This is a genomic window from Mycolicibacterium sp. P4_G11 (genome assembly GCF_056555145.1).
Genome location: NZ_JBFUJW010000008.1, coordinates 226,775 through 272,529, shown reverse-complemented (window position 1 = coordinate 272,529; position 45,755 = coordinate 226,775). Strand labels below are relative to the sequence as shown.

The window sequence follows — 45,755 nt, the reverse complement described above, 5'->3', positions numbered from 1 at the left end:
TCGCACCGGCGACGGGCGCTGGTGGTGCGGCAGCGGGCGGCGCCAGCCAGGCCGCGGGCCGCCCGCCGGTCGGTGGCGGAGGCATGGGCGGCGGCATGGGTGGCGGGGGCGGCCACGGCGGCAACCGCGAGGGCGGCAAGGAGAAGAAGCGCAACGCGAATCTGTCGCCCGACGAGGTCCTGTACACGGAGGACCGCGCCTTCACCGACGGCGTCATCGGGCACCGGCGCCGCACCAAGATCGATGACAAGAAGGACACCAAATGATCGAGATGCATCCCGAGGTCGCTGCGGTTCTCCAGCAGGCCCAGCGCCTGCAGTCGGTCATGGACGAGCAGCTCGCCAAGATGAACACCGAGTCGTTCACCGCGACCGACGAAGCCAAGACCGTCGAGGTCACCCTCAACGGCCACCACTGGCTGACGGATCTGTTCATCGAGGATGGCCTGCTCCGCCTCGGCGCGGATACCGTCGAAGCCCGGATCAACGAGGCCCTCGGCAACGCGACCGCGAAAGCGACCGAGTCCATCGACGCTGATCGAGCCCGGCTCAACGAGCTCGTCGCCGAGATCACGGCCAGCAATCCACCTGCTCAGCCGTGACCTTCAGTGGATGAAGATCGCCACGCTGACAGCGGCGACCGCGACAGTGTCGCTGCTGGCCGCCTGTACGACAGTCACATCCGGCGAGGCGACGAAGGACCCGTCGTTCAAACCGGGTGACGCCATCGTCAGCCTCCTGAACCCGGGCAACTACCCGACGGCACCCAAGCCGGGACCTGCGATGAAGCCGGGAGCCGAGAGCGGACGGATCATCGACGGCGAGCGCATGGGCGAATACGTCGTCGGCCCGTGGGAAGTTGACCCGCAGCTGATTGATATCGACGTCAACGCCACCGGTCTGATGCTTGGGGTGGGTTCAGTTTTCCCCGGACTGGACGATGTGGCGAACAAGCATCAATTCATCTACGGGTTCGGCTCCACCCGAGGCACACCCAGCGACGCCGACCATCAGCGCGCCATCCAGAACACAGTCTTGCGCTTTCCAAATCCCTACGCAGCCGCCGCTGCGGCTGCTGATTTCTACACGCAGGGCCGCACCGCCCACGATCCGTCCGCGAAACTCAACATCCCGGTACCAGGGCATCCTGAGGCGCGAGCGTCCCAACTCACAATGCCGGACGGAACTTTCGCCACCTCGATCATCTCCACGCATGGCCCGTTTGCCTTGATTCAAGGCGGCACGGCACAGGAAAGCGCCGACGTTTCAATGCAATTGGCTCTCAAAGCGCTCGATCTGCAAGCACGCAGGATCGATGACTTCAAGCCGACGGACCCCGGCCAATTTGCCACCATGCAGACCGATCCCGACGGATTGCTCAGACTGACGGTCCCCACCAAGAACCGAGTCAGCAACCAGGGCTTGTGGGGTCCACGCGGGTATCTCCACTTCGATACCGACCCCATCGGCACCTCGGTTGCTCTTACGGAGGCCGGCGTCGGCGCAATTTCAATCCGCGGAACGCACGTCTACCAGTCCCGCGACGCCGCCGCCGCAACGCAATTGGCAGCCAAACTGCTGGCAACTATGACCAGAACCGAACCCGGACCTGTTGTCCAAGGCCTGCCATCGGCTAGATGCGTGACCATCGCCAGTGACAGCGTGAAAGCCAATATCAACACGTGTGTCGCCGCCGTTGGGCGGTGGGCGTTTCAAGGCGCTTCGATACAACCGTTTGACGCCACGCAGAAGATGGCCTCGCAGTATCTGCTGCTGACCGCGAAATAGCGGCACCTGGCTCAACGGGCGTCTACTCGCCTCCAACCACCGCGCCAGGGCGACGGCAGCTGAGGCACTCGGCCGCTCGAATGCGTACAGTTCGCGGAGAGTCACTGCGTAACGCCTAGGGGAGCAGCGCAGTCAGGGGAGACGATGGGGAGCGTCATGAAGATCGTCAAGTTGGCCACAGCGACTGCCGCAGTATCACTGCTGGCGGGCTGCACAACGGTGACGACTGGCGACGCCACCAAAGACCCGACATTCAAGCCAGGCGACGCCATCGTCAGCCTCCTGAACCCGGGCAACTACCCGACGGCGCCCAAACCGGGGCCGGCTCTGAAGCCGGGAGCCGAATCCGGCCGGCTCATCGACGCGGAGCGTCTCGGTGAATTCGTCGTCGGTCCGTGGGAAGTCGACCCGACGCTGACCAGCATCGGGGTGAACGTGACGGGCATCTATCTCGACGCCGACAGTCTGGTCAGCGTCGAGCCCGGCCCAATGAAGCAGATCGCCAAAGATCATCAACTCATAAACGGGTTCGGTTCCGGTCGCGGAACGGTTCGCGGCGCGGACCGAGACAACGAATTGGTGACGCTGGTGCTGCGTTTCCCAACGGCCGACCTGGCCAACGATGCCGCCCGCCAATTTTCAGAGCAGGCCCCTACCGTAGATCGAGCCTCACCCAATCAAAAGGCATCGATTCCCGGTCACCCCGAGGCCTTGGCACACCAGTCCACACTGGCAGGCGGCACATTCACGGTCACCGCCTACGCGCCACACGGACCGTACGTCCTGTACCAATACGCGACGAGTGACGGAAACCTCGACATCGCAACACAACTGATCGCCAAGTCGCTGGGCCTGCAGGCCGGTCGAATTGACGGCTTCCGCCCAACTGATCCAGCGCAGTTCGCCACCATGCAGACCGATCCCGAAAGCCTGCTCAGCCGGACAGTGCCCACCAAGGAACACAGAGCAAACCAGGGCTTGTGGGGGCCCCGGGGCATCGTTCATTTCGACGACGACCCAGTCCAAGCTTCAAGTGCGCTGACGGCAGCCGGCGTGGACGTCGTTTCGGTGCGCGGCACCCACCTCTACCGGGCCAAAGACGCCGCCGCCGCGGCGCAGCTCGCGCAGAAGTTCGCCGAGCCTGACGGCAAGAACCCCACCGAACCGGGTCCCACTGTGCCCGGCCTACCCGCAGCGAAGTGCCAGGCAATCGATGCCGCCGAGGTGAAGGCGCGGGTGTATGCCTGTTCCGCCGCACTGGACCGGTGGGTCTACACCGCTTCGTCGTTGCAGCCGTTTGACGTTACACAACGCATGGCGTCCCAGTATCTGCTGCTGACTGCGAAATAATCGGACGACAATGACCTCGACCTTCAACCCCGGCGACATCGTGGCCGGTTACACCATCGAATCCATCCTCGGTGTCGGCGGCATGGGTGTGGTCTACAAGGCCAAAAACCCACAGCTGCCACGTAGCGATGCCCTGAAGGTCCTCACCACCTCTATCCAGGGTGACGGCCAGTTTCGCGAGCGCTTCCTCCGGGAAGCCAACGTCGCCGCAACACTCGACCACCCAAATATCGTCGCCGTCTACTCGCGCGGCGAAACCGAGGCCGGACAGCTGTGGATCGCCATGCAGTACGTCGCCGGCACCGATGCCGACCAGGAGGTCCGGTCGGGGCGAATGTCTCCAGCGCGCGCCGCGCGGATCATCACCGAGGTCGCCAAGGCGCTCGACTTCGCGCACCGACGCGGCATCATGCACCGCGACGTCAAGCCGGCCAACTTTCTGCTGGCGAATGCAGAGGGTCCAGGCGATGACGAACGCGTCTTCTTGGCGGACTTCGGGATTGCCCGCGCCTTCGATGATGCCGCGCACCTGACCACCGACGGCTCGGTGATGGCGTCCATCGCCTACGCCCCGCCGGAAGCGCTCAGCGGGCAGCAGGTCGATTCCCGCGCCGACGTCTATTCGTTGGCCTGCAGCCTCTTCGTGCTGCTCACGGGCAGGACGCCGTACGGGGGGCTGCCGGGCGGCATCGCTGCGATCGCGGCAGCACATGTGACGGGAGAAATCCCGCGCGTCACCGATCGGGCGCCCAACCTGCCGTGGGCACTGAACGAAGTGATCGCCCGCGGCATGGCGAAAGACCCCAACGCGCGCTACCAAACCGCGCGGGAATTCGCCGCCGCGGCCACTGCCGCCGCCGCCAATAGCGGCCCGGCGCCACAGCCACCCAGTCAACTACCTCACCCAGGGCCACAGTCCTGGCCACCGCGCCACCCCACGCCACCAAGTGGCGTATTGACCTATCCGAGCGGACAGTTCAGCGGTCCCTACCAACCTGGCCCGCCACGCGGCCCGATGCCGCCGCTGATGACACCCAGTCCTCGGACGGCACCGACGAACAGCGGGCGCAAACGTCGATTGGTCATCGGTTCCGCGGTCGCTGCCGTCGTCACCGTCATCGTGGTCGTCGCCTCGATCATGCTGTTCGGCAAACCCGGTGCGCCGGCCTACACGGCGCAGTCGTTCACCCACGCACACGGCAGCACCGAAATCACCAGCGCGCCAACAGCTGTCGCCGCTCTTGGCCCCGGAGATGCCGATGCCGTGCTGTCTCTCGGCCTGCAACCCGTGGCGATCGCCGGCGCGGGCACGACCCTGCCCTCGTGGCTCCAGTCCAAGATCACCGGAAATCCGTCCGTCAAGGACACCGTAGGGTTCATCGATACCAGCGCCATCCAGGCCGCGAAACCCGACGTCATCATTGCCACCGGCGATATCGACGACGCGACATACCAACGCCTCGCTGCCATCGCCCCGACCGTGACTCAGCCGAAGGACACCAGCCGAGCATGGAATTGGCAGACCCAGCTCAAATGGATCGGCAAGATCGTCGGCCGCGACAGCGAAGCCGACAAACTCATCAGCCAGGTGGCTTCCCAGCAGACTGATCTGAAGAATCAGAATCCGAGGGCAGCGGGGAAAAGCGTCCAGCTGATCCACGTGTCCGACGACGGCGTGAGTCAGACGCTGACGCCGTCCAACGCGGCGGACTATCTCAGCTCGCTCGGCCTGAACTACGACGCGAGCCTACGACTTCAACCCAATGACAGTAGTTCAAGCCGGTCGATGCCAGATCAGGCGAAATTGTTCCAGGTCCGCACAGAAGTACTGGTCGTTGTGCGCACCGACAAGGCCGCAGGCAACGGCGGCGCGGCGGGTCTTCCCTACCAGTTGGCTGCCTATCGCGGGTCGATGATCATCGTGGACGACCCCAATACCGTTGCGGCATTTGCCGATCCCGGCGGCTATCTGGCCACCGAGTATCTCGACGCCAATTTCGTTCCGCTGATGAGCATCATCCGCTGATTCACAGGCCGGCGGCGATCTTCGCCACCAGATCGCGCCCCTTGGGCCCCACGTTCGGAGCACAAACCCGCACGTCGATGATCACGTTCCGCCGGGCACCCAACGTATGTTGGCAGGGAACTTGGGTGCCGTCTCCAGCCGTGCCCGACATCGAAACACTGATAACCGAGTCGACCGACTCGACGCTGTCCAACGCATACGTCAGCGGAACCTGAGTGCCTGTAATGGTCGCCTGCTGCTTCTGGCATTGCCGCCATGTCTGGGCGGTCCTGTCCCGAAAGTCCGCCGCGTCCGCATCCGTCGGAAACGCGGCGACCACCTGCACAACTTGAGCATGTTGATCCCCATGAAGGAGCTGTCCCGCGAAGCCTGTTCGGCCGTAGTAACGGATGGTGTCGAGACCGGGCATAACAGCTTCGAGGCACCGCGTTGGATCGACCCTCAGCTTGGTATCCGGCTTTCTGAAGATCGCCTCCGGCGTCATGGCGACGCCCACCAGGTCGCTGATCTCGGACGGAGATCCCAACAACCGCGGTAGCCCAGCATCATCAATGGGCCTGGCGGCAGCTGACGTGGCTGTCGGTGGCACAGTCCCCGTCGACTGCGGGGAGGCCGTCCCCGAGATCTTCTGGTCCGTCAAGGAACATCCGGCCGCCAATACCACTGCCACACCGACAATCAACGGTGCGCGCCAGGCTCCGTGCTGGTTCATCTGTACCTTCCGTCAGCTGACTTTGTCAGTGATCTGCTTGGCCAGCTCCGCTGCCTGAGTGCCGCCGGCCGGACTGCACGTCAACACGTCGACGACCACGTCGTTCTTGCTGGTCAATACGTGCTGGCAGCTGTGTCCCGGCTCGGTGAATACCGCAGTGACCGTGCCCTTGTCAGCGGTGACCGCACCGACTGCCAGCTGCCGCGGCTGGCCATCGGCCGTGAACGTCACGGGCGTATTCGCACAGCCCGACCACGTCGCGGCGGCCGGAACCCCTGCTGCCGCTTGGGGTCCCGGGTAGCCGACGACATACGCCACCATCCAGATGTTCGCATCCGCCGGATTGTGCAACTCCATACCCGACATCCCGGTGAACCCCGGCGCGAAGGTCGTGGCGCTGCCCGCGTCCGCTACACCGGCACACGGTGGGGGAGTGGCTGTCCCGGTTCTCGGGAGCTCGGCGGTGACGATGGTCGCCGTCGCCATCGGCGGCGACTGCATGACGGTGCTCACCGCCTTGCCGTCGGGGAGCAGGTTGGCCAGATCGATGCGGTGCCCCGGAGGCGCCGCAGCCTTGGGTGGCGCTGCAGGTGCCGTCGGCTGCGTCGGCCGGTTCCCGGAGTCCCGGGTCAGGTAGGTCATGCCGACCACAAACCCCGCGGCCAACACCACCGCAACCACGATCGCGACAACTTTGGACGAGCCGGCCTTCGCACCACCGTCACCCGGCAACCGCAGCCGCCGGTACACCACGAACGCCGCCACCGCACCCAGCAGCACCAGCACACCGATATCGAGGGCCCACCACCGTAATTCGTGATGCCACAGCTGGTCGTCGACCGACATCAGTGGGGCAATCTTCAGCAGGTCGACCACGCTCGCCGAGGCCGCAAATCCCCACCGCCCCGGCAGGAACCACGACGCCTGATCCAGGCCAGCGCGTCCCGTCACGGGAATCATGCCACCGGAGAACACGATCGACAGCATGATGACGACGACGAGCATCGGCAGGATCTGCTCGCTGGACCGCGCCACCGACGACAGCAGCAGGCCCAGGATCGCCGAAACAATCGCTGCCACAGTCAAGCTCACATACAGGTCCAGCGTCGGGCTACCCAGCGCCAACGCGCCCTGCGTGGGCGCACCCTTCCCGATCACCACGATCGCCACCACGATCGCCGTCTGAATGGCGGTAAACGCGCTGTAGACAATGACTTTCGCGGCCAGGTACGCAGCAGCCGACAATCCGACCGCTTGCTCTCTGCGGAAGATCGTGCGCTCACCGACCAGGTCGCGGATGGTCAGCGCGGTGCCCATGAACACCGCCGCGATGTTGGCGACAATGAGCAATTGGTTCGGTTCGTTGGGCGAGTGGCCCACAGTCGCTACACCGAAACCGGTGTCTCCCGGCACAATCAGCGACATCGCGCCCAGGATGAACGGCAGCAGCAACAGGAAGCCGGTGTAGATCCGGTCGGCGAAGATCAGCTGCAATTGCCGGCGCGCGACGGTGAGCATCTGACGACCAGTACTGGTGCGGGCCGGAGCACCCAACGGGCCGGCAGGTTCCGGGGGCGCCGGTGGTTGGTTCGCCGCTGGGTTGTTCTGCAGGAACACCACGTGCGCCGCGTCCGGGTTGCCCGAGACCCAGGCGAAGATGTCGGCCCAGTCCTGAGTTCCCATCGCCGACCCGACTGCTTGCGGCGGCCCCGCGTAGACGGTCTTACCGCCGGGCGCCAAGAGCAGCACCTGGTCGCACATGTTGAGGTAGGTGAGGGAGTGCGTCACCACCAGGACTGTGCGCCCGGCGTCGGCCAACCGCCGCAGCATCTGCATGACCTGCCGGTCCAGCGCAGGGTCCAATCCGGAGGTCGGCTCGTCGAGGATCAAAAGTGATGGGCCGGTGAGCAATTCGAGCGCTACGGAGGCCCGTTTGCGCTGCCCGCCCGAGAGTTTGTCCACGCGCTTGTCGCGGTGCTGGGTGAGCTCCAGTTCAGCGAGCACCCGTTCCACCACCGCCTGTCGATCTTCCTTGCTGGTGTCGGGCGGCAACCGGAGTTCGGCGGCGTAGTTCAGGGCTTGGCTCACCGTCAACTGCCGGTGTACGACGTCATCTTGCGGCACCATGCCGATCCGCGACCGCAGGGACGCATAGTGCGCGTGCACGTCATGTCCGTCGAAGGTGACCTGACCGGACGTGGGCTTGGTGACGCCGCCGAGCAGCCTGATCAACGTCGACTTGCCTGCCCCCGACGGCCCGATCACCGCCGTGAGGGTGCCGGGCCGAGCGTCGAACGAGACGTTGGTCAGCAGCTGATGACCATCGATGGCGAGGCCGACCTGACGCACCTCGATACCACCGGTGGCGACCGCCTGACGCGACTGGACCGTGGTTCCGCCGGTGAATACCAAGTCGGTGTTGCCGATTGTGATGACGTCCCCGGGCCGCAAGGTGACGGCCTCGACACGGTGTCCGTTGACGAAAGTGCCATTGCCGGAACCGTTGTCGTACAGCTGGGTTCCGGTCGGGGCAGCCACCAGGTACGCGTGGATCCGGGAGGCCAGGGAATCCTCGACCTTGATGGTCGCGGTCGAGTGCCGCCCGATGGTGACCGCCCCCGCAGGCGGACCCGAAGAGCGTTGCGGGGCGGGCGCTGGTGGGCGCGGGTGCGCCGGTGGCGGCGGGGCGGGCCGTCGCGGCGGGGGCATCTGCTGCGTCGGCCGCGGCGGAAGCGCCTGCGCCGGCGGCGGCCGGAACTTGGCGACGGGGATGACCTGCGTGGCCGTCCGGAAGTGCAGCTGCGGTCCGTCCGGGGCACCGACCGCCAGCACGAGGTCATCACTGATGACGGCCGACGGCACCCGCGTTCGGTTGGCGAAGATTCCGTTGCGGGACTTGTCGATTGCCACCCACTGACCGACGCCGGGGTCTACCCGGATGACCAGATGCAACCGAGACACCAGATGCTTGGCGCCGGGGCCGGCGTCAGGAATTCTGACGTCCGACGCCTCGCCGCGGCCGACGGTGACCTCCTTGCCGGGCGGGAAGGTGAACATGGCGCCGCCGAGCGTCACGATGAGCGGCGGGACGGAGCTCACGAATGCACTCTCCTCACTGGTAGCGCTTGTAGCAGCCCTCGTCGTCGGCGGCCAGGCCCGCCCGGAATGCCGCGATCCGGGTGAATGCTGCCGGCACACCCTGCCCGTCGACCGCCGTGGCGACGTAGCCGTTGGTCAGTAGCCCGGCCACGGCCTTGTCCAGGTCGCCGGCCGTCAACTGCAAGCTCGCGCCACTGGGTAGGTCGTGCGGCTTGGCCATCTGACGCTGGGCCTGCGCGGTCAGGCAGGCCGTGCGCAGCGCGGCCGTCGGGTTGTCGAGCTTCACCCCGCGCTGGTTCTCGAGCGCCATCATGTACCGCGAGACGACGATCGAGAGCGCCGTGTTGTCGCCCTGGATAAGGGTCTTCTCGGCCATGTCCGCTGGCGTGCCGATTTGTTTCAGCGCAGGCAGATTCACCGCAATCGTGTTCGTCGACGGGCAGTACGACGCCGGTGAATCACCCTGGCTGACATCGCATTTCGCCGGCTCGTACGTCAACTTCGGCGGCTGCTTCGGGGAGTAGATCACCCCGAGCAACTCGACCAGGGTGCCGACCGTGTCCTTGTCGATTGGTAGATCGGCGGACCGGTGGTCGTCGTCCGTCGGCTCATCTTCAAGCTCCATCGGCAGCCCCTTGCGGCGCTGCTTGATGTCCTCCAGATCGATGGCCGCGCAGGCCTGCGGCCCGACGGTGAAGCCCTGCTGGAACGCGCTGACGCGGTCCAGCGCCGTGCCGTGGCCGTCGGTCAGCATGTCATCGTCGTGCGGACCCAGTGTTGGATCACGGACGGTGATCAACCCGGCCAGCACATGATTGAGGCCGTCCCCGGTGCTCATCATGAATCGCTTGGAATCGCCGGCCGCGACGTAATGCAGATATGCGCCGGCGAAACAGTCAGCCTGCTGTTCACGGACGATGACCGGTGTACTGCGGGTCACCAATTTCGCCATGTACTGGATGGCGTGGCCGTATTCATGCCCGATCAGGCCCGCCACAGAGACGTCGCCGAAGTATTTGCGACCGGTCGGCACCATGACGCCGCGGTCCCACGCCATGAGCTTCTCGCTGGGGCAGTAGAAGGCATTCACCAGACCGGCGGTGTCCTCGTCGCACGCCGTCGGGCTCCGCCGATCGCGGGCGTCGTAGGACAGGAACTTCTCAATCGGTTTGAACGAACCCTTCAAACCCGAAGCGCTGTAGTCATGTTGCCAGTACTCGGCGATGTCGTTGATCGCCTGCAGTGCCAGTCGATCGACTTCGCTGTTGTTGGTGTTCTGCACCTTGCCGACCGCAGCGGGTGCGTTGTCGCGCAGCCCGCTCGGACCGTCCTTGGCCGGCAGGTCAGCGACGTGGAAGGGGTCGTTGACGGGCGACACCGCCGTGCCGGTGACTGTCGGCGCACAGCCCGCCAGCAGCGTTACTGCGCACACTGCGACCGAACGCCTCAGCGCCGTTCCGTGTTTCACCCGCAATCCGAAATCGTCTGTCATCGTGCCCCCTGTGACGTTCGGTCCAGACTATGGCCTGCCGGCAGCTTCAGAACAGCGAACGGTGCACCCCGAGTTCAGGGTGCACCGTTCATCGGTCGGGCTGTCAGAACTGACCGGTTGCGATCTTCTGAATACCCTTGTGAACCTGAATGCCGATGTAGCCCAGCACAACTGCGATGATGCCGTTGATCACCACGGCCAGCACCAGCATCGCAGTAAGGCTGCCGGATACATACGGACTGCTGCTTACGCCGGCAAGGCCGATGACGCCGATCAACACACCCAGCAAGCTGGCTGCCGCACCCACACCGCAGATCCCGTACGCCACAAACTGCGCTGCCAGCTTCGTACCAAGCGCCAGGAAGCAGTACGCCAAGCCGAGCCAGACCACAGCTGTGACGAGCGATCCGATACCGCCGAACAGACTCAGGAACAACCCGATCAGCACCGCTCCGCCGTAGCCGAGGTAGACGAACTGATTGGAGCCCTGCGGATTGTTGCGCATGTTCTGGAACCACGGTTGCTGGATCAGCTCGCCGCGGACACCGCGCGTCATCAACCGGAAGATGAACGAATCACCCTTGGTGAGCAACGATTTGGCCATGTCGACGGGAGTCGCCTGCGGCCCCACCTGACCGGGGAACTGCGGCCCACCCGGACCGGGGTACCCGCCTGGCTGCGGTGCGCCGAATCCCTGCTGGGCGCCACCCGGGCCGAATCCCGGCGGCGGCACCTGGGCACCGAAACCCGGGGCGCCGTACGTCGGAGCGCCGAACCCCGGCGGAGGCGGCGGTACGGGAGCACCCACCGGATTCCACTGCTGCTCAGGCTGCGGCGGCACCGGCGCGCCGGGCTGACCGAACTGCGGCTGCTGACCGAACTGCGGTTGCGGAGCCGGCGGCTGATAGCCCGGCGGCTGCCACTGCGGCACTGCGGGCGGCGCATCCTGACCGTACGGATTGGGTGCGGCGGGGGGCTGCGGTGGCTGCCACTGCGGGGCCGTGACGGTCGGCGGCACGACCTGAGTCTGGTCACCCGTCTCCGGGGCGGCTGCTGTCGGCGGCTGGAGCGCCGACCGGTCGACGAACTGGGTCTTCTCCTCCAGATCACCCGCCACCGGCTGCTGCGCATTCACCGAGCCGGCCTCGTGATTTTCGGACATATCGTGGTCTCCCTAAAAATTGACTACTCAAGACACCGTACGGGCGCCGACGGGTCTGTCGCGCAGCGGTGTCGTCACACACCTGAGCGACCGAACCGACCTCAGAACCGGATGTTCCGGATGTTGTCGTAGACCCCCGCGATCCACAGCAACAACGGAATCACGGCGGCAATCGCCGCGCCGTCGGTCAGCTCCAGGATTCGCTTCGTCACCGGTGACACCCGTCCGACACCATCCGTCGCACCGACCATGATCAGCGCCACCACCGCGAGGGCGACGTACAACAGGATCACCAGCCAGGCGCCGTCCGGGTCCCACGACACCAACTTGATCATCACGCCTGTAGGGATGGCCACGGTCGCCGCCAACAGGGCCCAGCCACACCACCGTTCGGCGTACAGCCGCGACCGGAACCCGCAGACGACCGTCACCAGCCCCGCAACGATCATCGAGTGCACGAAGAAGTGTCCCTGCACCACGATCGCGATGGCACCGTAGGTCAGCACCGTCACGCCCGCACTCAGGAACCCGATCAACAACTGCCGCGCCAGTGTGCTGCGTTCCGCCAGTCGTGCCGCGGAGTCAGGCACCGAATCGATGATCGCTCGCCACGTCGCCGACTCCTCGTCGATGACATCACTGTGCGCGGCAACAGGATCCAGCAGTTCCTCGTTCGCGATCACTTCGCCCGGCGCCGGGATCGGCGGGAGGGCGATCCGGGCCACCGCCACCGTCAGCTTCGCCGCGTTGGTCACGACGATGAGGCCGAGCGCGATGGCACCGGCGGGAACCCACGACGCCCCGCCATATCCGTAAGCAATGGCGGCACCTGCCACCGCGGCCGCGATGACTGCCAGAAACGCCGCCACCGCAGCACGTTTCCGTGGACCACCGCGGGTGGCCAGCACGACGATCAGGATCACCGCCGCCGCGCCCGCGAGTTGTGGCGCGCCCAGGTCGTTGATGCCGCGCGGCAGCGGCACTGCCAGTGCCGCCGCGCCACCCAATAGCGGCAACGAGGCCACCAGAAGACTCTCAGACAGATCGGCGTTGTCGTAGCGGCCCTTGGCGACGAAACTGCCGGCCAACACCAGCGCACCTAGCAAGCCGAGGGCGACCGGCCACCACCAACCGTGGCCCGACTGCGACCACGACCACAACGACGCTGCAGCGGTGGCGAACGTGGCGACCGGGATGGCCAGTCCGACAAGACGTTTCAATGCGTTGCCGTCGAACTCGGGAGACTCCTCGAGCACCGCCATGGCGTCGATGACGTCCTCGACCAACGGTCGGTACCGCTCGGTCCGGCTCACCGACACCAAGGTCAGCAGGGCCCCGTCGACCACGCCGGCGTCGTCAAGCGACTCGGTGGACTTCAGCGGCGGCGAACCCGGGCGCGCGAACGCCCACACTCCCTGCGCCTTGAAGTCGAACCCGGCCAGGACGTCGGCCGGGGTGTCATCGAGCAGATCAGCAAGGACGTTGACCGTCTCGTCGATGTAGGTCTCGATGGCCGTCGACGCCGGCAGGACCAGGTCGGTCATGCGTCGACCGGTCAGGATGGTGACCCGGGTGGTCGACTGCCGTGTCGGAGTGTCAGCTGCCGCGGGAGGAGCGGCGGTTGCGGGGCCGGCCGATGCGGTCACCGGCGCTCGAGCCTGTCGAAGTCATCGGACAGCGCCGCAGCAAGCTCGGTGATCCGGCGCTGGTAGGTCTTGCCAAGGAGGTCGAACTGGATGTCCGAACCGGCGGCGATGTGCTTGTCCCACGGCAGTACGACGACGCGGCCCGCAGGCACATGCCGCTCGAACTGCTGCACCAGGTCATCGACGTCGATGTTGGTCTTGCCGGGTGTCACGTGATTGATGACCACACACGCCCGGCCCAGCAGATCCTGATACCCGTTCTGCCGCAACCAGTCCATGGTCACCGCGGCCTGGCGGGCACCGTCGATCGAGGCGCTGGCCACGATCACCAGCCCGGACACGGTCGACAGCACTGCACGCGAGGCTTGGTGGAACAACCCGGCGCCGCAGTCGGCGAGCACCAGGTTGTAGTACTGCGAGACGATCTTGACCGCAGCCGCCCAGTCCTCTTCATTGAAGTCCCGGCGCGCGACGCTGTACTCGGCCGACGACAGCACCTCGAGGTTGGAGGCGTTCATGCTGGTGTAGGCACGGATGTCGTTGTAGCGCGCCAGTTCCTTGTCGGACAACAGATCCGAGATCGTCGCGGCAGACTGCCGGCCGGCCCGGTCCGCCAGGTTGCCACCGTCCGGATCGGCATCGACGGCCAGGATCCGGTCGCCGCGGACCTTCGACATGACGGAGCCGAGCGTGACGGTGACGGCCGTCTTGCCGACGCCACCCTTCAGCCCCAGCACGCCGATCTGGTACGAATCGCGGGCATTGCGTCGAATCCGGGCATACAGGTCCAACTCGTACAGCTCGTCGGGCGACAGGCCCAGGTTGATGCGAGTCAGCAGGTAGAGCATATGGCGCCAGCCGCGCTGTGACGGCATCTTCACGCCGGCGCGCACGCCGACGTGCGACAGCGCATCGATGGCGCGGTGGTCGCCGATGGTGGCGGCCGAAGTCTGGTCGGGCATGTGCTGCTCGGTCCACTGCATGTCGGCCTGGGGATCCATGGCGTAATGCTGCGGCGGCGGCTGCATGTGGCGCGGCGGAGGCGGCATCATCATCGGGGCGTGCTGCGGCTGTTCATACTGGGCGCCCGCCATCGGCGCGCCCTGCGGCGAGCGCATCAGGCCGTTCTGCATGAATTGCGGTGGCGTCGGCGGCATTTGAGTGGTCACCTCGGACGGGCGCGGCGGCGGAACCATGCCGGGCGGCTGCTGCGGTTGTCCGGCAACGGGCGGACCCGTCGGCTTATCGGCCCCGGCAGCCGAGGCAGCGGCTGCGGAAGCAGACATCTGCGCGGCGGCAGCAAGGGTCGCATGGTCGACGGTGCGTGTGGCTTCCTCGTTGTCGGCCTGGCCCGAGCTCGAGTTGTTGAAGAGCCGGTCATAGTCGGCGGACATGAGTACCTCTCGATTGTGTGTGGATTACTCCGGGAACGCACATGAGGTGGGCAGAGTCGACCCTACGCCGACCTGCCCACCTCCCGTGCTGCCTCGTGTGGATCGCTCAGCCGAAGCTGCCGGTAACGCCGTGCTCCACGGACTGCATGTCGCCACCGGCCTGGCTGACGGCATGCCCGAGGCTCTGAAGTGCGTTGTTCAGCTCCATAGCGGTGTTGTCCCACCGCTGCTGGACGGCCTGGTAGGCCTCCGAACCCGAGCCGCCCCAGACGGACGCCAGCTTGGCCAGGGAGGCCTTGCCCTCGTCCAGCAGGCCGTGCGTCGTGTTTACGGCGCCGGCCAGATCGCCGGCGCTGCCCTCGATGGCGCCGAAATTCCAGTTCTGTGCACCTGACATTTGTCTTCTCCGCTTCTAGGTCGTCGTACGTGGTGGTTGATGTCTGACTAGATCTGCATCTGGCTCGACAGCGAAGAAGCGCTGTCAGCATCAGCTGCGGTGTACTGCACGCCCGCGGTCTGGATGTTGGCCGAGATGTCAGCCAGCTCCTTGAGCTGCTGGGTCATGGCCTCGTCGAAGCGTGTCAACGCGGCCTGCGCTGCCATACCCGCTTCGGGCGTTGACATGTGCGTCGCCAGCTGGCCCGCCACCGCATCGACGTGGGTCTTGACACCGGTCAGTTCGCCGGCGATGCGATCGAAATTCCCGGCCTCTGAGGCGAGGACTTCGGCATCTGTATTCATGCTCGTCATGCTGGATCACCTTTTCTGTTTCCTGTGTCCTCACCACGGGAATGGCGAGTCCTTGCCGACCCCCCGGGGCCGGAAAGCCTTTGTGTGACGCGACAATTCACCAATCGTCGTCATCGTCGTCGAGGTCCTGTACCAGGACCCCGGGGGCTTTGAGGGCCTCCCTCGTCCCTCCGCCCTTCTCTGCTTTTCCGCCGGGCCCCATTCCGGCCCCGCCGCCACCGGCACTGCTCACCGGTGCTTTACCGGCGCCCGCCGCACCCGCCGCCGCACCCGCATCCAGCGAAGCGGTCGGGGAGCCACCAAGGCTGCCGACCAACGAGGCCATCAACGGCGTCCGCGGTGCCGAACCGCCCATGCCAGGCAATGATGCTGCCCGCACCAGGCCGGCACCCGATGCCGCTCCCGAGCCACCCGCCAGCGGGTGGTTGGAGAACGGGCTCGCACCCATCAGGCCGATCTGCGGCCCGTTGTTCTGACCGAAGCTGCTGCCCAGCTGACTGAAGATCTGCGTCACCTGTTGCATCGGCTGGCTCAACTGCTGCACCGGCTGTGTGATGAGCTGACCGATCTGCTGCGGCAGCTGCGCTGCCTGCGAACCGACCTGCGAGACCACCTGCATCATCATCTGGGAGCCCTGCTGCCCTTTGTCCTGCTGCTCACTCCCGCGCTGCGCCGCCGATTCCGCCTTGGACACCTGATTCTGAGCACGTCCGGCCGCGAAATTGGCCTGCGACGCGGCATTGCCCGCCATCAACGCCGCATCTTCGATTGCTGACTGGGCGGCCACCTGCGCGATGACCATGTTGCGCACCACCGCCTCCGATACCCCCATCGCGGTTTGCGCGATGACCGCCGCCGAGGTGGCCTCGGCGACACCCGGCATCACGATTGGCTTGGCCGGGAGAATCGGTTCGAACAGCGTGTTCATGGTGGTCTCGGCCTGATAAGCCTCCATCACCGAGCCCGCGAGCGCCCACATGCGGCCGTAGTCCGCCTCATTGAAGCCGATGGGCACCGTATTGATGCCCAAGAAGTTCGTGGACTCGAGCACGCCGTGTGTCACGTGGTTCATCTCGATCTCGGGCAGCTGCGGGGTGGTGGTCAGTGCCAAGGTGTACGACTCAGCCTGGGCCAATGCCTGCATCGCCCGCTTCTGCGCCTGGATGGCAGTGGTGTGCAACCACGTCACCATCGGCATGGTTGCCGAAATGGCGCGTTCGCTCGCCATTCCCGACCAGTTCGCACTCAGCTCCGTCAAGCTGGCGGCAAGCTCCACCGCCTGCGCCTCAAGCGAGACTGCCAACGCCTCCCACCCTGCGGCCGCCTGCAGCATCGGCGCAGGTCCTGCGCCGGCCATCAGTCGGCCGGTATTCACCTCCGGCGGAAATGCTCCATAGAACATGACCGGCATGGCGGGGGGTGCCACCATAATTCGTTGTCCTCAGACTCTGGATGGGCTCGACGGGTACGGCGGCTAGATCAGCGTCGCGGCGCTGGCCACGTCGGCGGCGTCGTAGATAGCCGCCGCCTCGACGTACGCCGCGCCGGCGCGCGCCAGCTCTTCCTGGGCGAAGGCGTTGATGCCCATGACCTCGACGCCCTCGACGGCGAAAGCCATGGCGGCCTGCATCGAGACCTCGTCCGCACCGGCCGGAACCAGAGCGCTGGCCTCAGACATGGTGGCGGTGCCGGTGGCAACTCCACGGGCTCCGTTGGCGACGACCTGGGTACCGACGCCGATCGCGCCGGGGTTGTGCTCCAAAGGCTGCATTTCTTTTCTCCTTACCAATTCAAGATCGCGGTATGGAATTGTGCGAACGGCACAGAAACGAATTGAAGATCCCCACGGAACCCCCGTTCCCCCTTTGCCGATCAGCGGGCGTTTAGCGTTGCTGAACGTCTGAAACAGATACTACCGACGGTTTTGGGGGGTCACCTACACTTATTCCGCAGGCGGATCGACATAGGCCGCCTGCATGACCTCCTTGCCGTCCGGCGAGACCAGAAGTGCCTGGCCAGGGGGCCTACGGCGGAGTTTGAACTCGCTCGACGGGAACTCCGATTTCTCACCCGACAGGAACATCGTCGGCGTTCCGGCGCCGTAAGCGGTACCGACGAACTTGTCCATCGTGGACCGATGCGCCTGACTCATCTGACACGTCACGATGATGTGCAGACCAATATCCGCAGCAGCCGGCAATAGCGGGGCGAGCGGCGCCATCGGTGACCCCATGCCACTGGCAGCGACAATCATGTGCCAGTCGTCGACCAACAGCACCACGTCCGGACCGCTCCACCAGGACCGCGAGCGGAGCTGCGACGTCGTCAGGTCGGGCGGCGGCAGCCGCTTCTTCAGGTTCACCGCCAGCGCCTTGATGGACTCCTCCAGTGCCGCGATGTTGCGGTTGATGGCACCCGCTGCCAGCAGGTGCGTCTCGGGCACCGCGTCGAGCAGGCCCGATCGGAAGTCCGCCAGCATGAACCGCACCTGATCGGGGCTGTTGCGCTTGCAGATCGCCTCCGCCACCGCATGCGCAATGGTGGTCTTGCCCGACTTCGGCGCACCGAAGATGAGCTGATGCGGCGTGCTGTGCATGTGGTTGTATGCCACCGACAGGTCGGATTCGCGGACGCCCACCGGCACCGTCCAGCGGGTCCGGTAGTCGTTCTCCGGTCCGGGCGGGTTCGGGTCGAGTTCGTGCAGGTAGATCCGCTCGGGCAGCACACGAACCCGCGGTGCCATATCGGTGTGCAGCGACGAGATGTGGTCTACGGCCGCGGTGATGGCCGGCACAAGGTCGCCCGCGCTGTGCACTCCGTCCATCCTGGGCACGCCGATCATCAGGTGGTGCTTCTCCATCGACACCGCCCGCCCGGGACGGTTCGTCGGAATGTCACGGGTGATGCGGTCGACCTGCGTCTCGTTGACGTCACCGAGCCGGAACTCGACCTTGGTGCCCAGGTAGTCACGGACGCGGGATTTCAGTTCCGTCCAGCGCGGCGTCGAGATGATGACATGCACACCGAACGCGAGGCCCTGACCGGCAAGGTCCTGAACCACCGGTTCCAGGTCCGGGAACTCGCCGATGAATGCCGGCCAGCCGTCGATGATCAGGTAGACGTCACCGAACGGATCCTGCGACGCCGGATGATTCGGATCGTCACGCAACTGCCGGTAACTGGCGATCGAGCCGATGCGGTGCTCTTTGAACGTCAATTCACGTTGCCGCAGAACGGCTTTCATTTCCGCGACAACGCGCATCACCCGGTCGGGTTCGGAACGGGTCGCGACGCCGCCGACGTGCGGCAGGTCCTCGAGGTACATGAGGCCACCGCCGCCGAGGTCGACGCAGTAGAACTGCACCTGCCGGGGAGAGTGGGTCGCGGCCGCCGACAGCACCAACGTCTGCAGGAATGTCGACTTCCCGGTCTGCGGCGCGCCGCCGACCGCGATGTTGCCACCGGCAGCGGAGGTGTCGATGCCCCACACTTCCTGCTTGTGGCGGCGCGGCTCGTCCATGATGCCGAGGCCGAACCGCAATGGGGCCCGCTGATCGCGCTCCACCAGTTCATTGACCGGCACCGGATCCAGCAGCGGCGGCAGCCACATCTTGTACGCGCGACTCTCGCCGGTGGTGAGCTGGTTCAGCACCACCTCGCGCAGGGCGCGCTGTTCGGTGTTCGTCATCGCCCAACCCCCGAGTCAGACATCGGCGCCGCGGTGAACCGACGGATGCGGAAGGTGTTCTGCGCCACCACTCTTGGTGCGTCGTCGTCGTCGATCTCCGCGACCGTCGGCACGTAGGTGCCACCGGTGTAGATGCTCTTGAACTTGATCGGATCTTCCATACCCACCCGGAGGAAGCCGACGCCGCTCTCCTTGTTGGTGATGTACTGCGCCTCGGGCGTGCCGATCACCGCCTTGGATTCGGCGGAACTGGTGGTACGCAATGCGATTCGGTACGTCAGGTTCGGCTCCAGCTTGTCGATGCGGGCACCACCGGTGTTCAGCGACTGCGTCGCCAGCAACAGGTGCACGCGCAGCGACCGGCCCACGCGACAGATGCGGTCGAACAGCGCGATGAAGTCCGGGTGGTTCTGCAGCAACTCCGCGAACTCGTCGACGACCACGAAAAGTGTTGGCAGAGGGGGCAGATCAGCCCCGCGTTCGCGGTACTTCTCGTACTCGGCTACACCCGACAACGCACCGGCCGCCCCGACCTGCATACCCGCCTGCCGCAGGATGCCCTGCCGCCGGTCCAGTTCACCGGTCAGCACCTCGCCCATACGGCTGACGAGTTCGGCTTCCTCTTCCATGTTGGTGACGACGGCCGCGGTGTGCGGCAGGTTCTCCATGCCCAGGAACGTCGAGCCGCCCTTGAAGTCGGTCAGCAGCAGGTTGATCTGGTCCGGGTGATGCGTCGCCACCAGCGAAAGAATCAGGGTACGAAGGAATTCCGATTTACCCGAACCCGTCGTACCGATCAGCATCCCGTGCGGGCCAGCACCGAATTCGGCACCTTCCTTGATGTCGAGGTGCATGATGTCGCCGTTCTTGAGCTGGTGGCCGAACGGAATGCGCAACCGATCCTGATCCAGGTCCGAGTACATCCGCCACCGCCGCGGCGTGACCTCCTCGACCGAGCGAGCGCCCACCAGGTGGTGCCATTCGCTCGACACCTTCTTCTGGACGCGGTTGCCCTTGTCGATGATCGTGCCGGTGATGGACCACCCCGCCAGCTTGCGCGCCAGTCGGCCGGCCGACGTCGGGGTCACCGAGTCGGTCACGGTGGTCACCTCGCGCCACGGCTGGTTCGCCGCCCGATCCTCGCAGGAGCCATCGGGATTGACCTTGATGCGGTACCCGGACTTGTGGTTGCCCTTGGTGATGACGGTGACGCCCGCTCGCCCGTCGACCGGGAACCCGGCCTTGCCGCCGGTCAGGTCGACCACCAGCACATAGGGTCCCGAGGGGGGTGCGTCGGCGCTGTGTGGACCGCGCGCCGTCAGGTCGGCCAGCCCGTCCGCCTTGGTGAACACCAGGCGCTTGGGTCCGGCGTCGTCGGTCTCGGTCTGGCTCTGCACATGCGGCAACCACTTGAGCCAGGCCCAGTCGGGATCGTCGAGGTCGTCCATCAGAACCCGGATCTGCAGCAGGTCCGGCGGATGGAAGACCGCCAGGTGGCAGATCATGGCGGCGAGCAGCCCCCGCGACCCTTCCGGATCACCACCGATGGCGATGGTCGGGTAGCTCTTGAGGATCACCAGCTTCGGGCAGTCGTGCACCAGGCCGTGGGTACGCAGAAACTTGGTCACCCACATGTGGCTGACCGGTTCCAGGTGAGCCTGTGGCGCGGCCATCGGACCCGCGAGGTCCGACCCGATGTTCGGCTTGAGCAGCCGGTCGACCGCCGCCTGCGCGCCGATGCCGATGCGGGCACCCATGAAGAAGTCGGCGTTGTTGCCGCTGACGCTGCGCGACCACTGCCGCTGCGTACCGACGATCGACAACAGATCCTCGGGGTGCGGCGCGTGGTAGCTGAAGAACGTCACCTGGGCGTCCGCCGACGACGTCACGCGGGTCCGCAGACCAGCGAGGTACCGCAGATACTCCTTGCGGTCCTCGTTGATCTCCGGCACCTTCTTGCCGCCGCCACCGCCGCTGGCCATGTAACCGACGGTGCCCATGATCATCATCAACGGCATCATCAGCATGTACGGCGACAGCTGGCGGACGCCGGTGAAGATCATGATCGCGATCATTCCGAGCATGCCGCCACCCATGACGTACGGCATTGCCTTCTGCATGCCGGACGCGGGGATCTCGATGCCCAGGTCGTCGGGCGGGGTCACGTTGATCTCGCCCGGGGTAAGGCGTGGACCCCGCTTCATCGACGGGGTGAACTTCTTGGTCGTCATGACGCACCTCCCGGATGCGGCGCCGCGGCGTCGTTACTGCCGCCACCCGCCCTGCGCGGTTTCGGATCCGACGGCAGGGTGTCATGTTCGAGCAACGCCGCCTCCTTCGACAGGACAGGGCCTTCCATCAGCAGACCGACCACCTGCCACGGCGCCGTGGTGGCGCCGCTGAGACCGAGGGCCTTGGCGGTGTCCTCGTTGGCTATCCCGTACCGGATGCCCTGGGCGTCGACGTAGTACTGGGCTTCGCCGTAGCGCGGGTCGGGGGACTGCAGCCGGATGTACTGGCCACCATCGATGTAGACGGTGGCGTCGCCGCTGATCTGCTTGATGCCGTTACCCATCGAGCTGACGGGGATCGGCAGGTGCCGCCCGACGATCACCGTGGTCTTGGCACCCTGGTCACCGGCTTCGCGCTGCCACGTCCAGCACACCGTCGGATCGTCCTGTGGCAGCAGCATGGTCATGGGCTTCGCCGGCAGCGGTGAGGTGTACGTCTGCTCGGGAATCTTGGCGACCACGCTGGATTCCACCGACGGCGGCGAGATCAGCCCATACGAGTTCGTGGCCCGCAACGCGGCCGCCGTCGTGTCGTTGACCTTCGCGACGCCGTCCGGCAGCACCACGTACTGCTGCTTGCTGTTGTCGGTAATGGTCTGGAACACCGTGCCGTTCACCAGATTCGGCGGCAGGCCGACGGCGTTGGGCGCGCCCGCGGCCGGGATCGGGGCCAGCGCCCAGGGGCCGACGTTCGGCAGCGCGTTGAACAGGCCCGACGAGATGGGCGCCGACTTCGAGCCGACCGGAATCCCCACGGCAGAGGTCAGCGCGCGATCCGCGAGGTCGATCGAATGCCGACCGTCCTTGGTGATCAGCCACGTCTTGTCCTGGTACTTGACCAGCACTCCCTGATCCGGGCGGATCGGCCCGACCCCGCCGCTCAGGACCACCGGTTCGACAAGCACCGAGGTCTCGACGGTCGGGGTGACGCTCTCAGGCTTGGTGACGGTGTCGCACACCGACCAGGTGCCCGACGTGCCGTTCACCGGCGTCGCGTAGGGCGCGCCGGGGATGCCGATCGGCTGGCCCTTCGGCATCTTGGCCAGCTCTGCGGGCTTGACCACCTGCGGCTCACCGGTGTGACCGAGGACCAGCCGAGCCGAGGTCAGGTTGTACACCGGACGGATCTGCTGCGTCCCGGGCATGACGACGTACAGCTGGTTGGTGCTGCGGTCGACCAGCAGCGCGTCGTCGCCTCGCTTGCCCTGCGGTTTGAAGTAGGCCATCATCGCGGCGCCGAGGCAGACGATGACCGCGACGACGATGCCAGCCGACACCGACCTGCTGTAGAACTGCAGCGGGTCGTCGAACATCCTGGTGTCGCGCCGCACGATGGCGTGCTCGACGCGACGGAGCAGGAAGCGCCAGCCGCTGACCTGAACCTTGGTGGTGAGCCGGAAATCTGCCATCGACTATTCGCCGATGTTCAGGCGCCGGTGCACGCCGCTGATCGCGGACGCCATGTCGTCGCCGGTGATCTCGCTGAGCGCGTCGACTCCCAGGCTCTCGATGTCCATAGACCTGGCGAGGCGCATGTCGCGGGCCTGCTCACCGGCCTCCACCAGCTGGCGCGCGTAGCGGCCGTTACCGGCGATGTCGATGGCCGGCTTGCCGTTGAGCTCGTGCTGGCCCAGCGTGGTCGCGGCCTCAAGCACGTGCTTGGCCGCCTCGTCGTTGATCGACGAATCATTGCTCTTGGCAATGACTTTCGCGATCTCGACGATCTCGTCAGGAGAGTAGGACTCGAACTCGATGCGGGTGGCGAACCGGGACCGCAGACCATCGTTGGCCTCCAGCAGCCGGTCGATGTCCGAGCTGTATCCCGCGATGATGACGACCAGGCGGTCCCGATCGTTTTCCATGCGGGCCAGCAGCGTGTCGATGGCCTCGGAGCCGAAAGCGTCGCCGCCCTGCAGCCCGTCCTGGATCAGGGTGTAGGCCTCGTCGATGAACAGCACACCGCCCAGGGCCCGGTCGATGACCTTCGACGTCTTCACCGCCGTGTGCCCCAGGTACTCACCGACGAAGTCCTTGCGGGACGTCTCGACCAGCTTGGGTTCGGTGATGACGCCGAGGCCGGCCAGGATGTTCGCGACCACCCGGGCGATGGTGGTCTTACCGGTTCCCGGCGGCCCGGTGAAGATCATGTGCTTGGACTGCTGTGCGACCTTCATGCCGCGAGCCGCGCGGATTTTCGCCATTTGCGTTGCGGCGCGGTAGGTCTCGATCTGCTCCTTGACCTTGGCCAGCCCGATCTGCCGGTCCAGCTCGGCCTGCGCATCGGCGAGCATCTTGTCTCGCGCCGAGTGGTCGGCCACCACGCTGTTCGGATCCCACTTGTCGGAGCGGGCAGCGATCTTCTCCGTCGTGGTGGTCTGCAGCCGGAAGTTCGGATCACGAAGCGCCTCAGTGACTTTCGGCTCCGGGAAGTTGGCCTGCAGCCACTCCAGCAGACGCCGGGCGCCCTCCTCGTTGCCCTGATCCCGGAACGTCATGGCCAGGTACCAGGCGATCGGCCGGCCGCACGCCGTCCCTGCCGGCGACTCGTTGGCTTCGGTCAGCTTGTCCTTGGCCTCGGTGAACAGTCCGAGGTTGGCCGCCGCGACGCCGCGAGCCACCCCGGCCGCGCCGGCCAGGAAGGCGTCCGGCCAGCTCTCGGACCCCCGGAGCACCTCCATGACGTCGGTCCAGCGCTGGCCACCGGTGTAGATGACGGCCTTGACCCACGCCACCAGATGCTCGGAACCGCCTACCGCGGCACCTTCGACAGCCTCGAGCGCGTCGGCGTAGTTGCCCTCGGCGGCCTCGTTGACCGCGAACGCCAGTGTCAGGGCCAGCGGCGAATTCACGGGATAGGTGATGTCACCGAGCTCGCCGCCGATCCGCACCCGCGCGTTGACCTGCGCCAGCGACACCTCGGCCTGCCCGGCGAGCATGCCGAGGTTGCCGCGCGAGTACCAGGCGCGGAACAGCGTGGTCCGGTCTGCATCGCCGCACCGGATCCGTCCGATCCAGGCGTCGCACGCGGTCTCGTCGACCGAGGTGATCTCGGTGAACAGTTGCATCGAGCGCGCCGGCGCGGTGTCCAGCATGCCGACGGCGTTGTTGAACATGGCGGCGAGTTGGTCACTCATGTGTTTCCCCTGAATATCTGGTGGCAAAGATGTGGGCGCGGGTCGCGGCGGCCTCTTCGGGCGACGGCAGATCGAGACTGCGGGACAGGAAATCCTTGGCCTCGGCGCGGTCGTGGCCCAGTTCCCGAAGCCCCGAGTACATGACGTCGTACTGCGCCGACCGCCCGTCCTGGCGGGCCAGGTCGGCGATCAAGAGAACTTCCTGCGCCAGTTCGACTTCCGTCATGTCGGTGGCGCCGGGGGAGAGCCGGACCCGGTGGATCCGGCCGTCCATGAGGGCCGTGACGGTCACCGTCTGCGGTGGGTTCGCGACGGTGTACCCGAACGGGACCGGCTGGTCGTCGACGGACGACTCACCGTCCTCGGCAGCCAGCGCGCCCGGGCTGACCTCGTCGTCGTCGGCGTACAGGTAGTCGAGTGCACCGCCGAGATCGTCGTCCGAACCGTCGTCCGGATCATCGCCCGACGGTTCGTCATCGAACCCGTCATCATGGTGGGCGGCCAACGTCAGTCCTGGTAGTCGTCGCCGGCGGCGCCGGCGGCGGGTGTGTCGAACCAGGAACGCGACGGCAGGAACTCCAACAGCCCCTGGAGTGCGCGTTCCAGGTTCTCGTCGGTGCCGGCGAGGAAGCTGCCATACAGCTCGCCGCTGACCTTCCGCGGCAGGGACACGATGCGGCCCAGCCGGGAGTCGAGGACACCGGCGGCGACATCGGCCTGGCTGTAGGTGCCGCCAGCATGCCGCTCATTGGCGGTGAGTTCAACCCACGAGTCGGGGTTGCCGATGAGTTCGGAATAGGTCCGCGCCGAGCTCAGGCTGATGCCGAACTGCGTGAGCTGATCGGGCGTGCGGGCGTCGGTGAGCCGGCTGGTCGATGCGGTCAGTGGCTCAACGTTGGCCGGGTTGGCCGAGCCGAGCACGGCATTGACCATGCCGGCCAGGCCCACCTGCGGGGCAACCCGCTGCACAACCAGCAGGTCGCCGTCACGGGCCGCGACCACATGCCGTTCGCCCTTGCGACAGACCACGAACCGCACCATCTTCCCGCCGACGTCGCGGCGCCACCAACGACCCTCGATGGTGCGGTCGGCGCGGCTGAGGGTGTCGACCATCGCGGCCACTTCCGGATGCGGGTTCCCGTAGATGTCGAGGACGCCCTGCGCCGTCAGATCCCGCCGCACCTGTTCCCAGACGATGTCCCGCAGGTCCAGCTGGGGAATGTTCGGGCGGATACCGAGGCTCGTCGGGAAATCCATGAGACCGAGCTTGTCGGCGATGACGAGCATGCCGTCGATGGTGACCTCGACGGCGACGACGTCGTCGATGCCGCCCGAGGCGCTGCTGGCCGCGGTGTACGGGCCGGTCACGTCCACTGCCCCGACAGCGTCAACGACCTGGCATCACGCCCGGTACATGTGTCCACCCGCTGCATCTCGGCTCCACCCCCTGTTCCCGGCGCCAAGCGCCGGGCATCGCTGTCCTCCGTGACCATCTTGGTACGCCACCTCACAGGCGGCAGGCCGATGGCCAAACTCCTACGCGAGTCACGGCATCTGACCTGCACAGGCGGCCCCACACCACCCCCACAGCGCTTCCCCACAACCCGCATCGAGCCTACCAGCGGGTCTGACCACAGGTCCGCACCAATTCGACACCGCCACGGCCTGGTCGGCCGCCACCGTCGCACGCCGAAAGGTCTTGGTGGACAAGCAATTCGACGGCACTCCGCGAACCTCCGTCGAACCGTCGGCCGGACGGCCGACCACGGTATTGGGCCCGGCCATCCCGCTATCGCCACTGACGTGGTCGATACTGGGAGGGCATCTGCGTCTTGGCACCTGCGTCGAGCGAACCGAGGAGAGAAAGCGCGTATTCGGTGACTGACCACTTCGAACCGCAGCACAACCCCCCGGAAAGCGCTTTTGCCGGACATCCGGTGAACACGCCGCCGGCCTGGCCACGCGTGAATCCGGCGGGCGGCAACACCGGCATGCAGCACACCGAACCGCTGCAGCGCAGGACCGGTTACCCGCCGCAGCCCGGCCCCATCCAGCCAGGTCGCCCGCCACAGCAGCCGTGGCCGTACGGCCCGCAGGGTCAGTTCACGGCACCGGGGTCGTACGCCGACGCCATCCGCCGGGACGACCTGCTCCGGGCCCGCAAGCCCGAGCCCGGTCGTGGCTGGCGCAAGACGCTGTTCAAGGCGACGTTCGGGCTGGTCAACCTCGGGCCGTCACCCGATGAGATCCACGAGGCCCAGCAGATCAACCGGATTCGGTCAGCGTTGTCGGGCCACTACAAAGTCGGCGTCATGGGCAAGGGCGGCGTCGGCAAGACGACGATGTCCGCCTCGATCGGGTCGCTGTTCGCCGAGCTCCGGCAGGAGGATCGGGTCGTGGCCGTCGACGCCGACACCGCGTTCGGCAAACTCGGCAGCCGCGTCGATCCCAAGGCCCTGAGTTCGTACTGGGAGTTGGCGTCCGACCAGCATCTCGAGAGTTTCGCCGATATCCGTAACCGCGTGGGCAGCAATGCCGCGGGACTGTTCGTGCTGGCCGGTGAGGCGAGCCCGGCCCGCCGGCGGGTGCTGGACCCCGCGGTTTACCGGGAGGCGGCCTCCCGGCTGGATCGTCACTTCACCATTTCGATCATCGACTGCAGCTCGACGATGGACAGCCCCGTCACCCAGGAGGTGCTCCGGGATCTGGACGCGCTCATCGTCGTGTCATCACCCTGGGTCGACGGAGCCGGCGCGGCCGGGCAGACGCTGGATTGGCTGGCGGCACACGGCCTCAACGGTCTGTTGCAGCGAACAGTGGTGGTGCTCAACGATTCCGACGGCCATGCCGACAAGCGCACGCGCTCGGTGTTGGCCCAGCAGTTCGCCGGGCAGGGTCAGGCCGTCGTCGAGGTGCCGTTCGACGGGCACCTGCGGCCGGGTGGCGTCATCGCCGGCACCCGACAGCTGGCGCCGGCGACGCGGCGTAAGTTCATCGAGATCGCGGCCGCACTCGCGGCGAACTTCCCGACCAGTGACGACCGACACCGCGAGCGTTCCTGATAGCTGCAGCTAGACCAGCTGCAGGAGCAGCTTTTCGACCAACTGCTTGTCCTGCTCCGACACGCTCGCTTCGGCTTCGGCACCGACCACGACGGCCTCGGGCACGCCGGCGGCCAGGGCCGTCTCCTGGATGGTCAGGTTGGCACCGCGCCGTGCGGCGTACAGCCGCTGACCAAGAGTCGCGGTCGGCGCTTTGGCGCCGAGCAGTGTCAGTTCGTCGATCCGGGCGCGCACCAGCCCCAGCGCTTTGATCAGCGGCGGCGATACCGGGCCGAGCCGGGCGGCGCTCGCGGCGACGGCTTCGAGCTGCCGCAGGTCGGACAGAATCTGCGTCACCCACGGCGTGAATTCGGAATCCTCGATGGCCGGCAGCGCGTCGGCTGTGGCACCCAAAGTATTCACCGCGGCGACGACCGCCTGGGCGATCAGCGGAACCTCACCCGCGTTGGTCAGCGGCGGGGCGGGCGCGGCTTGTGGCGCCGCCGCGAACTGCGCCTGCGCCGGGACCGGCTCGCCACTGCGGATCCGTGCGATGGTTCCCGGCGGCCAGTGCAACACCTCTTCGAGGCGCAGGCGCGTTCTCTCGCGCGGCCAGCTGCGGCCTTTTTCGAAGGAGATCAGTGCTCCGGCGTTGATGATGCCGTCGGCCGCCAGACTGCGCTGGCTGATGTCGAGCTCGCGGCGCCGAGCGGCGGCGGCCGCACCGGCGCGCTCCATCCCGGGATCGACGGCGGGCAGGGCGATGTACTCGGTGACGTCATCGGGATCGATGTTCGGCACCCGAGGTCACCTCCATCTCATTGCGGCCCGCGCTCAACAAGAAATCCGGAGCGCTGTCAGCGGTCCGGTACAGCTTAGCCCGTTCCGTCTCGCATAACTATTGCGTTGACGGTCACTGAACCGTATCGGTAGGCCCGCGAGCGCTTCAGTTAGACCGTACACCCTCCCCAAACCACGACTTTCATCAATGTTATTCCGGACCATTCGGATGATTTCTAAGCGTCAATAGCGCACTGACCTGCGAATATACCTAGCGCTACGGTTTAACTGTTGCGTTACTGCAGTCTGGTGCTATAGATTCTTCTCAACCGCGACGGAACAGTCGCAGCGCAACAGCTAAGGAGTACCCCGATGACCGCAATTGCCATGGACGGCCTGCCGCTCGGTGAGTGCACCCGGAGCCCGGAGCAGTGGACGACGATCGCCAGCGAGGAAGCCAAGAGCCTCTGCCGGCAGTGCCCCCGCCGCTGGGCGTGCGCGCGTGACGCCGTCGAACTGCCCCGCGCCGAAGGCCTCTGGGCCGGCATCGTCATTCCCGCCGACGAGGGTCGCGGCCGGACGTTCGCGCTGAAGCAGCTGCGGTCCCTGGCCGAAGCCAATGGCTACCCGGTCCGCCGTCAGCGCCGAATCTTCCTCGAAGTCGCGTAGTACCCCGCTGCCCACGCTGCCGTTTGAGGGGGCGGCAGCGCGGGCATCGGTTCTACGCACGAGGGTTAACGTGACGGGATGAGCGTTACCGACAACACCGGAGCACCCACCACCGTCACCGCCGAAGCCGGACGATTCACCATCGCCGTCGATGGCAGGACTGTCGGGCTGATCGATTACCTCGACCAGGGCGGCCGACGCATCTTCCCGCACACCGAAGTTCAGCCCGAATACGGTGGCCGCGGGCTGGCGACGATCCTCGTCGCCGAGGCATTGGACGCCACGCGAGCCGCAGGGTTACGCATCGTCCCGGAATGCTCGATGGTCAGCGGATACATCGCCAAGCATCCCGAGTACGCGCCGCTGGTCGACCCGGCCTGAGTGGTTTGGGCGCGCTCCGTATCGGAGAGTGATACGGGGCGCGCCGAGATCACTGCTGGCCCAGGTACTGCGCGGTCGAACCGCTGACCGGCATGTCGGGCATGCCGAGCTTGCGGTGATCCCAGCTGCGCATCCGGCTCGGCACGACGCGGACCGCGACGCGGTTGTTCATCATCTGGTCGACGAACGGGCGCATCTCGTCGGTGTAGGGGCCGGTGTAGCGCTCCCACACGCTGATGCCCACGCGCAGACAGGTGTCGACGTCGTCGAGGATCTCGGCGGTGCCGTCGATCGAGACGCCGCGCAGGGTGCCGTAGGTGTCACCGTCCTCGATCATCACGGTGATGGTCGAGTCCCGGCGCAGGTTGAGCGCCTTCTGCGACTTGGCCTTGGTCTCAAACCAGATTTCGCCGTCGAGCACGGCGTACCACATGGCCACCAGGTGCGGCCGGCCGTCGGCCAGGACGGTGGCCATGGTCGCGGTCCGGCTGCGATCGATGAATTCGACGATCTCGTCGTCGGTCATGACGATCTTCTTGCGCTCGTTCTGTCCCACGCTCTTATGCCTATCAGGCGACGGCAGCGAGCTGCCCATCGGACCCAGCTGGCGGCTGCTACTCGGCCCGCAGCGCCGCGATCGCCGGGCCGAACATCGTCGCCTTGATGGCGGCCATGGTCTGAGAATCCTTGCCCGCCACCGGAATCACGAGCTCCACCGCGGCAGGGACCACCGCGTCCTCTGCCGCGGCGGCCTCCACGATGCCGTACTTGGCGGCGTCGTCACCACCGAAGCGCCGGCCGGTGGTCATCGAGGCGATCGCCGCCTGCGGGGTCAGTTTGGCCTGGATCAGGGCGGCCATCCCGGGCGTGAACGGAATCCGGATGTCGACCTCGGGGAAACAGAAGAACCCGCGGTCGGAGCGCATGGTCCGGTAGTCGTGGGCCATCGCCAGCATGGCGCCGGCGCCGAAGGCGTGCCCGTTGACCGCGGCGGCCGTCGGGATCGGCAGGGTCAGCACCCGCGCGAACAGCGCATGCACCCGCCCGACGTACGACTGCATCTGGTCGCCGTGCGCCATCAGCCAGTCGAGATCCAGCCCGTTGGAGTAGAACTTCCCGGCACCGGTGGTGACCAGACCCTGGGCGCCACCCGCGACGAGATCGTCGATGGCGCCGTTGATGTCGTCGAGGAAGCCCAGCGAGAACCGGTTCTCGTCATCGCCGATATTGAGGATGGCGATCTTGTCCTGGTAGCTGACGGTGATGGTCATGGTTGTTTCCTCCTGGTTGGGGTGGGTTCGTCGGCAAGGACCGCGCGTACGGCTGCGGACAGCCGATCACGCGCCCAGCTGTTACTGATTCTGTTGCGGGACAAGATGATTGCCGTCGGCAGATCTACGATGCACACCGTGATGGCATCGACCGCCGCGCCGTCGCGCCGGTCCCACAGGTGCGACGACAGCCGCACCATCAGGTCGATCAGCTGACGGTCGAGGTCTTTGAGTTCGGCCGCCAGCGACGCCGGCAGGTCGGGGCCGAGCAGCTGGTCGCGCTGCACCCGCCACGCCAGTTGAGCCGACTGCCGCCAGCGTTCGTAGAACACCGCGGGGGCCTGCGCGGCCGCGACGACGGCGTCCACCGGGTCGGCAGCCTTGTCGGCCAGCGCCGCATCGACCAATTCCGTTTGGACATCGAAGAATCGGCGTGCCGCACGCAGCCACGTCCGGGCGACTAGCTCCGTCCGCGAGCCGAAGTTGTGATAGATCGCGCCGTTGGAGATCCCGGCCGCAGCCGCGACGGCGCGGGTGGTGACGCCGGCCGGTCCGGCCTCGACGGCCAGCGACTCGGCAGCGTCGAGCACCGCATCGAGGTCGTAGACACGAGGCCGGGGCACCGGCACACCATAACAGAGCGATCGCTCTGTTACTACGCAGCGTGAGCGCGACCCGTTACGGCGGGTAGATCTGCTTGATGGTTCCGTCGGCGTTGACCTGCATGTATCCGGTGCCCGGCGCGGTGGAGTGAATCGCCAGGCCCAGGCCGCCGCCCTCTTCACCCTCGATGATGAGGTACATCTGCGATCCCGGCTCCGCACCCAGCTGCGGGGGCGCGCCGGCCATCGTCGCGGCCACCGCCTGCGCATTGATGGCACCGAGATCCGCCAGTACGTCGAACGAACTGGTGCTGGTGTCCGAGCCCCATTTGTTCCAGCTGCCGCCGCGGTACATGAAGCTCTGGTCGACGTGCTTGTTGGTGGGAGAGACGCGATCCATGATCGCGTAGTCGGGGTAGACCACGAGCTTGAATCCCATGGCGTCCCCGAACTTCGCCTTGATGGTCCCGATCAGGTTTGTCAGACCGTCGGCGGTCTGCAGCTGGCTAGGTCCCGGCGGTGTCGATGCCGCCGTGGAGGCGGGAGTGGACATGCCGCCGGTCGGGTACCCAACGGTGCCGCCGGGGCCCGTGGGCATCGACGGAAACAGTTGCGCGCTGGGATCATTGGTGGCCACCGGCTGATCACTCGAACCGCTGTCGGGCCACATCACGTAGGCGATGCCGGCACCTCCGAGGACGACCACCGTGACCAACGCGGCGACGATCACGACCGCCGAGTTGCGCCACCACGACTGTGCCGGTTGGGCATTCGTCAGCTGGGCCGGTGACCACTGCGCGGATCCGGGCCCCAGGCTCTGGGCCGGGCTCGCATATTGCGTGTGCGCATGCGCCGGGTAGGACTCGGGGCCGGTCGTGGGGTAGGGGACCGACGGAGCGGCCCACGCCGGCGGCGGTGTCTGCTGCGCGGGCTGACCGAACGGAGCGGGCTGCGCCGGTCCGGCCAACGCGGCACGGGCGGCGGCAGCCAGGTCTTTGGTTGTGGCATAACGCAGTTCGGGATCTTTGGCCATGCCGGTGGCGATGACCTGATCCATGTACGCCGAAATACCGGGCCGCATGGTCGACGGCCGCGGCGGATCCGAGTAGAGGTGGCTGGTGATCTGCCGCTCCATGCTGTCGCCCGGAAACGGCGGGGCGCCGGTCAGACATTCGTGCAGCACACAGGTCAGCGCGTAGATGTCGGAGCGGGCATCGGCACGATCACTGGTGAAACGCTCGGGCGCCATGTACGCGACCGTGCCGATGGTGGCGCCGGTGTGGGTCAGCTTGGTCTCGCCGGCGGCGCGGGCGATACCGAAGTCGATGAGGTAGGCGAAATCGTCTGGGGTGACGAGGATGTTGGCGGGTTTGACGTCGCGGTGCACGAGGCCGACACCGTGCGCCGCACCGAGCGCGGCGGCGATCTGCTCGACGATCGAGACTGCCCGGTCAGGCGTCAGTGGGCCGTTGGCCAGCAGCTCCTGGACGGTCTTGCCGTCGATCAGCCGCATCGTCACGTAGAGCCGGTCGTCGATCTCACCGAAATCGTGGATCGGCACGATGTGCGGCTCGTCCAGCCCGGCGGCCGCGTGGGCCTCCCGCCGGAAACGCACCTGGTACTGCTCGTCGTCCGCGAAGGTCGGGGGCAGCACCTTCATCGCCACGACCCGCTTCATGGTGGTGTCGTAGGCCTTCCAGACCTCACCCATGCCGCCGCGGCCGAGCAGCTCAATCAGCCGGTAGCGGCCGAACGGTGTCCCATCCACCGGCTAACCATAAGAGGCAGCCGCGTCCGCTGCCAGAGGTGGGTGATCCGCGGTTACGCGCGCACCCTGCGGCGATAGGTGACCTTGTCGAATTCCCGGCCGTGTTCGTCGACCGCGGTCACGTCCATTTCGCTGAGCAGCTGCCCGGGCCTGACGTCGACGCGGATGAAGGCGTAGTTGCGGAAGCGCACCCGCGACCAGCCGACGGCCTCGGCCTTCTTCTCACCGTCGGACGTCCAGACATAGCTGTTGGGGACGAACGTGTCGGGAGTCTCGTGGCCGCGGTAGCTCTCGGGCTCGCCCGGCTGGAAGCCGTATCGCGGCCGGCCGGCGCAGCCCACGGTGTAGTAGACGGTGCCGTCGGTTTCCGCGTCCACGGTGGAGTTGTCACCGGCGACCTTGGTGGGGCGGTCGGCGCGGATCGGGTCGGTGCGTTCGTAGACGTGGTTGTGTCCCTGCAGCACGAGATCGACCTGGTAGCGGTCGAACAGCTCGCACCAGGCCGCCCGCACGCCGCCGTCGCTGGCGTGGGAGTCGGTGGTCGAGTAGGCGCAGTGGTGGAAGAAGCAGACGATGAAGTCGATGTTGGGGTCGGCCCGGTAGGCGGCCAAGGTGCGCTCGACCCAGGAATTCTGTGTGCCGTCGGAATAGCCTGTGTTGGAACGGATTTCGAAGCTGACGTCGTTGGCGTCCAGCGACAGCACCGCGACGTTGCCGTAGGTGAACGAATAGACCGACGGGCAGGCCGCCGGGCCGTTGTCCGGAAAGTCCATGCGCGCCAGGTGGCCGCCGTATCCGTGGCTCGGATACGAGGCCTCCATATCGTGATTGCCGGTCGCGAACATCCACGGTGTACTCGCCGCGCTGGCCTCGATGGAGCCCAGGTAGACGTCCCAGACGAACGGGTTGTACTTGTCGAAGCCGTGCGCGGGCTTGCCCGAGGCGACGAACGACAGCGGCTTACCGCCGCCGGACGGGTCGGCGTAAGCGATATCCCCAGCCAGCAGGTGAAATTCGGGCTTGGACGCGACGATCTGGTTGAACACGTTGGCGGTGTGCGGAGCGTCGGGCTCGTTGTCCGGCTTGTAGTAGCGATCGTCGTAGTCGCCCGGCTTGAGCCCAGCAGGCTGACGGGGCACGTCATCGGTGCCCTGGTCGCCCATCATGGTGAACCGGAACGGTGCCAACGTCGTTCGCACGCTGGGCATCGCCGTCTTGGCGGACCGCACGTCGCTGACGAAGCCGTCCTCGGTGCGCCACCGGTAGAAGTGCGCGGTGCCGCCGGGCAAGCCGTCAACCGGAACATGGGCGTAGAACTGCTCGGCCGCCAGCACGCCGCGGTCGTTGGTGGGAATCTGGGTGACGAGGTTGCGTACTTCGGCTTCGAAGGTCGCGCCCAGTTGATCGGTGGGTCCGTGGTCGACGAACACCTTGGTACTGCCGGGATTTCGCGACAGCTGCGCGGACAGTCGCAGCTGGTTGGTGGCATCACCGCCGAAGCCGACCCGGCGGTTGGCCACGCTCAGCGGCGCGTCCTGCGCGTAGGCGCGACGCCCGAACGGAGCCAGGCCCAGGGCCGCCACGGCGGCGGCTGCGGCCGACCCACGCAGGAAGTTCCGCCGCGATACCCGGTGCCGGCGCAGGTACTGCTGGTGCCAGTCGTACTGCTCGGCGATGGTCATGGTCCCCGATAAGGCATCGGGGAGGCCCGTGTCCGGGATTTCACCGGCGGCGGTCAGTCGGGTCGGACGCACTCGTCGATCGTGGCTCAGCGCGGAGCGTCTGGCGAGTCCGACACCGGAATCAAGGTCCGAAGTTCAGCCGGGGTTCACGGAATCGCGATCAACGACGCCGGGGCGCCGTACCGCTGCGGCCAGTCCTGCCACGCGACGTCCGTCGGGCCGACGGCCTGCTCCGTCACCGTCCACCGGTCGCCTCGGTGGTTCAACAGGGCCGCGTACGTCCGGGACACAAACCCTTCGGCGGCGCCCTCGGCGAGGGGCGTGCCGCGGAAGTCGAACGGCTGGCCGTCGGCCCCGCGGATGCCGCCGTACACGAATGCCCACGGCTCAGAGCTATTGATGACCTGAACCGCAAGAGTTGCGGGCTTGCCGAGTTCGGTCGCCAACGCCGCGACGGCCGGCGCCACGATGGCCTCGCCGGCCGGTGAGCCGGGGTCGACGCCCGGTTCCGCCCACGCCTGCGCGGTGCCGACCAGGATCGACAACCACATGGTCAGGAGCACCACGACACCGCGTCGGAACATGCGGAGACGGTACCGAGCCCCGGCCAGGAATGACACTTTTTGTGATCTGAAAAGTCTTGGGCTGTCCCGAACTCTTTCTCAGCAACGCCTCAGTTGGCGACGGCACGGTGGACACATCAAGCGTGAACGCGCATGTCTTACCGACGTTTCGAGAAAGTAGTCAACGCCAATGAGACACCCGTCAGAACCCCCGACGCCGGACAACCAGCATCTCTGGTCGCGGCAGTACGCCACTGAGCAGGAGAAACTGGTCCAGTGGAGCAATGACCGCTACCGGCGCCCCTACGCTTCCGACGATCACACCCAGCCACTGCGGACTCCATACGGGGCACCGCACCAGTACCCCGCCGCGCCCGTCCCGCCGGCGCCAGCTAAGCGTTCCCGCTCCGGACTGCTGGCCTTCGGCGTCGCCGCGGTAGCCATCGCGGCCGGTGCCGCCGGCACCATGGCCGCGGTCGATCACTTCGGCAGCGTGGTGCCGACCGCGCAGGTTCCGCTCGCCACCGGAATTCAGAACCGCTCGCTGCCAACCGCTTCCGCTCAGGCGCCGGCGGCCCCGGCCGGCTCCGTCGAGGCGGTGTCCGCCAAGGTGCTGCCCAGCGTCGTGAAACTGCAGGTTCAGACCGGCCAGCAGGGCGGCGAGGGCTCGGGCATCGTCCTCACCGCGGACGGGCTGATCCTGACCAACAACCACGTGGTTGCCGAGGCCAACCAGGCTGCCGCGGAACAGGATTCACTGCCGAGCGGGCTGAGCCCGAATGGCCGGCTGCCCCGCGGCATGACCGCCGGCGGACAGACCAAGGCCACCGTCACCCTGTCCGACGGCCGCACGGTGCCCTTCACCGTGGTGGGCGCCGATCCCGCCGACGACATCGCGGTGGTCAAGGCCCAGGGCGTGTCCGACCTGACCCCGATCAGCATCGGCTCCTCGAAGGACCTGCGCGTCGGGCAGAACGTGGTGGCCGTCGGCTCCCCGCTGGGCCTGCAGGGCACCGTGACCACCGGCATCATCAGCTCGCTGAACCGTCCGGTGAGCACCGGTGACGAGCAGACCGGACAGCAGTCGGTGATGAGTGCCATCCAGACCGATGCCGCGATCAACCCCGGCAACTCCGGTGGTGCGCTGGTCGACATGAACGGCAACCTCATCGGCGTGAACTCGGCGATCGCCTCGCTGGGTGGCGGCCCGGATTCCGGTGGTGCCCAGCCCGGTTCGATCGGCCTCGGCTTCGCCATTCCGGTGGATCAGGCCAAACGCATTGCCGACCAACTGATTTCGACCGGCACCGTGCAGCACGCCTCGCTGGGTGTGAAGCTGGCCGCCAACACCAGCGCCCAGGGCGCGGCAGTGGCCGGTGTCGTCGCCGACGGCCCCGCCGCCGCGGCGGGCCTGGACAAGGGCGCCGTGATCACCAAGGTCGACAACCAGCCGATCGACGGTCCCGAGGCGCTCGTCGCGGCGATCCGGTCCAAGGCACCCGGTGACAACGTCACCGTGACCTACGCCGACCCCTCCGGAGCCGAACGCTCCGTGCAGGTGACCTTGGGGCAGACGGATGCTTAGGCCGGCCTAGCCCGTCCCTGTCCCCGCATCCCTGTGAGGGTTGTGTACGCGGAACCCGAGATACGCGTACACAACCCTCACAGGCGTCTGCCGTCCTACCCTCTCCGTGTCGACACTTCCGGAGGGGCCATGCGCGTCGAATACATCGTGGTGCTGATCGCCGTCATCGTGATCGTGGACATCGCCATTCTCGTTGCGCTGCTGCGCAAACAACGCGCCCGGAAGGCGTCCTCCGGCACCACGACAATCGCAACAGAACTCGGCACCACCGCCGACGTGGCCAAGAAATCCCCGGCACCGGTCCTGGCGAAGGCATTCCTGTCGGTCGGACTGTCATTGGCCATCGCGGCCGGCGTCTGCGCGGCGTTTGTGGCCCAATCGAATTCGTCCGACCGCCACGCGGACGGGACGGTCGTCGAGTTGGTGCCCAGCGGCGGCGGCAGCAGCCCGCGCTACCGGGCACGCGTCGAATTCACCACATCCACAGGCAGCCACATCCGCTTCCTCAGCTCGATCAGCAGCAATCCACCACCGGCCACCGTCGGCGAGCACGTCGACGTCCGCTACCACCCCGATGACCCGCACGACGCCACCATCAACACCTACTGGCAGGTGTGGTTCCTGCCGACCCTGCTCGCCATCATCAGCGCCCCGTTTCTCCTGGTGGGCGCTGGATTCGGGATCGCGAGCCGGGCCGGGCGTAAACGGGGGCCAGAAATCCTCTGATTTGACCGGGCGGTCCAGCAGATTGCCAGGTTCATCCGGGCTGCCGCAGGTCACGCGCGGATGTATCGTCTCCCCAATTCCAAATTTGCTGTGAATCGGGGGAAATGGTCCAGTACTACCTCTCGGGTGCAGTAACGGCCCGGGTCGACGGCACGCCGGCGGCGCTCGGCGGACCGAAGCAGCGGTGCGTACTGGCCGTGCTGCTGGCCCATCACGGCACCGTGGTCAGCATCGACCGCCTGATCGACGCCGTCTGGGGCGACGAGCCACCGCCGAAGGCGCTGGCCTCGGTCCGCTCCTATGTGGCCAACCTCCGTCGGGTCCTCGATCCGGGCGCAGATATCGGACCTGACCAGGCCCCGGACCTCCGCCGGGCCGACAGCCAGAGCCAACGACTCGCCTCGCATCCGCACGGCTACCAATTGAATCTGCTCGCCGGCGACTCCATCGACCTGCTCAGCTTCGAAAGCCTGGTGGCGCAAGGCCGGACGGCACTGGTCCGCCACGCGGCCGGCGCCGCCGTCGAGATGCTTACCGAGGCACTGGGACTCTGGCACGGAGATCCGTTCGGAGAGTTCGCCTATCACGAGTTCGCCGCGCCTGAGGCCATCCGCTTCGCGGCTCTGCGGACCACCGCCATCGAGGCGCGATTCGACGCCGCACTGCAACTCGGTGGCGGCGGGGAACTGGTTCCCGAGGTCGAGGCGGCACTGGCGGAACATCCTCTGCAGGAACGGTTGTGGGGCCATCTGATGCTGGCCCTGCACCGGTCCAACCGCACTGCCGACGCGATCCAGGCGTTCGAGCGGGCCTGCACGACGCTCGACCGCGAGGTAGGCACCCGGCCCGGCGAAGGCCTACAGACCCTCTTCGAGAAAATCCGGGACGGGGCCGCGGAACTGCGGGTCGCACCGCCGCTGCACGCACTCGACCCCGACCCGGCGGCACCGCCGCCATTCGTCGGCCGGGACACCGAACTCGGTGCGGTCAACGCCGCCGTGCGCCGCGCCGAGGGCGGAGCGGGCGGACTGACGCTAGTCACCGGCGACAGTGGCATCGGCAAGACGACGTTGGCGCAGGCGGCCGTCGCCCGCGCCCGTGCGGCGGGCATCGCCGTGGCCTGGGCCGGACACCCGAGCGGGGTGAAGCTGCCCCTGCATTGGACCTGGATCCAGCTGCTGCGCCAGCTGGGCGGCGAGCTCGGACCCGCCGGCCGCAAGGCGGTACTGCGGGAAGCGCCTGGCGTGGTGAATGCCCTGGTGCCCGAATGGCACGGCGACGACGCCCTCAGCACCGATAGTCGTTTCGCGCCAACGGGATTCGCCTTGGTCGAGAGAATCGTGTCGGCGCTGCGCGAGCTGTCGGCGATTGCCCCGCTGGTGCTCGTCATCGACGACCTGCAACGGGCGGACCCCGCCTCGATCAACACACTGGTCCTGCTCGCCGAAGAGTTCCCGCGCATCCCCATCCAGATCATCGGCAACTGGACATTCTTCGGCGCCGACCGGCCGATGAACCGGTCGTCTTTCGAACGCATCGTCCGGTCGAACGACACCGTGACGATGCACCTGGACGGCATCGACCGCGCGGCCGCCGCACACCTCGTCGACGCGGTGGCCGGCGGCACCATCCCGCCGGCCGTCTCGGCCCAGGTCTGGGAACAGGCCGGCGGAAACCCGTTCTACATCAAGGAACTCGCCCGGGCGCTGGATACCGACGGCGGCCCGCAGCGCAGCCATCCCGCCCTCTCGGACGCGGTGGTCGGCGTCGTCGGCCGGCGGCTCGGCGTGCTGGACCGGCCGTGCCGGCGGGTGCTGTGCGCGGCCGCCGTCGTCGGGCCCGAATTCAACGTCGCCGACCTGGCGGACATCGTCGACCTTTCGGTATCGACAGTGCAGAACCGGCTGCGTCCGGCGTATCAGACCGGCCTGCTCGACGAACTGCCGGCACGCCCCGGCGCCTACCGCTTCAGCCACGGGCTGGTACGCGACGCGCTCATCGCTCAGCTCGCCACCACCGACCGCACCAGCGTGCACGCCGCGATCGCCACCACCCGGGCGGCTACGCTCGCGACGGCCGCGTACGAACACGTCATCGCCACCGCCGACCATGCCTGGCGGGCCGGCGCCGAGCTGAATCCCGATGTGGCCCTTGGCATCCTCGAGATGTCCATCCAACGGGCCCTGAACCGGTCGGCGTACCACGACATCGCCGGGCTCGCCGAGCACGCGCTGCAGATCGGGGACCGGCTGCCGGCCAAGCCCGAACACCTGGACCGGCAAGCCACCCTGTGGCTACACCTGGCCGGCGCGAAGAACATCCTCGAAGGACAGGCCAGTGAGTCGGCCGCCGCGGCCGTCCAGCGAGCCTTCGAGATCGGCCAGGAAGTCAAGGGCCGCAACTTCTATGGCGCCATCGCGCTGCAGTCCATGTTGCTGTGCGCGCACGGCCGCATCGACGAGGTCGAGATCATCGCGATCGGTCTGCAGGACCAGTACGACAAATCCGGTGATCCGGTTATCGGTCTGGTCAACGACTTCGTGCACATCCTGCTGTACACCCTGCGCGGCAACACCGACATGCTGATCAGCACCGGGCTGCACATGATGGACACCTTCCCGCCGCCCGAGACCGTCACCGATCCGCTGCACTTCTTCCATCCCCGCGTCTATTGCTGGATGGCCATCGCCGAGGCAGTCCGCGGTGATGTGGACGCCATGCGCGAATACCACCGCCGCGCACTGCATCTCGCACAGAGCCGCGGCGACGTGTTCAACATCCTGGCCGCCCGCCTCACCTACGTCGAATGCGCGGCCGTCCTCGGCGTCACCGACGGCATCGTCGAACTGGCCGACCAGGTCGACGTCGAGTTCAGCGCGGCGGGCAGCCCGCAATGGGCCGCGTGCGCGCGCATCGTCCGGGTCTGGGCACAGGTGCTCGGCTCCGGCGAGGGGGACGCCGCCGTCGCCTTCCAAGCGTTCGAGGAATACACATGTGACGGCACCACGGTGATGAACACGATGTTCCTGTGCCTGCTCTCCGACATCGAGCTGTATCAGGGCCGGCCCGACAGTGCCCGCGCCCTGGTGCACCGGGCCGGCCGCCTGGCCGATGCCACGGGCGAACAAGCCTTCGCCCGTGGCATCGCGCAGCGGCTGGCGGCCCAGTCGGTCGAGCCGGTCTGAATCAGGCCTGCACGGTCCGGTCGGGCAGTTCCTCGCGCCACTGACGCCAGATCGCCCGGTCCGTCATCAGATCCAGCACACTGCCGAATCCAGACGGATACACCAGGGAGACAACCCATTTGCGGGAGTTCCCACGACTGACCTCACAGCCGCCCCGATACAACTGACGCAGCCAGGTGACCGTCACCGCGTCCCGCGGGTAGTCGAAGATCACCACCTCCTGGCCCGCGGCCAGCTTCGCCTGATAGTCGGTCAGGTCCAACTGGTCATCGACCCATTTCGAATACTCGGACGCCAGGCACCGCACCTGGGTGTCCGTCAACTCCAGTTCGACGTTCACCCACCAAGTGTTGGTTCGGCTCTTGAGGAGATAGGCCTTACTTCGGGGTGGCGCCGTCGCCATCTCGTCAGAAGGTGATCTTCAGAGATTTGTCCACTGCGTCCAACGCCTCGAACAGCTCGTGGCCCTGGCTCTCATCGCTGGTCGCGTTGATCTGCAGCACGTACAGGCCGTCGGGTCCCTTGAAGACGACGGTCTCCTGGCCGAATGCCGCCTTGCCACCGCCCTTGAGGTTGTACGTACCGGCGATCCGGAAAGCGGGGAAGCCGGCCGAGGTCCCCGGTTCCTCACCGACCGATTCGAATCCGGGAAGGTTCTTCACCTCACCGCCGGCGAGTTTGAGCAGCTTGTCCGGATCCACCGGGCCGTCCAGGCGCGACACCAGCGCGATGATGTTCGCCGTGTAGTCCGTGCTCTGCGCGCCGGGCCCGGTGTAGACGAGTGCGCCGTACGCGTAGTCAGGGGTGTCTTCCCCGGCGCTGTCCCAGCCGGTCGGACGCTCGATGTCCACGGCGGGCGCGCCCGGATCCCCGGGATGGATCGACGTCTCCTGGATCTTCTCTTCCTTGATGTAGTCGGCGATCGTGGGGTTCGTCCCGGATTCGTCAGCCTTGCGCGGCTTCAGCTTGGGCGCCGCCTTCGTCGACGACGACGCGCTCGAGCTGCTGCTCGAGCTCGACGAGCTGGAACTGGAGCTCGAGCTGCTCGTGCTCTTGTCCTTGTCGCCTCCGCAGGCGCCCAGCGTGAAGCTCAGGCAAACCGCGGCGGCAACGGCGATGACAGGCCGATGCGACATCTGCATCGTGACTCCTCAGGGTTAGACGACGGACGTCGGTCACGTCCTCGGCGTCACGATATGGACGCCCGATTGGAATTCCGTTGAACTCGCCGCGACAGGTGGTTGGAACGCCGCCGGCCACCAACCAGACCGGCCTGGACTTCCAACCGGATTCCAACACCTCGGAGCTAACTTTTGCCGTCCGGCTTGATCAGTGCGGCGCCGGTAAGTGGCGCCCGAAACTCGGAAGGGGTTGGCGACATGACCAACACGACGTGTCAGAGGCTCGTTCTGGCGTCCGCGATCACGGTTGCCGTGTTCGGCGCCGCGGCCTGCTCCAGCGGGACGCCGTCGGTGAGCAAAAAGGACGTCGAGAGCCAGATCATCACCAAGATGACCGGCGCCGACGGCAAGAAGGCGGATTCGGTGACGTGCCCCGAAAACCTTGCGGGCCAAAAGGGTGCCGAGATCAACTGCACCATGAAGGTCGGTGACAAGACCAGCACCGTCAACGTCACGGTCACCAGCATCGAAGGTGAGCAGGTCAAGTTCGACATGGTCCAGACCATCGACAAGGACCAGGTTGCCAAGCAGATCAGCGAAGAGCTGGGGCAGCAGTTCGGGACCAAGCCCGAATCATTGACGTGCCCGGAGAACCTGAAGGGTACGGAGGGCGCAACCCTTCGTTGCGAGCTCAAGGACAGCGGCCAGACGTACGGCGTGACGGTCACCGTCAACAAGGTGGACGGCTCCGACGTGAACTACGGGTTCAAGGTCGACGACAAGCCCAAGTCGTAAGCGATGGGAATTCACCGGGCCCTCTGGCGGGCATCTGCGCTACTGGCGGTCTGCACCCTGGCCGTCGCCGGCTGCGGCGAGAAGCACCTGAAACCGCAAGCGGGGCCGTCGTCGTCGACGAAGCCGATGGCCCCACCTGCCGAGATCCAAGGCGACGCCTCGGATCCCGTGAACAAGATCGTGGCCCAAGCCATCGGCAACATCGAAAGTTACTGGAAGAGCGAGTTTCCCAAGCTCTACGAGAAGGACTACACGCCGGTCAAGGGCGGCTTCTACGGCGTGGACCCGAAGAAGGGCCCGGTGCCGCCATGCGCGGACTCCCCGGCGGAGGTCGCCGGCAATGCGTTCTACTGCTCCAAGGGCGACGACGTGGCCTGGGATGCGACGGGGCTGCTACCCGACCTGCAAAAGAAGTTCGGTGACTTCGTCATTCCGCTCGTGCTGGCCCACGAGTGGGGTCACGCCATCCAGGCGCGGGCAAACTTCCAGGGCGAGACCGTCACCAAGGAGATCCAGGCCGACTGCTTCGCCGGAGCATGGGCCGCCCACGCAAAAGACATCTACAACGTCAGCGGCGGCGATATGGACTACGCCCTGGCCGGTTTCCTGTTCCTGCGCGATGAACCGGGCACCGCCAAACACGATCTGAGTGCGCACGGCAGTGGGTTCGACCGGGTGAGCTCGTTCCGCACCGGGTTCAGCAAGGGCCCAAAGGCCTGTGCGGACTATCGCAACGGCGACCCGGTGGTGGTCGAATTGCCGTTCAACGACGCCGCCGATCAGGCCTCCGGGGGCGAGGCCCCGTATGACGCGATAATCGACGGTGTCCCAGACGATCTCGAGGACTACTTCACACAGCTGATCCCCGAGTTGACCGACGGCAAATACGACTGGACTCCGCTGAAGGCGCCGCGCAAGATCGATCCCGACAAGGCACCCGACTGCGGCGGCAAGTCGATGAAGGGCTCGGTGCTGTACTACTGCGTGGACGGCGACTACGTTGCGTTCGACAACGTCAAGACGATGCCCGACATTTATGACAGCGGTGGCGATTTCTCAGTGGCGACGCTCATCGCGACACAGTACGGGCTGGCGGCGCTGATGCGAATGGGCCAGCCTCAGGACTCGAAGCAGACCTCGCTGCGCGCAGACTGTCTGGCCGGTTCCTGGGCTGCCAGCATCCTGCTGCACAACCGCCCCAACAGCAGATACAGCCTCTCACCGGGCGACTTGGACAAAGCCGTCGCCGCCCTGCTGCTCTACCGCACCGACGGCGGGGACGTCGAACACCACGGCCAAGGGACCGAACGCATCGACGCCTACCACCGCGGTGTGTACGACGGCGCCAAGCCCTGCTTGACCCTCTGACATCCCTCATCAAGGAGCCCCATGACGCAACCCGACCACACCACCGCTGCCGGCGACGACGCACCGGAGGAAGAGAAGATCCCGGCCTGGCGTGGCCTGCTGCGGTCGATGCACCCGAAGTTCTTCTTCTCGATGGCCGACGGCTATCCCGTTGGTGTCAAACAGTTTCTGCAGTTCTGCCTGCTGCTGATCTACCCGGGGTGGCTGTTCGCGGCGCCGGTGTGCGGTGCCATCTACGCCGTCGGGTACGGAGTGCTGTGGGTGTTGTTCTGGCCCGTGCGCGCCTGGATGAAGACGAACCGGCCCGAGGACTACGCGGCCAGTCAACTGAAGTGACGGTGCGCCCTACCGCCGCTTGAGGAAGTCGAAGAAGTGGGGTGTGGTGTCGACCCGCAACCGAGTCAGCTTGCGGTAGCTGATCAGCCACTTACCGTCCTCGAGGCGGTACTGCTCGTGATAGTGGCCGTAGCCGTGCAAGTGTTCCTCGACGTCCCCGTTGGTCCACCAAAGCTGGTCCTCCATGGCCCAGATTCCGGTGGCGGTGGTGTCACTGGTCAGCTCGATCTCGGGGGTGTGGCCGTGGTGCACGGTCGTGACGGTGGTGCCGCCGTCGAGCAGTGACCGAATGGCCCGCGCCAGTGGCTCTTTGCCGACGACACGGTTTCCACTGCCGACCTTGGGTGTCCAATTGTTGTTGTCGGGCAACCCATCCCAGGTTTCGGAGACGACGTCGTCGGTGTGCAGCGTCGGATAGATCGCCCACTGCTTGGTGTCCATGCACCGGAGGCGGCGGGCAAAGGTGCGTTTGATGGCCTCGATGGCGCGCGCCTGATCGCCGGTGCTCAGGGTGATGTCGGTGGTCATCGGTCGACCTCATTTCGTCTGGTTCGGGTGCGTCGGCGCCACGGCGCCAAGAGCAGTTCGCAGGCGCGGCGCATGTCGCGCTCGGCCTGCTCGGGCGTCGTCTCGCCGGTGATGGCCCACGACAAGATGCCGTACGCGCACTGCTCGAGCAGGAGTGCGATCTGCGTCTGGTCGGCGGTTGGTGCCGCGATCCCGGCGATGGTGAGGATGTTGCGCCGCAAGTTGTAGTCGCCGCTGACCGTCGATTCGGCGCGCCGGGCGTTGACCGACGTGATCATCGCGCGGGCCAGTTGCGGGCGGGCGAGCATGGTCCGAATGATGCCGGCCATGAGTTCGGTGACGTCGGCGACGGGGTGCCCCGTCGTCGGGCCCGGCGGCGCGGCGTTCTGTGTGTAGTGAAAGAGCAACGCCGCGAACAGATGATGCTTGGTGGGGTAGTAGCGGTAGACCGTGGTGATCGAGACCGCGGACTGGTCTGCCACATCCTGCATCCGGACTTCTTCGAGTCCGTGGCGCGCGCCGAGCCGCGCGGCGGTGGCGAGGATACGGTCGCAGCGGTCGATCTGTGCGGGGGTCTTCGGGGTCGCCGGTTCCCGGTCGAGTGGTGCGCGCGGCATGGCTACTCCGGTGGTCCAGCAGGCGTGCCCTGCAACATCTTCTGGATCATCGCGTGGGACGCCAGCAGCACCTTGTCGCGGTCGCCGGTGGCGTGGACGGCCGGGCTGTCGGCGTGCTTCGAGATGATGTGCACCGGGCCGTTGGCGAGATTCGCCAGCCCTTCATGCGCGACGTCGGCCGGATCGGACGCCGGCATCCCGGGAAT

The 45,755-nt window shown here is 66.5% G+C and carries 41 protein-coding genes and 1 pseudogene (1 of these 42 cut by a window edge); 14 read left to right on the top strand and 28 right to left on the bottom strand.

Translation table 11 applies throughout. The features are described 5' to 3' along the window. From AC1U2B_RS19780 to AC1U2B_RS19760, 5 genes and pseudogenes are all read left to right on the top strand, one after another. Positions 1-266: pseudogene (locus AC1U2B_RS19780) on the top strand (PPE domain-containing protein); the annotation flags it as partial. Next, positions 263-601: a YbaB/EbfC family nucleoid-associated protein gene (locus tag AC1U2B_RS19775; RefSeq protein WP_020099970.1), complete on the top strand. Its 339-nt coding sequence runs from the start codon at positions 263-265 to the stop codon at positions 599-601. The pseudogene AC1U2B_RS19780 and the gene AC1U2B_RS19775, both read left to right, overlap by 4 nt. A gap of 10 nt (positions 602-611) precedes the next feature. After that, entirely contained in the window at positions 612-1,787 is a 1,176-nt protein-coding gene (locus AC1U2B_RS19770) for a DUF7373 family lipoprotein (RefSeq protein ID WP_480218100.1), read from the top strand. A gap of 156 nt (positions 1,788-1,943) precedes the next feature. Continuing rightward, positions 1,944-3,137 (top strand): DUF7373 family lipoprotein, encoded by a 1,194-nt coding sequence (locus tag AC1U2B_RS19765; RefSeq protein WP_480218099.1) that lies wholly within the window; start codon positions 1,944-1,946, stop codon positions 3,135-3,137. Positions 3,138-3,147: 10 nt separating this feature from the next. Further along, the gene (locus AC1U2B_RS19760; RefSeq protein ID WP_480218098.1) at positions 3,148-5,163 is read left to right on the top strand and encodes a serine/threonine-protein kinase; all 2,016 of its coding nucleotides are present in this window, start codon (positions 3,148-3,150) and stop codon (positions 5,161-5,163) included. 1 nt (position 5,164) lies between these two features. Here the strand turns inward: AC1U2B_RS19760 and AC1U2B_RS19755 are convergent, their stop codons facing one another. The 16 genes from AC1U2B_RS19755 to AC1U2B_RS19680 form a co-directional block, all read right to left on the bottom strand. Beyond that, entirely contained in the window at positions 5,165-5,875 is a 711-nt protein-coding gene (locus tag AC1U2B_RS19755) for a sensor domain-containing protein (protein WP_480218097.1), read from the bottom strand. Positions 5,876-5,887: 12 nt separating this feature from the next. Beyond that, the gene (locus AC1U2B_RS19750) at positions 5,888-8,932 is read right to left on the bottom strand and encodes an ATP-binding cassette domain-containing protein (RefSeq protein ID WP_480218119.1); all 3,045 of its coding nucleotides are present in this window, start codon (positions 8,930-8,932) and stop codon (positions 5,888-5,890) included. A gap of 55 nt (positions 8,933-8,987) precedes the next feature. After that, positions 8,988-10,466: a neutral zinc metallopeptidase gene (locus AC1U2B_RS19745; protein ID WP_480218096.1), complete on the bottom strand. Its 1,479-nt coding sequence runs from the start codon at positions 10,464-10,466 to the stop codon at positions 8,988-8,990. Between the two features lie 103 nt (positions 10,467-10,569). Then, complete coding sequence (locus tag AC1U2B_RS19740) at positions 10,570-11,628, bottom strand: hypothetical protein (RefSeq protein WP_480218095.1); 1,059 nt, start codon at positions 11,626-11,628, stop codon at positions 10,570-10,572. Positions 11,629-11,729: 101 nt separating this feature from the next. Next, on the bottom strand, positions 11,730-13,274 hold the full coding sequence (eccD, locus tag AC1U2B_RS19735) for a type VII secretion integral membrane protein EccD (protein ID WP_480218094.1): 1,545 nt from the start codon (positions 13,272-13,274) through the stop codon (positions 11,730-11,732). Next, positions 13,271-14,668, bottom strand: a complete 1,398-nt coding sequence (locus tag AC1U2B_RS19730; protein ID WP_480218093.1) for a MinD/ParA family ATP-binding protein — start codon at positions 14,666-14,668, stop codon at positions 13,271-13,273. Before AC1U2B_RS19730 ends, eccD begins: the two co-directional genes overlap by 4 nt. Before the next feature lie 106 nt (positions 14,669-14,774). After that, complete coding sequence (locus tag AC1U2B_RS19725; RefSeq protein ID WP_480218092.1) at positions 14,775-15,065, bottom strand: WXG100 family type VII secretion target; 291 nt, start codon at positions 15,063-15,065, stop codon at positions 14,775-14,777. Between the two features lie 47 nt (positions 15,066-15,112). Next, positions 15,113-15,418 (bottom strand): WXG100 family type VII secretion target, encoded by a 306-nt coding sequence (locus AC1U2B_RS19720; RefSeq protein ID WP_480218091.1) that lies wholly within the window; start codon positions 15,416-15,418, stop codon positions 15,113-15,115. 97 nt (positions 15,419-15,515) lie between these two features. After that, positions 15,516-16,847, bottom strand: coding sequence for a PPE family protein (locus AC1U2B_RS19715; RefSeq protein ID WP_480218090.1), 1,332 nt, complete (start codon positions 16,845-16,847; stop codon positions 15,516-15,518). Between the two features lie 45 nt (positions 16,848-16,892). Beyond that, positions 16,893-17,189, bottom strand: a complete 297-nt coding sequence (locus tag AC1U2B_RS19710) for a PE domain-containing protein (protein ID WP_480218089.1) — start codon at positions 17,187-17,189, stop codon at positions 16,893-16,895. A gap of 171 nt (positions 17,190-17,360) precedes the next feature. Next, positions 17,361-19,106 (bottom strand): type VII secretion protein EccCb, encoded by a 1,746-nt coding sequence (gene eccCb / locus AC1U2B_RS19705; RefSeq protein WP_480218088.1) that lies wholly within the window; start codon positions 19,104-19,106, stop codon positions 17,361-17,363. Next, the gene (eccCa, locus tag AC1U2B_RS19700) at positions 19,103-21,337 is read right to left on the bottom strand and encodes a type VII secretion protein EccCa (protein ID WP_480218087.1); all 2,235 of its coding nucleotides are present in this window, start codon (positions 21,335-21,337) and stop codon (positions 19,103-19,105) included. Before eccCa ends, eccCb begins: the two co-directional genes overlap by 4 nt. After that, the gene (gene eccB, locus AC1U2B_RS19695; RefSeq protein WP_480218086.1) at positions 21,334-22,806 is read right to left on the bottom strand and encodes a type VII secretion protein EccB; all 1,473 of its coding nucleotides are present in this window, start codon (positions 22,804-22,806) and stop codon (positions 21,334-21,336) included. The genes eccCa and eccB overlap by 4 nt, the downstream gene beginning before the upstream one ends. Before the next feature lie 3 nt (positions 22,807-22,809). Then, positions 22,810-24,531 carry a type VII secretion AAA-ATPase EccA gene (eccA, locus tag AC1U2B_RS19690; protein ID WP_480218085.1) on the bottom strand — a complete coding sequence of 574 codons (1,722 nt, stop codon included), beginning with the start codon at positions 24,529-24,531 and terminating at the stop codon, positions 22,810-22,812. Further along, on the bottom strand, positions 24,524-25,036 hold the full coding sequence (locus AC1U2B_RS19685; RefSeq protein WP_480218084.1) for a hypothetical protein: 513 nt from the start codon (positions 25,034-25,036) through the stop codon (positions 24,524-24,526). Before AC1U2B_RS19685 ends, eccA begins: the two co-directional genes overlap by 8 nt. Positions 25,037-25,038: 2 nt before the next feature. Beyond that, positions 25,039-25,899 (bottom strand): ESX secretion-associated protein EspG, encoded by an 861-nt coding sequence (locus AC1U2B_RS19680; protein ID WP_480218083.1) that lies wholly within the window; start codon positions 25,897-25,899, stop codon positions 25,039-25,041. 509 nt (positions 25,900-26,408) lie between these two features. Here AC1U2B_RS19680 and AC1U2B_RS19675 point away from each other — a divergent pair. Beyond that, a complete protein-coding gene (locus AC1U2B_RS19675; protein ID WP_083420629.1) occupies positions 26,409-27,593 on the top strand; it encodes a MinD/ParA family ATP-binding protein in 1,185 nt (394 codons plus the stop codon). Positions 27,594-27,602: 9 nt separating this feature from the next. Here AC1U2B_RS19675 and AC1U2B_RS19670 read toward each other — a convergent pair whose 3' ends face one another. Next, positions 27,603-28,373: a transcriptional regulator gene (locus tag AC1U2B_RS19670; RefSeq protein WP_480218082.1), complete on the bottom strand. Its 771-nt coding sequence runs from the start codon at positions 28,371-28,373 to the stop codon at positions 27,603-27,605. A 351-nt stretch (positions 28,374-28,724) separates the two neighbouring features. Between AC1U2B_RS19670 and AC1U2B_RS19665 the strand changes: the two genes are divergently transcribed. Further along, a complete protein-coding gene (locus AC1U2B_RS19665) occupies positions 28,725-29,021 on the top strand; it encodes a WhiB family transcriptional regulator (protein WP_043391368.1) in 297 nt (98 codons plus the stop codon). 78 nt (positions 29,022-29,099) lie between these two features. Next, on the top strand, positions 29,100-29,402 hold the full coding sequence (locus AC1U2B_RS19660; RefSeq protein ID WP_043391370.1) for a GNAT family N-acetyltransferase: 303 nt from the start codon (positions 29,100-29,102) through the stop codon (positions 29,400-29,402). A gap of 49 nt (positions 29,403-29,451) precedes the next feature. Here the strand turns inward: AC1U2B_RS19660 and AC1U2B_RS19655 are convergent, their stop codons facing one another. From AC1U2B_RS19655 to AC1U2B_RS19630, 6 genes are all read right to left on the bottom strand, one after another. Then, positions 29,452-29,958 carry a pyridoxamine 5'-phosphate oxidase family protein gene (locus AC1U2B_RS19655; RefSeq protein ID WP_043391371.1) on the bottom strand — a complete coding sequence of 169 codons (507 nt, stop codon included), beginning with the start codon at positions 29,956-29,958 and terminating at the stop codon, positions 29,452-29,454. A 58-nt stretch (positions 29,959-30,016) separates the two neighbouring features. After that, the gene (locus AC1U2B_RS19650; RefSeq protein WP_480218081.1) at positions 30,017-30,673 is read right to left on the bottom strand and encodes an enoyl-CoA hydratase-related protein; all 657 of its coding nucleotides are present in this window, start codon (positions 30,671-30,673) and stop codon (positions 30,017-30,019) included. Next, on the bottom strand, positions 30,670-31,296 hold the full coding sequence (locus tag AC1U2B_RS19645) for a TetR/AcrR family transcriptional regulator (RefSeq protein WP_480218080.1): 627 nt from the start codon (positions 31,294-31,296) through the stop codon (positions 30,670-30,672). Before AC1U2B_RS19645 ends, AC1U2B_RS19650 begins: the two co-directional genes overlap by 4 nt. A gap of 55 nt (positions 31,297-31,351) precedes the next feature. Next, complete coding sequence (locus tag AC1U2B_RS19640) at positions 31,352-33,043, bottom strand: serine/threonine-protein kinase (RefSeq protein WP_480218079.1); 1,692 nt, start codon at positions 33,041-33,043, stop codon at positions 31,352-31,354. 53 nt (positions 33,044-33,096) lie between these two features. Further along, positions 33,097-34,725: a metallophosphoesterase gene (locus AC1U2B_RS19635; protein ID WP_480218118.1), complete on the bottom strand. Its 1,629-nt coding sequence runs from the start codon at positions 34,723-34,725 to the stop codon at positions 33,097-33,099. Positions 34,726-34,871: 146 nt separating this feature from the next. After that, positions 34,872-35,309: a hypothetical protein gene (locus AC1U2B_RS19630; protein WP_480218078.1), complete on the bottom strand. Its 438-nt coding sequence runs from the start codon at positions 35,307-35,309 to the stop codon at positions 34,872-34,874. Between the two features lie 394 nt (positions 35,310-35,703). Between AC1U2B_RS19630 and AC1U2B_RS19625 the strand changes: the two genes are divergently transcribed. The 3 genes from AC1U2B_RS19625 to AC1U2B_RS19615 all read left to right on the top strand — a co-directional run bounded on the left by AC1U2B_RS19625 (position 35,704) and on the right by AC1U2B_RS19615 (position 40,784). Further along, a complete protein-coding gene (locus tag AC1U2B_RS19625) occupies positions 35,704-36,873 on the top strand; it encodes a S1C family serine protease (RefSeq protein ID WP_480218117.1) in 1,170 nt (389 codons plus the stop codon). A gap of 129 nt (positions 36,874-37,002) precedes the next feature. Next, on the top strand, positions 37,003-37,599 hold the full coding sequence (locus AC1U2B_RS19620; RefSeq protein WP_480218077.1) for a DUF3592 domain-containing protein: 597 nt from the start codon (positions 37,003-37,005) through the stop codon (positions 37,597-37,599). A 104-nt stretch (positions 37,600-37,703) separates the two neighbouring features. Beyond that, the gene (locus tag AC1U2B_RS19615; RefSeq protein ID WP_480218076.1) at positions 37,704-40,784 is read left to right on the top strand and encodes an ATP-binding protein; all 3,081 of its coding nucleotides are present in this window, start codon (positions 37,704-37,706) and stop codon (positions 40,782-40,784) included. Between the two features lies 1 nt (position 40,785). Here the strand turns inward: AC1U2B_RS19615 and AC1U2B_RS19610 are convergent, their stop codons facing one another. Both AC1U2B_RS19610 and AC1U2B_RS19605 read right to left on the bottom strand, forming a co-directional pair. Beyond that, the gene (locus tag AC1U2B_RS19610; RefSeq protein ID WP_480218075.1) at positions 40,786-41,124 is read right to left on the bottom strand and encodes a hypothetical protein; all 339 of its coding nucleotides are present in this window, start codon (positions 41,122-41,124) and stop codon (positions 40,786-40,788) included. 67 nt (positions 41,125-41,191) lie between these two features. Next, on the bottom strand, positions 41,192-41,926 hold the full coding sequence (locus AC1U2B_RS19605; protein ID WP_480218074.1) for an LpqN/LpqT family lipoprotein: 735 nt from the start codon (positions 41,924-41,926) through the stop codon (positions 41,192-41,194). Between the two features lie 237 nt (positions 41,927-42,163). On the opposite strand from AC1U2B_RS19605, the gene AC1U2B_RS19600 reads away from it, so the two are divergent. The 3 genes from AC1U2B_RS19600 to AC1U2B_RS19590 are packed head-to-tail and all read left to right on the top strand — an operon-like array spanning position 42,164 to position 44,404. After that, positions 42,164-42,700: an anti-apoptotic protein gene (locus AC1U2B_RS19600; protein ID WP_418004061.1), complete on the top strand. Its 537-nt coding sequence runs from the start codon at positions 42,164-42,166 to the stop codon at positions 42,698-42,700. A gap of 3 nt (positions 42,701-42,703) precedes the next feature. Further along, positions 42,704-44,068 (top strand): neutral zinc metallopeptidase, encoded by a 1,365-nt coding sequence (locus AC1U2B_RS19595; RefSeq protein WP_480218073.1) that lies wholly within the window; start codon positions 42,704-42,706, stop codon positions 44,066-44,068. 21 nt (positions 44,069-44,089) lie between these two features. Continuing rightward, complete coding sequence (locus AC1U2B_RS19590) at positions 44,090-44,404, top strand: hypothetical protein (RefSeq protein WP_480218072.1); 315 nt, start codon at positions 44,090-44,092, stop codon at positions 44,402-44,404. Between the two features lie 9 nt (positions 44,405-44,413). Here AC1U2B_RS19590 and AC1U2B_RS19585 read toward each other — a convergent pair whose 3' ends face one another. The 3 genes in view from AC1U2B_RS19585 to AC1U2B_RS19575 are tightly spaced (at most 2 nt apart) and all read right to left on the bottom strand, a layout consistent with a single transcriptional unit that may run on beyond the window. Beyond that, positions 44,414-44,932: a nuclear transport factor 2 family protein gene (locus AC1U2B_RS19585; RefSeq protein WP_480218071.1), complete on the bottom strand. Its 519-nt coding sequence runs from the start codon at positions 44,930-44,932 to the stop codon at positions 44,414-44,416. Next, on the bottom strand, positions 44,929-45,549 hold the full coding sequence (locus tag AC1U2B_RS19580) for a TetR/AcrR family transcriptional regulator (RefSeq protein WP_480218070.1): 621 nt from the start codon (positions 45,547-45,549) through the stop codon (positions 44,929-44,931). Before AC1U2B_RS19580 ends, AC1U2B_RS19585 begins: the two co-directional genes overlap by 4 nt. Positions 45,550-45,551: 2 nt before the next feature. Continuing rightward, on the bottom strand, positions 45,552-45,755 hold the final stretch of the coding sequence (locus tag AC1U2B_RS19575; RefSeq protein WP_480218069.1) for an SDR family NAD(P)-dependent oxidoreductase. The gene runs 621 nt beyond the window's last position; only the last 204 of its 825 coding nucleotides appear in the window; the start codon falls outside the window, past its right edge — the gene reads right to left on this strand; its stop codon occupies positions 45,552-45,554.

Bases quoted from the DNA above. Each gene is read 5' to 3' on its own strand.
- AC1U2B_RS19775 (WP_020099970.1), top strand. From the start codon at position 263: ATGATCGAGATGCATCCCGAGGTCGCTGCGGTTCTCCAGCAGGCCCAG.
- AC1U2B_RS19770 (WP_480218100.1), top strand. From the start codon at position 612: ATGAAGATCGCCACGCTGACAGCGGCGACCGCGACAGTGTCGCTGCTG.
- AC1U2B_RS19765 (WP_480218099.1), top strand. From the start codon at position 1,944: ATGAAGATCGTCAAGTTGGCCACAGCGACTGCCGCAGTATCACTGCTG.
- AC1U2B_RS19760 (WP_480218098.1), top strand. From the start codon at position 3,148: ATGACCTCGACCTTCAACCCCGGCGACATCGTGGCCGGTTACACCATC.
- AC1U2B_RS19755 (WP_480218097.1), bottom strand. From the start codon at position 5,875: ATGAACCAGCACGGAGCCTGGCGCGCACCGTTGATTGTCGGTGTGGCA.
- AC1U2B_RS19750 (WP_480218119.1), bottom strand. From the start codon at position 8,932: ATGTTCACCTTCCCGCCCGGCAAGGAGGTCACCGTCGGCCGCGGCGAG.
- AC1U2B_RS19745 (WP_480218096.1), bottom strand. From the start codon at position 10,466: ATGACAGACGATTTCGGATTGCGGGTGAAACACGGAACGGCGCTGAGG.
- AC1U2B_RS19740 (WP_480218095.1), bottom strand. From the start codon at position 11,628: ATGTCCGAAAATCACGAGGCCGGCTCGGTGAATGCGCAGCAGCCGGTG.
- AC1U2B_RS19730 (WP_480218093.1), bottom strand. From the start codon at position 14,668: ATGTCCGCCGACTATGACCGGCTCTTCAACAACTCGAGCTCGGGCCAG.
- AC1U2B_RS19725 (WP_480218092.1), bottom strand. From the start codon at position 15,065: ATGTCAGGTGCACAGAACTGGAATTTCGGCGCCATCGAGGGCAGCGCC.
- AC1U2B_RS19720 (WP_480218091.1), bottom strand. From the start codon at position 15,418: ATGACGAGCATGAATACAGATGCCGAAGTCCTCGCCTCAGAGGCCGGG.
- AC1U2B_RS19715 (WP_480218090.1), bottom strand. From the start codon at position 16,847: ATGGTGGCACCCCCCGCCATGCCGGTCATGTTCTATGGAGCATTTCCG.
- AC1U2B_RS19710 (WP_480218089.1), bottom strand. From the start codon at position 17,189: ATGCAGCCTTTGGAGCACAACCCCGGCGCGATCGGCGTCGGTACCCAG.
- eccCb (WP_480218088.1), bottom strand. From the start codon at position 19,106: ATGACGAACACCGAACAGCGCGCCCTGCGCGAGGTGGTGCTGAACCAG.
- eccCa (WP_480218087.1), bottom strand. From the start codon at position 21,337: ATGACGACCAAGAAGTTCACCCCGTCGATGAAGCGGGGTCCACGCCTT.
- eccB (WP_480218086.1), bottom strand. From the start codon at position 22,806: ATGGCAGATTTCCGGCTCACCACCAAGGTTCAGGTCAGCGGCTGGCGC.
- eccA (WP_480218085.1), bottom strand. From the start codon at position 24,531: ATGAGTGACCAACTCGCCGCCATGTTCAACAACGCCGTCGGCATGCTG.
- AC1U2B_RS19665 (WP_043391368.1), top strand. From the start codon at position 28,725: ATGACCGCAATTGCCATGGACGGCCTGCCGCTCGGTGAGTGCACCCGG.
- AC1U2B_RS19660 (WP_043391370.1), top strand. From the start codon at position 29,100: ATGAGCGTTACCGACAACACCGGAGCACCCACCACCGTCACCGCCGAA.
- AC1U2B_RS19650 (WP_480218081.1), bottom strand. From the start codon at position 30,673: ATGACCATCACCGTCAGCTACCAGGACAAGATCGCCATCCTCAATATC.
- AC1U2B_RS19635 (WP_480218118.1), bottom strand. From the start codon at position 34,725: ATGACCATCGCCGAGCAGTACGACTGGCACCAGCAGTACCTGCGCCGG.
- AC1U2B_RS19630 (WP_480218078.1), bottom strand. From the start codon at position 35,309: ATGTTCCGACGCGGTGTCGTGGTGCTCCTGACCATGTGGTTGTCGATC.
- AC1U2B_RS19620 (WP_480218077.1), top strand. From the start codon at position 37,003: ATGCGCGTCGAATACATCGTGGTGCTGATCGCCGTCATCGTGATCGTG.
- AC1U2B_RS19615 (WP_480218076.1), top strand. From the start codon at position 37,704: ATGGTCCAGTACTACCTCTCGGGTGCAGTAACGGCCCGGGTCGACGGC.
- AC1U2B_RS19605 (WP_480218074.1), bottom strand. From the start codon at position 41,926: ATGCAGATGTCGCATCGGCCTGTCATCGCCGTTGCCGCCGCGGTTTGC.
- AC1U2B_RS19600 (WP_418004061.1), top strand. From the start codon at position 42,164: ATGACCAACACGACGTGTCAGAGGCTCGTTCTGGCGTCCGCGATCACG.
- AC1U2B_RS19595 (WP_480218073.1), top strand. From the start codon at position 42,704: ATGGGAATTCACCGGGCCCTCTGGCGGGCATCTGCGCTACTGGCGGTC.
- AC1U2B_RS19590 (WP_480218072.1), top strand. From the start codon at position 44,090: ATGACGCAACCCGACCACACCACCGCTGCCGGCGACGACGCACCGGAG.
- AC1U2B_RS19585 (WP_480218071.1), bottom strand. From the start codon at position 44,932: ATGACCACCGACATCACCCTGAGCACCGGCGATCAGGCGCGCGCCATC.
- AC1U2B_RS19580 (WP_480218070.1), bottom strand. From the start codon at position 45,549: ATGCCGCGCGCACCACTCGACCGGGAACCGGCGACCCCGAAGACCCCC.